General features: G+C 62.8%; 42 protein-coding genes (1 of these 42 running past the window's edge). 19 read left to right on the forward strand and 23 right to left on the reverse strand.

Annotation, left to right across the window (positions count from 1 at the left end; translation table 11 throughout):
• From DBR46_RS07455 to DBR46_RS07485, 7 genes are all read right to left on the reverse strand, one after another.
• Positions 1 to 464 carry the 5' portion of a DUF3426 domain-containing protein gene (locus DBR46_RS07455; RefSeq protein WP_124525624.1) on the reverse strand. The gene continues 778 nt to the left of window position 1, outside the view, so the window shows 464 of its 1,242 coding nt (coding positions 1-464); its start codon is at positions 462 to 464; its stop codon lies beyond the left edge, outside the window.
• Between the two features lie 30 nt (positions 465 to 494).
• A complete protein-coding gene (gene prmA, locus DBR46_RS07460) occupies positions 495 to 1,373 on the reverse strand; it encodes a 50S ribosomal protein L11 methyltransferase (protein WP_124525625.1) in 879 nt (292 codons plus the stop codon).
• 278 nt (positions 1,374 to 1,651) lie between these two features.
• Positions 1,652 to 3,013, reverse strand: coding sequence for an acetyl-CoA carboxylase biotin carboxylase subunit (accC, locus tag DBR46_RS07465; RefSeq protein ID WP_017738536.1), 1,362 nt, complete (start codon positions 3,011 to 3,013; stop codon positions 1,652 to 1,654).
• A gap of 17 nt (positions 3,014 to 3,030) precedes the next feature.
• Positions 3,031 to 3,492 (reverse strand): acetyl-CoA carboxylase biotin carboxyl carrier protein, encoded by a 462-nt coding sequence (gene accB / locus DBR46_RS07470; RefSeq protein WP_124525626.1) that lies wholly within the window; start codon positions 3,490 to 3,492, stop codon positions 3,031 to 3,033.
• A gap of 24 nt (positions 3,493 to 3,516) precedes the next feature.
• Positions 3,517 to 3,972: a type II 3-dehydroquinate dehydratase gene (gene aroQ, locus DBR46_RS07475; protein WP_017738538.1), complete on the reverse strand. Its 456-nt coding sequence runs from the start codon at positions 3,970 to 3,972 to the stop codon at positions 3,517 to 3,519.
• A 316-nt stretch (positions 3,973 to 4,288) separates the two neighbouring features.
• Positions 4,289 to 6,250: a methyl-accepting chemotaxis protein gene (locus tag DBR46_RS07480; protein ID WP_124525627.1), complete on the reverse strand. Its 1,962-nt coding sequence runs from the start codon at positions 6,248 to 6,250 to the stop codon at positions 4,289 to 4,291.
• A 53-nt stretch (positions 6,251 to 6,303) separates the two neighbouring features.
• Positions 6,304 to 7,974 carry a PleD family two-component system response regulator gene (locus DBR46_RS07485; protein WP_124525628.1) on the reverse strand — a complete coding sequence of 557 codons (1,671 nt, stop codon included), beginning with the start codon at positions 7,972 to 7,974 and terminating at the stop codon, positions 6,304 to 6,306.
• 280 nt (positions 7,975 to 8,254) lie between these two features.
• Between DBR46_RS07485 and DBR46_RS07490 the strand changes: the two genes are divergently transcribed.
• From DBR46_RS07490 to DBR46_RS07515, 5 genes are all read left to right on the forward strand, one after another.
• Entirely contained in the window at positions 8,255 to 9,322 is a 1,068-nt protein-coding gene (locus tag DBR46_RS07490; RefSeq protein WP_124525629.1) for a DUF2333 family protein, read from the forward strand.
• A gap of 2 nt (positions 9,323 to 9,324) precedes the next feature.
• Complete coding sequence (locus DBR46_RS07495; protein WP_124525630.1) at positions 9,325 to 9,861, forward strand: NUDIX hydrolase; 537 nt, start codon at positions 9,325 to 9,327, stop codon at positions 9,859 to 9,861.
• Positions 9,862 to 10,055: 194 nt separating this feature from the next.
• A complete protein-coding gene (locus tag DBR46_RS07500) occupies positions 10,056 to 10,427 on the forward strand; it encodes a translation initiation factor Sui1 (protein WP_012722004.1) in 372 nt (123 codons plus the stop codon).
• A 143-nt stretch (positions 10,428 to 10,570) separates the two neighbouring features.
• Entirely contained in the window at positions 10,571 to 12,484 is a 1,914-nt protein-coding gene (gene speA / locus DBR46_RS07505) for an arginine decarboxylase (protein WP_124525631.1), read from the forward strand.
• A 153-nt stretch (positions 12,485 to 12,637) separates the two neighbouring features.
• Positions 12,638 to 13,531 (forward strand): alpha/beta hydrolase, encoded by an 894-nt coding sequence (locus DBR46_RS07515; protein ID WP_124525633.1) that lies wholly within the window; start codon positions 12,638 to 12,640, stop codon positions 13,529 to 13,531.
• Here DBR46_RS07515 and DBR46_RS07520 read toward each other — a convergent pair.
• Entirely contained in the window at positions 13,476 to 14,813 is a 1,338-nt protein-coding gene (locus DBR46_RS07520; protein WP_124525634.1) for an MATE family efflux transporter, read from the reverse strand. The two genes, DBR46_RS07515 and DBR46_RS07520, sit on opposite strands and share 56 nt — an antisense overlap.
• 227 nt (positions 14,814 to 15,040) lie before the next feature.
• On the opposite strand from DBR46_RS07520, the gene DBR46_RS07525 reads away from it, so the two are divergent.
• Positions 15,041 to 19,939 carry an alpha-2-macroglobulin gene (locus tag DBR46_RS07525; RefSeq protein ID WP_124525635.1) on the forward strand — a complete coding sequence of 1,633 codons (4,899 nt, stop codon included), beginning with the start codon at positions 15,041 to 15,043 and terminating at the stop codon, positions 19,937 to 19,939.
• Positions 19,940 to 20,094: 155 nt separating this feature from the next.
• Here the strand turns inward: DBR46_RS07525 and DBR46_RS07530 are convergent, their stop codons facing one another.
• Complete coding sequence (locus DBR46_RS07530) at positions 20,095 to 20,388, reverse strand: hypothetical protein (protein ID WP_124525636.1); 294 nt, start codon at positions 20,386 to 20,388, stop codon at positions 20,095 to 20,097.
• Positions 20,389 to 20,612: 224 nt separating this feature from the next.
• On the opposite strand from DBR46_RS07530, the gene pbpC reads away from it, so the two are divergent.
• The 6 genes from pbpC to DBR46_RS07565 all read left to right on the forward strand — a co-directional run bounded on the left by pbpC (position 20,613) and on the right by DBR46_RS07565 (position 27,619).
• The gene (gene pbpC, locus DBR46_RS07535; protein WP_256659250.1) at positions 20,613 to 22,925 is read left to right on the forward strand and encodes a peptidoglycan glycosyltransferase PbpC; all 2,313 of its coding nucleotides are present in this window, start codon (positions 20,613 to 20,615) and stop codon (positions 22,923 to 22,925) included.
• Between the two features lie 158 nt (positions 22,926 to 23,083).
• Complete coding sequence (locus DBR46_RS07540) at positions 23,084 to 23,392, forward strand: MazG-like family protein (protein ID WP_105695251.1); 309 nt, start codon at positions 23,084 to 23,086, stop codon at positions 23,390 to 23,392.
• Positions 23,385 to 24,134 carry a methyltransferase gene (locus DBR46_RS07545; protein WP_124525638.1) on the forward strand — a complete coding sequence of 250 codons (750 nt, stop codon included), beginning with the start codon at positions 23,385 to 23,387 and terminating at the stop codon, positions 24,132 to 24,134. Before DBR46_RS07540 ends, DBR46_RS07545 begins: the two co-directional genes overlap by 8 nt.
• A gap of 24 nt (positions 24,135 to 24,158) precedes the next feature.
• On the forward strand, positions 24,159 to 24,761 hold the full coding sequence (locus DBR46_RS07550) for a DUF4136 domain-containing protein (protein WP_124525639.1): 603 nt from the start codon (positions 24,159 to 24,161) through the stop codon (positions 24,759 to 24,761).
• A gap of 45 nt (positions 24,762 to 24,806) precedes the next feature.
• Positions 24,807 to 25,364 (forward strand): DUF4136 domain-containing protein, encoded by a 558-nt coding sequence (locus DBR46_RS07555; RefSeq protein WP_124525640.1) that lies wholly within the window; start codon positions 24,807 to 24,809, stop codon positions 25,362 to 25,364.
• A gap of 245 nt (positions 25,365 to 25,609) precedes the next feature.
• Positions 25,610 to 27,619: a pilus assembly protein TadG-related protein gene (locus DBR46_RS07565; protein WP_177414011.1), complete on the forward strand. Its 2,010-nt coding sequence runs from the start codon at positions 25,610 to 25,612 to the stop codon at positions 27,617 to 27,619.
• On the opposite strand, the gene DBR46_RS07570 is transcribed toward DBR46_RS07565, so the two are convergent.
• Both DBR46_RS07570 and DBR46_RS07575 read right to left on the reverse strand, forming a co-directional pair.
• Positions 27,616 to 30,348: a PAS domain-containing sensor histidine kinase gene (locus DBR46_RS07570; RefSeq protein WP_124525642.1), complete on the reverse strand. Its 2,733-nt coding sequence runs from the start codon at positions 30,346 to 30,348 to the stop codon at positions 27,616 to 27,618. The genes DBR46_RS07565 and DBR46_RS07570 overlap by 4 nt on opposite strands.
• Positions 30,345 to 30,782 (reverse strand): TadE/TadG family type IV pilus assembly protein, encoded by a 438-nt coding sequence (locus tag DBR46_RS07575; RefSeq protein WP_124525643.1) that lies wholly within the window; start codon positions 30,780 to 30,782, stop codon positions 30,345 to 30,347. The genes DBR46_RS07570 and DBR46_RS07575 overlap by 4 nt, the downstream gene beginning before the upstream one ends.
• Positions 30,783 to 30,854: 72 nt before the next feature.
• On the opposite strand from DBR46_RS07575, the gene DBR46_RS07580 reads away from it, so the two are divergent.
• Entirely contained in the window at positions 30,855 to 31,340 is a 486-nt protein-coding gene (locus DBR46_RS07580) for a prepilin peptidase (RefSeq protein WP_124525644.1), read from the forward strand.
• Positions 31,341 to 31,456: 116 nt separating this feature from the next.
• A complete protein-coding gene (locus DBR46_RS07585; RefSeq protein ID WP_124525645.1) occupies positions 31,457 to 32,242 on the forward strand; it encodes a response regulator transcription factor in 786 nt (261 codons plus the stop codon).
• On the opposite strand, the gene DBR46_RS07590 is transcribed toward DBR46_RS07585, so the two are convergent.
• The 8 genes from DBR46_RS07590 to cpaB are packed head-to-tail and all read right to left on the reverse strand — an operon-like array spanning position 32,239 to position 39,652.
• Entirely contained in the window at positions 32,239 to 32,514 is a 276-nt protein-coding gene (locus tag DBR46_RS07590) for a DUF3613 domain-containing protein (RefSeq protein WP_124525646.1), read from the reverse strand. The genes DBR46_RS07585 and DBR46_RS07590 overlap by 4 nt on opposite strands.
• 13 nt (positions 32,515 to 32,527) lie before the next feature.
• A complete protein-coding gene (locus tag DBR46_RS07595; RefSeq protein WP_124525647.1) occupies positions 32,528 to 33,217 on the reverse strand; it encodes a lipopolysaccharide assembly protein LapB in 690 nt (229 codons plus the stop codon).
• 11 nt (positions 33,218 to 33,228) lie between these two features.
• Entirely contained in the window at positions 33,229 to 34,113 is an 885-nt protein-coding gene (locus tag DBR46_RS07600) for a type II secretion system F family protein (protein WP_124525648.1), read from the reverse strand.
• Between the two features lies 1 nt (position 34,114).
• Positions 34,115 to 34,999 carry a type II secretion system F family protein gene (locus DBR46_RS07605; RefSeq protein ID WP_124525649.1) on the reverse strand — a complete coding sequence of 295 codons (885 nt, stop codon included), beginning with the start codon at positions 34,997 to 34,999 and terminating at the stop codon, positions 34,115 to 34,117.
• Positions 35,000 to 35,011: 12 nt separating this feature from the next.
• Positions 35,012 to 36,286 carry a CpaF family protein gene (locus DBR46_RS07610; RefSeq protein WP_124525650.1) on the reverse strand — a complete coding sequence of 425 codons (1,275 nt, stop codon included), beginning with the start codon at positions 36,284 to 36,286 and terminating at the stop codon, positions 35,012 to 35,014.
• Positions 36,283 to 37,473, reverse strand: a complete 1,191-nt coding sequence (locus DBR46_RS07615; protein WP_124525651.1) for a pilus assembly protein — start codon at positions 37,471 to 37,473, stop codon at positions 36,283 to 36,285. Before DBR46_RS07615 ends, DBR46_RS07610 begins: the two co-directional genes overlap by 4 nt.
• The gene (locus tag DBR46_RS07620; RefSeq protein ID WP_124525652.1) at positions 37,470 to 38,687 is read right to left on the reverse strand and encodes a type II and III secretion system protein family protein; all 1,218 of its coding nucleotides are present in this window, start codon (positions 38,685 to 38,687) and stop codon (positions 37,470 to 37,472) included. Before DBR46_RS07620 ends, DBR46_RS07615 begins: the two co-directional genes overlap by 4 nt.
• 20 nt (positions 38,688 to 38,707) lie before the next feature.
• Entirely contained in the window at positions 38,708 to 39,652 is a 945-nt protein-coding gene (gene cpaB / locus DBR46_RS07625; protein ID WP_124525653.1) for a Flp pilus assembly protein CpaB, read from the reverse strand.
• Positions 39,653 to 39,967: 315 nt separating this feature from the next.
• Here cpaB and DBR46_RS07630 point away from each other — a divergent pair, with 315 nt between their 5' ends.
• Genes DBR46_RS07630 through DBR46_RS07640 form a run of 3 tightly spaced genes read left to right on the forward strand, consistent with a single transcriptional unit; the run spans position 39,968 to position 40,862 of the window.
• A complete protein-coding gene (locus tag DBR46_RS07630; RefSeq protein ID WP_124525654.1) occupies positions 39,968 to 40,159 on the forward strand; it encodes a Flp family type IVb pilin in 192 nt (63 codons plus the stop codon).
• A 42-nt stretch (positions 40,160 to 40,201) separates the two neighbouring features.
• Positions 40,202 to 40,399: a Flp family type IVb pilin gene (locus DBR46_RS07635; protein WP_124525655.1), complete on the forward strand. Its 198-nt coding sequence runs from the start codon at positions 40,202 to 40,204 to the stop codon at positions 40,397 to 40,399.
• A 55-nt stretch (positions 40,400 to 40,454) separates the two neighbouring features.
• On the forward strand, positions 40,455 to 40,862 hold the full coding sequence (locus DBR46_RS07640; RefSeq protein ID WP_124525656.1) for a response regulator: 408 nt from the start codon (positions 40,455 to 40,457) through the stop codon (positions 40,860 to 40,862).
• 150 nt (positions 40,863 to 41,012) lie between these two features.
• Here the strand turns inward: DBR46_RS07640 and DBR46_RS07645 are convergent, their stop codons facing one another.
• From DBR46_RS07645 to DBR46_RS07660, 4 genes are all read right to left on the reverse strand, one after another.
• On the reverse strand, positions 41,013 to 42,698 hold the full coding sequence (locus DBR46_RS07645) for a ShlB/FhaC/HecB family hemolysin secretion/activation protein (protein WP_124525657.1): 1,686 nt from the start codon (positions 42,696 to 42,698) through the stop codon (positions 41,013 to 41,015).
• A 174-nt stretch (positions 42,699 to 42,872) separates the two neighbouring features.
• On the reverse strand, positions 42,873 to 44,519 hold the full coding sequence (locus DBR46_RS07650) for a collagen-like triple helix repeat-containing protein (RefSeq protein ID WP_124525658.1): 1,647 nt from the start codon (positions 44,517 to 44,519) through the stop codon (positions 42,873 to 42,875).
• A gap of 301 nt (positions 44,520 to 44,820) precedes the next feature.
• Positions 44,821 to 45,669, reverse strand: coding sequence for a MaoC family dehydratase (locus tag DBR46_RS07655; RefSeq protein WP_124525659.1), 849 nt, complete (start codon positions 45,667 to 45,669; stop codon positions 44,821 to 44,823).
• Positions 45,670 to 45,671: 2 nt separating this feature from the next.
• Positions 45,672 to 47,015, reverse strand: coding sequence for a 3-oxoacyl-ACP reductase (locus tag DBR46_RS07660; protein WP_124525660.1), 1,344 nt, complete (start codon positions 47,013 to 47,015; stop codon positions 45,672 to 45,674).
• A 113-nt stretch (positions 47,016 to 47,128) separates the two neighbouring features.
• Between DBR46_RS07660 and DBR46_RS07665 the strand changes: the two genes are divergently transcribed.
• Both DBR46_RS07665 and DBR46_RS07670 read left to right on the forward strand, forming a co-directional pair.
• On the forward strand, positions 47,129 to 48,406 hold the full coding sequence (locus DBR46_RS07665) for an acetyl-CoA C-acetyltransferase (RefSeq protein WP_124525661.1): 1,278 nt from the start codon (positions 47,129 to 47,131) through the stop codon (positions 48,404 to 48,406).
• Between the two features lie 124 nt (positions 48,407 to 48,530).
• Positions 48,531 to 49,430: a PA4780 family RIO1-like protein kinase gene (locus tag DBR46_RS07670; protein WP_014716761.1), complete on the forward strand. Its 900-nt coding sequence runs from the start codon at positions 48,531 to 48,533 to the stop codon at positions 49,428 to 49,430.
• The last annotated feature ends 191 nt before the right edge of the window (positions 49,431 to 49,621 follow it).

Genomic DNA, 49,621 nt, shown 5'->3' on the forward strand with positions numbered 1-49,621 from the left:
GCCGGCAGGCGTTCTGCCGGCGGCTCGCTGAACAGGCTGGCGGCCCACTTCTCTTCCTCGGCCTTGACGGTGTCGCGGCTGGCGCTGAGGGGTTCGTCCTTTTGGCGGCGGTCGGTGCCCGGTTGGCGACGTTCTGCGCCCAACGGTTGCGTGTGCTGAATCTCGCGGCGTTCGAGCTTGGCCAGTTCCTGGTCGAGGTCGAGGTTGTCGAGGTCCAGCTCTTCGGCGGTCCACTGCTTCTGGCTGATGGCGCGGGGCGCCTCGGGGGCCTGTTCAACGCTGCTCGGCAGCTCGGGCTCCGCTGTCGTAGTGCTGGCGCGCTGCTCCAGCAACTGGCGCACCGCGTTGAACACTTGCAGGCACGAGCCGCAGCGCACCACGCCGCGGGCCACGCTCAGTTGAGCGTGGTTGACGCGAAAGCGTGCTTGGCAATGTGGGCACTGGGTGACGAAACTGTCGCTCATGCGGTCATCCGATTCAGGCAAGCGCTCATTCTAGCGCCGACGCCCGCTGATGCGTACCCAGCCATCACGGTTGGCGATCGGGTCCAGTTCGAAATCCTTGGCGTAGGCGGCGGCCACGTCTTCACCTTGTTCGGCGAGGATGCCCGACAGGGCCAGGCGGCCCCCCGGCTTGACCAGGCTCGACAGTTGCGGGGCCAGGGACACCAACGGCCCGGCGAGGATATTCGCCACCAGCACGTCGGCCTGCACCTGCGGCAGGTCTTGCGGCAGATAGAGTGGGAATTTTCCTTCAGGAATGTTGTTGCGGCCGGCGTTGTCGCGGGAGGCTTCCAGGGCCTGCACGTCGATATCGGTGCCCACGGCCTCCTTGGCGCCCAGCAGCAGGGCGGCAATCGCCAGGATGCCCGAGCCGCAACCGAAGTCCAGCACGTTGCTGTCGGCCAGGTCCTGGCCGTCCAGCCATTCCAGGCACAGCGCGGTGGTGGGGTGGGTGCCGGTGCCGAACGCCAGGCCCGGATCCAGCAGCAGGTTCACGGCGTCAGGCTCAGGTGCGGCGTGCCAGCTCGGCACGATCCACAGGCGCTGGCCGAAACGCATGGGCTGGAAGTTGTCCATCCAGCTGCGTTCCCAGTCCTGGTCTTCGATGACTTCGCTGTGATGCTCCGGCAGCGGGCCGCCGGTGAGCAGTTCCATATGGGCCAGCACGGCGGCGGCATCGGTGCCGTCTTCGAACAGGGCCAGCAAGTGGGTGTGGGACCACAGCGGGGTGGTGTTGAGCTCGGGTTCGAAGATCGGCTGGTCTTCGGCGTCCATGAAGGTCACCGACACCGCGCCTACTTCGAGGAACGCGTCTTCGTAGGTTTCGGCTTGTTCTGGGCTGATGGCGAGACGGACTTGCAGCCAAGGCATGGCGGGCACCTTTGAAAAAATTGAATGTGCGACGGGTGGGCCGCGAAAGGGCGCAAGTTTACGCGAGCGGCGGGAGGGGTGTACACATAACAAGTGTGGGAGCGGGCTTGCTCGCGAATGCGGTGGGTCAGTATCAGATGTGGTGACTGACACACCGCATTCGCGAGCAAGCCCGCTCCCACACAAGCCCGCTCCCACAAGGGAATGTATCCATCCAGCAAAATCCGGGGCCCGGAAACAACAAAACCGCCCGAAGGCGGCTTTGTCTGGTGGAACGCTTACTGGTTAGCCAGCTTGTGTTCCAGGTAGTGAATGTTCACACCACCTTCGCAGAAGCCTTCATCACGGACCAGGTCCCGGTGCAGCGGGATGTTGGTCTTGATGCCGTCTACCACGATTTCGTCCAGGGCGTTGCGCATGCGGGCCATGGCCTCGTCGCGGGTCGCGCCCCAGGTGATCAGCTTGCCGATCAGCGAGTCGTAGTTGGACGGAACCTTGTAGCCGCTGTACAGGTGCGAATCGACGCGAACGCCGTTGCCGCCTGGAGCATGGAAATGCTTGACCAGGCCTGGACTTGGGATAAAGGTTTTCGGGTCTTCGGCGTTGATGCGGCACTCCAGGGAGTGGCCGTGCATCTTCACGTCGTCCTGGGTGAAGGACAGCGGGTTGCCAGCGGCGATGCTCAGCATCTCCTTGACGATGTCGATACCGGTGACCATCTCCGAAACCGGGTGCTCTACCTGTACACGAGTGTTCATCTCGATGAAGTAGAAACGACCGTTCTCGTAGAGGAACTCAAAGGTACCGGCGCCACGGTAGTTGATGTCGATGCATGCCTTGACGCAGCGAGCCAGTACTTCTTCGCGCGCTTTTTCGTCCAGGCCCGGTGCCGGAGCTTCTTCCAGGACCTTCTGGTGACGACGTTGCAGCGAGCAATCGCGGTCGCCCAGGTGGATGGCGTGGCCCTGGCCGTCGGACAGTACTTGCACTTCCACGTGGCGTGGGTTGGTCAGGTACTTTTCCAGGTAGACCATCGGGTTGCCAAACCAGGCACCTGCTTCGGAGCGAGTCTGCTTGGCCGCTTCGATCAGGTCTTCTTCCTTGTGCACAACGCGCATGCCGCGACCACCACCGCCACCGGCGGCCTTGATGATCACCGGGTAACCGACTTCACGACCAATGCGCAGAGCGGTTTCCTCGTCTTCCGGCAGCGGGCCGTCGGAACCGGGAACGGTTGGCACGCCGGCCGCGATCATCGCGTCCTTGGCCGAAACCTTGTCACCCATCAGGCGAATGGTCTCGGCTTTCGGGCCGATGAAGGCGAAGCCGGATTTTTCCACCTGTTCGGCGAAATCGGCGTTTTCCGCGAGGAAGCCGTAGCCTGGGTGGATGCCATCAGCGCCGGTCACTTCAGCGGCCGCGATGATGTTCGAGACTTTCAGGTACGAGTTCGTGGCCAGTGGCGGGCCGATGCAGATGCTTTCGTCCGCCAGTTTCACGTGCATCAATTCGGTATCGGCCGTCGAGTAAACAGCGACGGTCTTGATGCCCTCTTCCTTACAGGCGCGCAGGATCCGCAGCGCGATCTCGCCGCGGTTGGCGATCAGGACTTTTTGCAGTTTCTTCGCAGGTTTCAACATCGAAGGCGCTCCGCGGTTCAAACGATGGTGAACAGCGGCTGGTCGTACTCAACCGGCTGACCGTTTTCTACCAGGATGGATTCGATCACGCCGGCTTTTTCAGCGGTGATGTGGTTCATCATCTTCATCGCTTCGACGATGCAGATGGTGTCGCCCACTTTCACGCTCTGGCCAACTTCAACGAAGGCTGGCGAGGTCGGTGCCGGGGTGCGGTAGAACGTACCGACCATTGGCGACTTGACCACAAAACCGTTCAATACAGGTGCAGCTGGCGCAGCAGGAGCAGCGGCGGCAGGTGCAGCAGCCGGAGCGGCAGCGGCTGGAGCCGGTGCTTGCATTTGCGGTGCGTAGAACTGTTGGGCCGGGGTCTTGCTGTGGCGGCTGATCCGTACGGATTCTTCGCCTTCCTTGATTTCCAGCTCGTCGATACCGGACTCTTCCAGCAGCTCGATCAGTTTCTTAACTTTACGGATATCCATGAATCATCAACTCCCAAGGGTCGGTCAGGGGCGCTTGGCCGGTTGTTCAATGTGTTCCAGGGCGGCCTCCAGGGCCAGTCGGTAACCGCTGGCGCCAAGGCCGCAGATCACACCTACCGCTACATCGGAGAAGTAGGAGTGATGGCGGAAAGCTTCGCGTTTGTGCACGTTCGACAAATGCACTTCGATGAATGGGATGCTCACCGCCAGCAGCGCGTCACGTAATGCAACGCTTGTATGCGTAAAAGCGGCGGGATTGATCAGGATAAAGTCCACGCCTTCGCCGCGCGCGGCATGGATGCGATCAATCAATTCGTACTCGGCGTTGCTTTGCAGGTAGAGCAGATGGTGGCCGGCTTCACGGGCCCGGCGTTCCAGATCGAGGTTGATCTGTTCCAGGGTCACTGCCCCGTAGACACCCGGTTCACGGGTGCCGAGCAGGTTCAGGTTGGGTCCGTGCAGAACCAGAAAGGTCGCCATCGGCTGTTCCTTGTTATTGATAGGGGTACGGCAGAACCCGGCGACTATGCCGCAAAGCCTTTGTGACTGTCCAGTTCTATGCAGTAGGCAGCACGATTAGCGAGGATAGCGCAAAATTTGTGACTAGGGCCTCGGATCTGGTCATTGGAAACACAGTCTTTAATCCAATGGAGATCAAATGTGGGAGCGGGCTTGCTCGCGAATATGGTGTGTCAGTAATGGATGTGTTGACTGACACACCGCATTCGCGAGCAAGCCCGCTCCCACATTTTTGATCTCCACATGATTTCCAGTCTTCATTGGGTGAGAGATCGGCTCAGACGCGGAAGGCCTGGACAGCGGTGTTGAGCTGCCCGCCGAGTACCAACAGATGTTCGCCCTGGCTACGGCCCTGGCCAATTCTCAGCAGATTGTCTTCACCGAGCTGATGAATCCGCTCACTGTTGTCACGAATTTCACTCACTGCGCCACTCTGCTGCGCCGTCACATCGGCAATGCGCACCGCCGTCTCGGAAATGGTCTGGATCGCCCCGACGATTTCATCCAGCGCGCCGTCGGCCGCTTGCGCTTGCTGGGCGGTGGCTTCGGCGTGTTCGACCTGGGCGCGCATGCCTTGCACCGATTGGTGCGCGGCGGTTTGCAGGCCGGCGATCAGGGTCTGGATCTCGGCGGTAGCGCCCGCCGTGCGCTGGGCCAGGGAGCGCACTTCGTCGGCGACGACGGCAAAGCCACGTCCGGCTTCACCGGCGCGCGCGGCTTCAATGGCGGCGTTGAGCGCCAGCAGGTTGGTCTGGTCGGCAATCGAGCGGATCACCGTCAGGACGCCGCCGATGGTGGCGGATTCTTCGGCGAGTTTCTCGATCATCTGCGCGTTTTGCTGCACTTCACCCACCAGGGCGTGCAACCCGGTGAGGCTCAGACCGATCACCCGTTGGCCCTGTTCCACGGCGTCACCAGCGCTGCGGCTGGCGCCTGCGGCCTGGCTGGCATCGCCGGCCACCTGTTGAATGGTCGCTTCGAGTTCGCCTAGGGAGTCGCGGATCTGCGCGGTGTCGCCGGCCTGGCGCTCGGCGCCGTCATGCAGGCCGCTGCTCAGCTCGGCGAGGGCGCGGCTGCTGCCGGCGACTTCCTCGGCATTGCCGCGAATGGTGCCCACCAACGCCACCAGATAGGCGCGCAAGCGGTTCAGGGAGGCTTCGATGTCGTGCAATTCGCGGTTGGTCTTGCCCAGGGCGATCGGTTGGCTGAAGTCGCCTTCGGCCCAGGTGGACAGCGCTGGCGCCAGGTTGGTCAGCACGCGCGCCAAACGGCGTTGCAGGGTGTCGATCAGCAGCGCGATCAGCAGGATCAGGCCGATCATCACGCCTTGCATCACCCGCACTTCGCCCTGGATCTTGCCGTGTTGCGCCCGCACCACCGGCTCCAGGCCGGCGATGGCTTGCTGCACGGCGTTGATTTTCAGGTGGGTGCTGGCGGCGAGGTCGGCGCGTTGCTGGATTTGTTCGCGGGTGCGCTTGAGTTCGGCGGGGTAGCGGGTCAGCAGGCTGTTGAGTTCGCGCTTGAGGTCGACGGCGGTGTCCTGGGCTTCGGCTTTTTCGCTGTTTTCCAGGCCCATCAAGGCGGAAAAGTCGTCGGCGCTGGACTCGGCGCTGGCCTTCACACCGAGCAGCGGCAGTTGCTCCAGCACATCAGCCTGGCTGCGGATATTGCCGACTTCACGTTCCACATCATCCGCCAGCTCGGCGCGGCCGCTGCTGACCAGCTTGTCGCGGGCCAGGGACAGCTTGCCCAGGTGCTGCGACGCAGCCAGTAGCGGCGGCAGGTAGCGCGCCGCGTCCGGGGAGTTCACGCCGAGGGCGTATTGGCCCAGTTGCTCCAGGTTCGCGCCCAGCTCGCGTTCGGCTTGCAGCAGCAAGGCTTGCGGGTCGCCAGCCAGCTTGCCGGCGGCGAGCAGTTCGGTCTTGCCGAAGGTGTCCAGGTCGGCAAGGCTCGGGCGCAGGTTTTGCGCGAGGTCGGCGGGCAGTTCATCCAGATGCTGTAGCAGGCTTTCCAGGCTTTGGCTGGCGCTGCTCAAGCGCAGGGCGTCGCCGCTGGCGAGGTAGTCGTCGATATTGCGTGCGGCCTGGTTCTGGAAGGTCTGGGACAGGCCCAGGTAGCGCTCCATCAACAAATACGGGCGCTCCAGTGCCCGTTGCGACCACCAGAGTGTCGCCCCGAGCGCTAGGCACACGGCCACCAGCAGAAGGGTATTGAGATTGGTCAGCAGCTTCAGGCGCATGCGTGGTTTCAACCGACAGCAAAAGGTAAGTGCCTGAAGTTATTGCGTTTTCATTACAAGGTTATGACGGTATCAGTGGAATCTGGTGAAAAGGTGGCACTTTGCTTTGGCGTGCGCGCAGCCTGTACCCGGTTGCGTCCGGCGTGCTTGGCACGGTACAGCGCCTCGTCGGCCTGGGCGGCCATCATCAGGCTGTCGGAATCATCGCACAGCTCCACCAGACCGGCGCTGAAGGTGCACCACAGGTCCTGCGGCTGGGCCGGGTAGTGAATTTCGGCAAAGCGCCCACGGATTTCATCCAGAACCTTGCAGGCCGATTCCAGGTCGGTGTCCGGCATGACGATGGCAAACTCTTCGCCACCGTAGCGCCCGATGTAATCGGTCTTGCGCAGCCGCTGCTTGAGAAACAGCGCCAGGCTCTTGATCACGCGGTCGCCCATGGGGTGGCCGTGGCTGTCATTGACCCGCTTGAAGTGGTCGATGTCGAGCATGGCAAAGCTCAACGGCTTGTTTTCGCGGCGCGCGCGGAAGCTGCAGTCTTCGAGCAATTGCAGGATGTGGGTGTGGTTGTACAGGCCGGTCAGGCTGTCGCGCACCATCCGCGCCTTGAGGTGGCGGGCACGGGCAGCGCGGTTGCGCACCGTGGTGATCAGGTGGCGCGGCTTGATCGGCTTGGTGAGGAAGTCGTCGCCGCCTTCGCTCATGGCGTCCAGCTGTTTGTCCAGGTCGTCTTCGGCCGACAGGTAGATGATCGGCACGCTGACGTAGCGGTCGTTGTGGCGGATCACCTTGGCCAGTTCGGTACCGGTACAGGCTGGCATATACATGTCGAGGATGATCAGGTCGGGCTGGAAGTCGGCCAGCTCGGCCATGGCCTGGATCGGCTCGATCAGCGTGCGGGTGACGATGCCGGCACTGTTGAGCAGCCGCTCGGTGTGCAGCGCCTGGGCCCGCGAGTCGTCGATGATCAGCACTTTATAGGGTTCGTACTGGGCGACGCAGGTGAGCACTTCGATCTTTTCCAGCAGGCTGGAGGCTTCCAGGGTGCCGGTGAGGAACTCCTGGCCGCCGGCGCGCACGGCGGCGAGGCGGGTCGGGGTGTCGGTTTCGTGCAGGCTGAAAAACAGCAGCGGCAGCTTTTGCTCCAGGCCTTCCTGGGCTTCGGCGGCGAGTTGCAGGCCCAGCCCAGGGCCGCAGAAGTCCACGTCCATGACGATGGCCGAGGGCAAGCGTTCGGCCATCGACGCACGAAACGCCGCCACACTGTCCAGGGACTGGGCGCTCATGCCAAAAAATTCCAGCTGCTTGGCCAGGCGCTCGGCGCGGTCGTGATCGGCAAGCATCACGTAGATCGGCTTGCGCATCGGCGGCAGGAAGGTTTGTTCCAGCTGGTCGCCCTGGCGCAGGCCGGTGCGCGACAGGCGCTGCATCAAGCGATTGAGTTCGGTGATCAACTGGCTGCTCAGGCGGCCACGGTTTTCGTCCACCAGCTTGAGCGACTCGCCGATATGCCGGGCCAACTGGCCGTGCTCGGGTTGTTCGAAACGCTCGGCAAAACGCAGCAGGCGCAGGTTGGCCTCGCTGAGTTCGGAGAGGTCGGCGTTGGACCATTCACTGCGTTGCAGGCGCTGCCAGATCTCAAGAATTTGACGTGCCTGATGAATTACCCGCTGGGCAAAATGGTGCTTGAGACGCTCACGGCTGGGGTCTTCTGGCTCGGTCATATCCTGACTACTAGTTAGGCTGCATGCTGAGGTCGAACTGATGGCTCTATGCTAGCACCTCTTTTCTGTTACATGAGTGTCATGCGTCAATTAACTGCGAGACTTATGCATTCAATTTTTGACTCAAGGGTCGCGCAGCGCGAAAAGCGTGCATCCTCTATAGTGCTTGCGCTAAAAGCCCCGCGCCGACGGGCACGATGGGGTAGGGTTGTGGTCGGAGTGTTTGAACGCACCCGGACTATAGACGTGCATGAACTCAAGTGATTGAAAGGATATCGCCATGCTGGACTGGAAAAACCGTGCAGACAGTGCCAAAGGCCCCGCTCCTGAGCCCAAGTCGGCCAACCGCAGCTACTTTCGCACCCTGCTGATGAGCCGCGCCGTGCTCAGCCTGCTGGGCTTGTACCTGTTGGTCACCGGTGGCCTGGGGTGGTACTGGAGCGAAGAACCGGTGTTGTTTCCGGTCCAGCAAAACGCGCAGATTGCCGCCGAGAAGGAAGGCAAGCAGATGGTGGTGGGCTATACCACCGTCGAAACCCTCAAGACCGTGGTCGGCACCTTGCTGAACAAACCCGGTGGTTATATTTCCAACGACCGTTTCCCGCCTGGCCTGTGGATGGACAACATGCCGAGCTGGGAATACGGCGTGCTGGTGCAGGTCCGCGACCTGACCCGTGCCCTGCGTAAAGACTTCGCCCGCTCCCAGTCGCAGTCGGCCGAAGACGCGGACCTGGCCAAGGCCGAGCCACGCTTCAACTTCGACAACAAGAGCTGGGTGCTGCCGTCCAGCGAGTCGGAATATCAGGAAGGCATCAATTCCCTGAGCCGCTATGAAGCGCGCCTGTCCGACCCGAACCAGCGCGGCGCGCTGTTCTATGCCCGCGCCGACAACCTCAACAACTGGCTCGGTGACGTGGCGACCCGCCTGGGTTCGCTGTCGCAGCGCCTGTCGGCCAGCGTCGGCCGGGTCAAATTGAACACCGCACTGAAAACCGAAGCCCTGGCGCCGGGTGAAGTGCCGCAGGTCGATGAAGAAGTGGTGGAAACCCCATGGATGCAGATCGACAACGTGTTCTACGAAGCCCGTGGCCAGGCCTGGGCGTTGTCCCACCTGTTGCGCGCCATCGAAGTCGACTTTGCCGACGTGCTGGCCAAGAAAAACGCTACGGTCAGCGTGCGCCAGATCATTCGTGAGCTGGAAGCCTCGCAGGAACCGGTATGGAGTCCTATGATTCTTAACGGCAGTGGCTTCGGTGTACTGGCGAATCATTCGCTGGTGATGGCCAACTATATTTCCCGGGCCAACGCTGCAGTGATCGACTTGCGTCAGCTCCTCAACCAGGGTTGATGATGGACGCTACTCAAAAAGAGGCCGCGCACCGTGCGGCCTCTGATGCTGAACTGATCTGCTGGGTTGACGAGGAGGACAAGCTCCTCGGTCACCTGGTCCGGTCCGACCTGCGCCAGCGCGGCCTTATCGGCCGTTGCACCTTTATCTTCCTGTTCAACTCCCAAGGCGAGCTGTGTGTGCATCGGCGCACCCTGAGCAAAGCCATGTACCCCGGCTTCTGGGACACGGCGGCGGGTGGGATGGTGGCGGCGGGGGAGAGTTATGCCGGTTCGGCGGCCCGCGAACTGGAAGAAGAGCTTGGTGTGGCAGGGGTCGAGTTGGTCGAGCATGACCACTTTTACTTCGCTGACGGCGACAGCCGGCTCTGGTGCCGATCCTACTCTGCCGTGTGGGACGGGCCCCTGCGTTTGCAGCCCGAAGAAGTCATGGAAGCACGCTTTTTGCCCCTCGAAACGGTCCTTCAGGAAGCTGAACAAAAGCCCTACTGCCCGGACGCCCAGGAAGGCTTGCGCCGCTATCTGGCCCTGCGTCGCTAAAGTTGCATAAATTGGCGCGTTTTGGCCCTTAGCAAGTCGGCTTTTTGCCGTTACACTGCGCGACTTTTCACCCGAGCCGTCTGCTATTAGGAGTAGGCCGGTTCGGTAGCGCTGCCCCTGCCTGAGTGGGGCTTCGCGGTCGGTAGTCCCGTTGCGGGTACCGATCTGTCTTTGTCCTCCCAAGAGGATTGCCGGTGGCCAAAAAAGCCGCATCCTTCGCCGCCCTTGGTGGCCTGGTATTTTCCACCGACGCAGGTCGCCACTGCCCGGACTGTCGTCAGCCCGTGGATTCGTGTACCTGCAAACAGACCCTGATCCCCGAAGGCGACGGTATTGCCCGCGTACGCCGCGAGAGCAAAGGCCGTGGCGGCAAGACGGTGACCACCATCACCGGCGTGCCGCTGGCCGAAGAGGCCCTGAAGGAACTCGCCACCACGCTGAAAAAGCGCTGTGGCACCGGTGGCGCGTTGAAAGACGGCGTCATCGAGATCCAGGGTGATCACGTCGAGCTGCTGTTGGCCGAGCTGATCAAGCTCGGTTACAAGGCCAAGAAGTCCGGCGGCTGAAAGCCTCTTTCCGACCTGTGTCTAAACTCTGTCCTGCGCGTGGGGTCTTACCTCGCACGCAGGCAAATCGTCATTTTCATTCTTTAGACTGCGCCAGCCTCTGATAGGGGCGGCGCCTTCGACTTCATTTATAGGGGACTTCGATGTCCGTACGACGCACACGCAAAGACGATGGCAGCCAATGGACAGTTGCGGACAGCCGCAGTGTTTATGGGATTCGCCATTGGGGGGCCGGGTATTTCGCGATCAATGATGCCGGTCGCGTTGAAGTCCGTCCGAACGGCCCGAACAGCACGCCGGTCGACCTGTACGAGCAAGTGGACGAGCTGCGCAAAAGCGGCCTGTCCCTGCCGCTGCTGGTGCGTTTTCCCGACATCCTGCAAGACCGTGTACGCCAGCTGACCGGCGCCTTCGATGCCAACATCGAGCGCCTGGAATACCAGAGCAAGTACACCGCGCTGTACCCGATCAAGGTGAACCAGCAGGAAGCGGTGATCGAAAACATCATCGCCACCCAGGACGTCTCCATTGGCCTCGAAGCCGGCTCCAAGCCCGAGCTGTTGGCCGTGCTGGCGTTGGCGCCGAAGGGCGGCACCATCGTCTGCAACGGTTACAAGGACCGTGAGTTCATCCGCCTCGCGCTGATGGGCCAGAAGCTTGGCCACAACGTCTTCATCGTGATCGAGAAAGAATCCGAAGTTGAGCTGGTGATCGAAGAAGCCGCCAACCTCAAGGTCAAGCCGCAGGTTGGGCTGCGTGTGCGTTTGTCGTCCCTGGCGTCGAGCAAGTGGGCAGACACCGGTGGCGAGAAGTCCAAGTTCGGCTTGTCGGCGGCGCAACTGCTGTCCGTGGTCGAGCGCTTCCGCGCGGCCGGCCTGGACCAGGGTATCCGCCTGCTGCACTTCCACATGGGTTCGCAGATCGCCAACCTGGCCGACTACCAGCACGGGTTCAAGGAAGCCATTCGTTACTACGGCGAACTGCGCAACCTCGGCCTGCCGGTGGACCACATCGACGTCGGCGGCGGCTTGGGCGTGGACTACGATGGTACCCACTCGCGTAACGCCAGCTCGATCAACTACGACATGGACGACTACGCCGGCGTGGTCGTGGGCATGCTCAAGGAATTCTGCGACGCGCAGAGCCTGCCGCACCCGAACATCTTCTCCGAAAGCGGCCGTTCCCTGACCGCCCACCACGCCATGCTGGTGGTGCAAGTCACCGACGTCGAGAAACACAACGACGACGTGCCGGTAATCGAGAACAAGGAAAGCCTGCCGGAAACCGTGCAATGGCTGGTGGACCTGCTGGGCCCGACCGACATCGAGATGGTCACCGAAACCTACTGGCGCGCCACGCACTACATGAGCGACGTGGCCACCCAGTACGCCGACGGCAAACTGACCCTGGCGGAAAAAGCCCTGGCCGAACAGTGCTACTTCGCCGTGTGCCGCCGCCTGCACAACTCGCTGAAAGCCCGCCAGCGCTCGCACCGCCAGGTGCTGGACGAACTCAACGACAAGCTGGCCGACAAATACATCTGCAACTTCTCGGTGTTCCAGAGCCTGCCGGATACCTGGGCCATCGGCCAGGTCCTGCCGATCCTGCCGCTGCACCGCCTCGACGAAGAGCCGCTGCGCCGCGCCGTGCTGCAAGACCTGACCTGCGACTCCGACGGCAAGATCAAGCAGTACGTCGACGAGCAGTCCATCGAGACCAGCCTGCCAGTACACGGCTTGAACGAAGGTGAAGACTACCTGCTGGGCATCTTCCTGGTGGGTGCTTACCAAGAGATCCTGGGCGACATGCACAACCTGTTCGGTGATACCGACTCGGTGAACATCTACCAGCGTGAAGACGGTTCGGTGTACAGCGCCGGGATCGAGACCCACGACACCATCGAAGACATGCTGCGCTATGTGCACTTGTCACCGGAGGAGTTGATGACCCACTACCGTGACAAGTGCGCGAGCGCGAAGATCAGTGCAGCGGAGCGTACCCAGTTCCTCGACGCGTTGCGTCTGGGGCTGACCCGTTCCTCTTACCTGTCCTCGTAAATCGGGTTGATGCAAATCCCCTGTGGGAGCGGGCTTGCTCGCGAAAGCGGTACATCAGTCACACATGTGTTAACTGACCCACCGCTTTCGCGAGCAAGCCCGCTCCCACATTTGGGTCCTTGTTTGGCGGTAAATTTTCGCAGGGACTGAACGATGTCGAGCAAACTCCTGCAAGCATTCACCCTGGCACTCACCGCATTCCTCGCGGCCTGCTCCCCGATCAAAGTGCTCAACGCACTCACCCCCTCCAGTACCTTCACCAAAACTTCTTCCATCGCCTACGGCACCGATCCTCGGCAACAGCTCGATATCTACCGACCTGCGCCGGCGATTACCAACGCCCCCGTGGTGGTGTTTTTCTACGGTGGCAGCTGGAACAACGGCTCCAAGGATGACTACGGTTTCGTCGGCGAAGCCCTGGCTTCGCGCGGTATCGTCGTGGTCATCGCCGATTACCGTCTCTACCCGCAGGTGCGTTACCCCGCCTTTCTCCAGGACGGCGCCCAAGCGGTGGCCTGGACCTATCAGCACATCGCTGACTACGGCGCCGATCCCCAGCAGCTCTATGTGATGGGCCACAGCTCCGGCGCCTACAATGCCTCGATGCTGGCGCTGGATGCGCGCTGGCTGAATGACGTGGGCTTGTCGCCGGCCCTATTCAAAGGCTGGATCGGCCTGGCCGGGCCCTACGACTTCCTGCCGATTGAAAACCGCGACGTGCGGCCGGTGTTTTTCTTCCCCGACTCGCCGCCTGAATCCCAGCCAATCAACCACGTGAGTGCCGGCGCGCCACCGAGCCTGTTGATCGCCTCGACGGATGACGACCTGGTCAACCCCGCGCGCAATACCGGCGGGCTGGCGCAGAAGCTACGCGCGGCAGGCGTGCCGGTGGAAGCGTTTTACTTCGACAAAACCAGCCACGCGACATTGGTGGCCTCGCTCTCCAGGCCGCTACGTTGGCTGGCGCCGGTGCTGGACCGCGTCACCGCGTTTATCCAAGCCACTGGTCCTGCCGGTTCAAGCGCCAGGCAATCGCCCACAAAGTGAGGCTGCGCAACGCCATGAACAGCAGGAAGGTGAGCCACAGCCCGTGGTTGCCCAAACCCTGCAACGCCCAGGCGAAAGGCAGCGTCAGCAACACCGTCAGCAACATGCCATTGCGCATCTCCCGCGCGCGGGTGGCGCCGATGAACAGGCCATCAAGCAAATAACTCCACACTGCAATCAACGGCAGTACCGCCAGGTACGGCAGGTAGCGGTCCGCCGTTTCGCGCACGCTGGGGATGTCGGTCTGCATGGCGATAAACAGGTGCCCGCCGAGCGTGAACAGCAAGGCAAAACCGACGCTGGCGATCAGCGACCAGCCGCCGGCGACCACCAGTGAGCGCCGCAGCGCCTGGCGGTCGTGAGCGCCGATGGCATGGCCGCACAGGGCTTCAACCGCGTGGGCCAAACCATCCAAGGCGTGGGCGGTCAGCAACAGGCCGTTGAGCAGCAGCGCGTTGGCCGCCACGGTGGCATCGCCCAAACGTGCGCCTTGCACGGTGATCATGAAAAACACCGACTGTAACGCGAGGCTGCGGATAAAGATGTCGCGGTTCACCGCGAGCAGTGGGCGCCAGCTCTCCCACAGTTTCAGCGCAGCCCAGGCGATCTGTCCGGGGTAGGCACGCAGGGCTTTTTGCGTGAGGGCCAGGCCGAGCAGGGCGCCGGTCCATTCGGCGATCACGGACGCCCGCGCGGAGCCGACCACGCCCCAATCCAGTCCGAGGACGAACCACAGGTTCAGCGCGATATTCACCAGGTTGGTGGTCAGCAGAATCGCCAGCGGCGCGCGGGCGTTCTGGGTGCCGAGGAACCAGCCGACCAGCGCGTAGCTTGCAAGCGCTGCGGGCAGGCCGAACAGGCGGGTGTGGAAAAAGTCCTGGGTCAGTTGATTGAGCTCGGGGGAAGGCTGCATCCATTCAAGGGCCAGATGGCTGAAGGGAATGCCTACCGTGCCCAGCAACATCGCCAGCCCCAGCGCCAGCAGCAGTCCCTGCAGGAGGATTTGCCGCAACGCCGCGCCATCATTGCGCCCAGCGGCCTGGGCAGCGAAGCCGGTGGAGCCCATGCGCAGGAAGCCCATGGCCCAAGCCAGGAAGGTGTACAGGCTGGCGCCGACGGCCACGGCGCCCAGCTGGTGGGCGTGGGGCAAGTGGCCGATGACCATGCTGTCTACCAGGGCTACCAATGGCACCGAGATGTTCGACAGGATCATCGGCGCGGCCAGGACCCAGACCTTGTGGTGGGTGGGGCGGTGGCGCCAGTCGGTGAGTAGGGTGGGCATGCGGGCTCCTCGGGGAGCGGCATTGTAACCATCCCTTAATGCCACCGCAGGACCAATGTGGGAGCTGGCTTCCACAGGGACTCACCTGTGTTTGTGGGATTTGGCTTGGCATCACGTCCCATCAAGAACCAAACCACCCTCCGTCGGTCAATGTGACCAGCACCTCATCGGCCCCACACAGGCTGATATATAGTTCATCCCTCGGCCCCTCCCACTACGAGTGCCCCATGCTTAACAAAGGACTGTTCCTGGCCTGCGCGCTGGCCCTGCTGAGCGCCTGCGATTCTTCCGATAAACCGGCAGCCCCGCCGGCCCCAGCAGCAGCGGCGGTTGCGCCCAAGCCTGCCAAAGCAGCGGTGGACGTGGCAGCGCTGAAGCAGCGCTACGCCGGGCGTGAGCTGAGCGTGGTGGATGTGTCCGAGGTGCAGCTCGACGGGGCCAGCACGCTCTCCGTGAGTTTTTCCATTCCCCTGGACCCCGAGCAGAAATTCGCCGACAAACTCCATCTGGTGGACAGCAAGTCCGGCAAGGTCGACGGCGCCTGGGAAATCTCCGATAACCTGATGGAACTGCGCCTGCGCCATCTGGAGCCGCAGCGCAAACTCGTGCTGACGGTCGATGCCGGCGTGAAGGCGGTCAACGACGCCAAGCTTGCCGCCGAATACATCGCCCGCCTGGAAACCCGCGACCTGCAAGCCACCGTCGGCTTCGCCAGTCGTGGCACCTTGCTGCCGACGCGGTTGGCCGAAGGCCTGCCGGTGATCGCGTTGAACGTCGACAAGATCGACGTCGAATTCTTCCGCATCAAGCCCGAATCCCTGCCCACCTTCCTCGCGCAGTGGGGGCGAAACACCAGCCTGCAAAGTTATGAATCCCGCGAACTGCTGCCCCTGGCCGATCTGGTCTACGGCGGCCGCTTCGACCTGAACCCGGCGCGCAATACCCGCGAAACCCTGTTGCTGCCGATCGCCGGCCTCAAGCAATTGCAACAGCCGGGCGTATACCTGGCGGTGATGCGGGCGTCGGGCACCTACAACTATTCCCAGCCGGCCACGCTGTTCACCCTGAGTGATATCGGCCTGTCAGTGCACCGCTACGCCAATCGGCTGGATGTGTTTACCCAGGCGCTGGAAGGCGGCAAGGCGCTGGATGGTGTCGATCTGGAAGTGCTCGATGCCGACGGCCGCGTGTTGGGCCAGGGCAAGACCGAGAAGGGCGGCCACGCCGAGTTGCCGTTGCCGAAAAAGGCCCAGGTGCTGCTGGCCAAGCAAGGCGAGCAGACCAGTATGCTGCGCCTCGACAGCGCCGCGCTGGACCTGGCGGAGTTCGACATCGGTGGGCAGCCGTCCCATCCGTTGCAGTTCTTTGTGTTCGGCCCGCGCGACCTGTATCGCCCCGGCGAAACCGTGCTGCTCAACGCGCTGTTGCGGGACAAGGATGGCCACGCGGTCAAACCGCAGCCGGTGAGCGTCGAAGTGCGCCGCCCGGACGAGCAGGTCAGCCGCAAATTCGTCTGGGATGCGGACGCCTCCGGCCTCTATCAATATCAACTGCAACTGGCCGGCGAAGCCCCGACCGGGCGCTGGCAGCTGGTGTTCGACCTCGGCGATGGCAAGCCGCAGCTGTATGAGTTCCTCGTCGAAGACTTCCTGCCCGAGCGCCTGGCGTTGGAGCTCAAGGGCAGCGACACAGCATTGAGCCCAGCGGATAACCCGGTGATCCAGGTCAACGGTCGTTACCTGTATGGCGCGCCGGCCTCGGGCAATCGGGTCAGCGGCCAGGTTTATGTGCGGCCATTGCGCGAGGCGGTCAAATCGCTGCCGGGCTACCAGTTCGGCTCCGTCACCGAAGAGGAACTGAGCCAGGACTTCGAACTGGACGAAAGCGTGCTTGACGCCAAGGGCCACGAAGAACTGACCCTGGAAAGCAAATGGGCCGACGCCAAGTCGCCGCTGCAATTGATCGTGCAAGCCAGCCTGCAAGAGTCCGGTGGGCGGCCGATCACCCGGCGCCTGGTGCAGCCGATCTGGCCGGCCGAGCAACTGCCGGGCCTGCGCGGGTTGTTTGACGGCAAGGAAACCAATGGCGACGGCCCGGCGGAATTCGAAGTGCTGCTGGCCAACCAGGACGGGCAGAAACTCGCCGCGCAAAACCTCAAGGTACGCCTGGTGCGCGAGCGCCGCGACTACTACTGGAATTACTCCGAGAACGATGGCTGGAGCTACCACTTCAACGAGAAATTCCTCAACCTCGATGAGCAGACCCTGAACATCAAGGCCGGCGACACCGCCAAGGTCAGCTTCCAGGTCGAGTGGGGCCCGTACCGCGTCGAGGTCGAAGACCCGCAGACCGGGCTGGTCAGCAGCCTGCGCTTCTGGGCCGGCTACCAGGCCCAGGACAACACCGAAGGCGGCGCCGTGCGCCCCGACCAGGTCAAGCTGGCGCTGGATAAACCGGCGTATGGCGACGGCGATACCGCCAACGTCACGGTCACTCCGCCCGCTGCCGGTAAAGGCTACCTGTTGGTGGAGTCCGCCGAAGGCCCGTTGTGGTGGCAGGAAATCGAGGTGCCGGCCGAAGGCAAAAGCTTCGCCGTGAAACTCGACCCGAAATGGTCGCGCCATGACCTGTACGTGAGCGCCCTGGTGATCCGTCCCGGCGAGCGCAAAGCCAATATCACCCCCAAACGTGCGGTGGGCTTGCTGCACCTGCCGCTGGATCGCACCCAGCGCAAACTGGGCCTGACCCTCACCGCGCCGGAAAAAATGCGCCCCAAACAACCGCTGACGGTGAAAGTCGCGGCGAAAAATGCCGATGGCAGCGTGCCGAAACAGGTGCATGTGCTGGTGGCCGCGGTGGACGTCGGTATCCTGAATATCACCGAATACCCGACGCCAGACCCGTACTCCAGCCTGTTCGGCCGCAAGGCCTACGGTGTGGACCAGTTCGACATCTATGGCCAGTTGATCGAAGCCGGCCAAGGCCGCCTGGCCAGCCTGGCGTTTGGTGGTGATGCGGCGCTGGCCAAGGGCGGCAAGCGGCCTGACACCAGCGTGACCATCGTCGCCCTGCAAAGCGCGCCGGTGACTTTGAATGACCAGGGCGAGGGCGAAGTCAGCGTCAACATTCCCGACTTCAACGGCGAACTGCGCCTGATGGCCCAGGCCTGGAGCGATGATCGCTACGGCATGGCCGAAGCCAAGACGGTGATTGCTGCGCCGTTGATCGCTGAACTGTCGGCGCCGCGCTTCCTCGCCGGTGGCGACCAGACGACGTTGGCGCTGGACCTGTCCAACCTGTCGGGCAAGGCGCAGAAACTTGATGTACGTGTGAGTGTTGAAGGCCAACTTGAGCCAGTCGATGAAGGTGGGCAAACCGTCGAACTGAAACAGGGCCAGCGCACCACGCTGCGCATCCCGGTGAAAGCCTGGGGCGGCCTGGGGCAGGGCAAGGTCAAGGTCACGGTGAACGGCCTCGACCTGCCGGGTGAAAACCTGCCGCCGTTCAGCCGCGAGTGGACCCTGGGCGTGCGCCCGGCGTATCCGGCCCTGCTCAAGCATTACCGCGCGGTGCTCAAGGATCAGCCGTGGAGCCTGCCCGCGGGCGCCCTGGATCAGTTCGATGCGTCGGGGCGTGAGGCGCTGTTGAGCCTGTCGAGCCGGCCGCCGTTGAACCTCGGCGCGCAGATCAGCGCGCTCAAGGCCTACCCGTATGGCTGCCTGGAACAGACCGCCAGCGGTCTGTACCCGTCGCTGTATGCCGACGATGCCTTGCTCAAGCGCCTGGCGATCAAGGGCGAGCCGGATGCCGAGCGCAAACGCAAGATCGAACTGGGCATCGAACGCCTGCTGGGCATGCAGCGTTACAACGGCAGCTTTGGTTTGTGGGGCGCCGATGGCGAAGAAGAATATTGGCTGACGGCTTACGTCACCGACTTCCTGCTGCGCGCCCGCGATCAAGGCTTTGCCATGCCGCCTGAAGCCTTGAAGAAGGCCAGCGAGCGCCTGCTGCGTTATGTGCAGGAACGCAATCTGATCGAGGTCGATTACAGCGACAACGCCGAGCACACCCGTTTCGCCGTACAGGCCTACGCCGGCATGGTGCTGGCGCGCAGCCAACAGGCGCCGTTGGGCGCGCTGCGCAGCCTGTTCGAGCGCCGTAGCGACGCTCGCTCCGGGCTGCCATTGGTGCAACTGGCTATCGCCCTGCAAAAAATGGGCGACCAGCCGCGTGCGGACCAGGCGTTGCTGGCCGGTCTGGCGGCGCAGCGCAATGCCAATGAATGGCTGGCCGACTACGGCAGCCCGCTGCGTGATCAGGCGATGATCCTGGCGTTGCTGGAAGAGAACGACCTGGCCAAGGGCAAGCGTGAGGAGCGCTTGTTTACGTTGTCGGATCAGCTAGCGGCCAGTCCGTATCTGTCGACGCAGGAGCGCAATTCGCTCTTCCTCGCCGGACGCCTGGGGTTTGCCAAGCCTGAGTCGGACTGGAAAGTGCTGCTCGATGGCAGCGGTGGCATTCATGAACTGAACAATCAGCAGTCAACTCTGGACCTGGAAGGCAAGCTGCTGTCTGGCAACCTGAGCCTGACCAATCAGAGCGACACGCCGGTGTATCAACAACTGACGATTTCGGGTTATCCACAAGTGCCGCCAGCACCGGGTGGCGACAACCTGAGCATCCGTCGCGAATACCTGGGCATGAACGGCCAGCCGCTGAACCTGCGCAACCTCAACAGCGGCGACCTGGTGCTGGTGCACCTGGCGGTCAGCGCCAAGCAGCGCGTGCCGGATGCCCTGGTGGTGGACCTGCTGCCGGCCGGCCTGGAACTGGAAAACCAGAACCTGGCGCAAAGCGCGGCCAGCCTGGAGAACGCCAGCAGCCAGGTGAAGGAATGGCGTGAGTCCATGCAGAACGCCTCGCTCAAGCACCAGGAGTTCCGTGATGATCGTTATGTGGCGGCGTTGAACCTGGACGGTTCCGGCACCACGCACCTGCTGTATCTGGCGCGTGCGGTGACGCCGGGCACGTACCGCGTACCGCCGCCGCAAGTGGAGTCGATGTACCGGCCGAACTGGCAGGCGGTGGGAGAAACCCCGGCAGACCTGGTAATCAAAGGCCGCTGAAACCTCAACTTGAAATGAGGCCTAAATGTGGGAGCGGGCTTGCTCGCGAAGACGGTGTATCAGTATCAAATGTGTTGACTGACAGACCGCCTTCGCGAGCAAGCCCGCTCCCACACAAGCCCGCTCCCACAGGGGGATCTTGGGTGTTTGGGGGATTAGTGTACGACCCAGCTCAGCAGCCACAACCCCAGCATCAACCAGATAATCCCGAAGATGATCGACGCACGCATAAACGCCCGCACCGCCGAATACAGGAACAGCAGGCCAATGATCAGCGTCAGGATGCTGATGATCGATGTGTCCATGCCCAACGTGCGTGACAGGCCTTCGACAAAGTTGCCGCCCGCGTTGGTCAAGGCACCGAACAAACCGCTGAGCCCATCGACGATAAAGCGGATGACCGAACCGAGCGCCTGGCCCAACCATTCGAAAAAGCTTTCTACCTGCATGTGTGTGTCCTGATAAGAAGGTGGGCGTGTGTTTGCCTTTGGTTGTGATTGCGCCAGGCTAGTTCCCTATAAGCATAGAGGTTTGCAGGTTAAATAATGGGTTTCCCTAATCACTGGTGTACTCGGTCCAATGTGGGAGCGGGCTTGCTCGCGAATGCGGTGGGTCAGTGACCTCTTTATTACCTGACCCACCGCATTCGCGAGCAAGCCCGCTCCCACACTTATTGCGCTGCGCATTGGGAGCCGTGGTGTTGGTTGTTGCGCTGTTGTGGCTGGCTGACCGGATTTGGCCATTGCCTTTGCCCAAGGACGATCTGGCCCGCGTCGTCCTCGCCGAAGACGGCACACCCCTCTGGCGCTTCGCCGACGCCAACGGCGTCTGGCGCTACCCGGTGCACACCAGCGAAGTCTCGCCTTACTACCTCGATGCGCTGCTCACCTACGAAGACCGCTGGTTCTACTCGCACCCCGGCGTAAACCCGCTGGCACTGGCGCGCGCAACCTGGCAGAACCTCACGGGCGCGCGGGTGGTATCCGGCGGCAGCACCTTGTCGATGCAGGTCGCGCGCTTGCTTGATCCGCACTCGCGCACCTTCCTCGGCAAGCTGCGCCAGTTGTGGCGCACGGCGCAGTTGGAATGGCACCTGTCCAAGGACGAAATCCTCAACCTCTACTTGAACCGCGCGCCATTTGGCGGAACCCTGCAAGGCGTGGCGGCGGCCAGTTGGGCGTACCTGGGCAAGTCCCCGGCCCAACTGACCCACGCCGAAGCCGCGTTGCTCGCCGTATTGCCCCAGGCCCCCAGCCGCCTGCGGCCCGACCGCCACCCGCAGCGCGCCCAGCAAGCCCGCGACAAGGTGCTGCGCCGCCTCGCTGAGTTCCAGGTGTGGCCGCAAGCCGCCGTCGATGAAGCCCTGGAAGAACCGCTGCTGCTCGCCCCACGCCTGGAACCGAGCCTGGCCCCCTTGCTCGCGCGCCGCCTGAACCGCCCCGACAGCCCGCCGCTGATCCGCACCACCCTGGACGCCACGCTGCAGCGGCGCCTCGAAGACCTGCTGCTGGGCTGGCGCGCACGCCTGCCGGAACACACCTCGGCGGCCATCCTGGTGGTGGAAGAGGAAAGCATGGCCGTGCGCGCCTACCTCGGCTCGGTGGATATCAACGACGCCAAGCGCTTTGGCCATGTGGACATGATCAGCGCGTTGCGTTCGCCGGGCTCGACGTTGAAACCCTTTCTCTACGGCATGGCGCTGGACGACGGCCTGATCCACTCCGAATCCCTGTTGCAGGACGTACCCCGGCGCTACGGCGATTATCGGCCGGGCAACTTCTCCATGGGCTTTACCGGCGCGGTGCCGGCGAGCACGGCGCTGTCCAGTTCGCTGAACCTGCCGGCGGTGCAGTTGCTGGAAGCCTACGGGCCTAAGCGTTTCGCGGCGCAGATGCGCATCGGCGGCGTGCCCCTGGCGCTGCCAGCGTTGGCCGAGCCGAACCTGGCGTTGATCCTCGGCGGCGCGGGCAGTCGCCTGGAAGACCTGGTCAGCGGCTACAGCGCCTTCGCCCGGGACGGCAAGAGCGCGACGATCCGCTTGCAGCCGGATGACGTGCTCAGGGAGCGCCCACTGTTATCCCCAGGCGCCGCGTGGATTGTGCGGCGCATCCTCAGCGGCCAGGCGCGACCCGACCGCGATCCGCGTGCCGAGTTGGTCCAGCGCCCGGTGCTGGCCTGGAAAACCGGCACCAGCTACGGCTTTCGCGATGCCTGGGCGATTGGCGTGGGCCCGCGCTATTTGATCGGCGTGTGGATCGGTCGCCCGGATGGCACGCCGGTGCCGGGGCAGTTCGGCCTGGCTTCGGCGGCGCCGTTGATGTTGCAGGTGCATGACGTGCTGACCAACCGTGACAGCCAGCGCGGCATCAGCGCGCCCGTCAGGCCGGTGCCGGCGAATGTGGGCGTGGCGGCGATCTGTTGGCCCTTGGGCCAGCCGATGAATCGCAGCGATCCGAATTGCCGCCGCCAGCGCTTCGCCTGGACGCTGGACAACACCACGCCGCCGACCTTGCAGGCGTTGGATCAACCGTTAAGCGTGGGCTTGATGGAGAGCGTATGGGTGAACGCCAAGGGCTTGCGGGTGGACGCCCGTTGCGCGGGCGCAGAACTGAAAAACATCGCCCTGTGGCCTGCGCCATTGGAGCCGTGGTTGCCGCGCGTCGAACGCCGCGAAGCACGCATCCCGCCCGCCGATCCCGATTGCCCGCCACCGGCGCTGGCGGCGTCTTCGCCGCTGTCGATCGTGGGAGTGCGCGAGGGTGATCAACTGCGCTTGCCCGCCGCCAGCCAACAGGCGCTGCGCCTGAAAATCTCGGCGTTGGGTGGCAGTGGGCGGCGTTGGTGGTTTCTCAATGGCGAGCCGTTGGGGGATAGTGCCAATCAGGACTTTATCAATGCCAGTTTCGAGCGGCTGGGGCGCTATCAATTGAGTGTGCTGGATGAGGCGGGGCAGACGGCCCGGCTTGAGTTCAGTGTCGTCGACTAAATCGCCTTCGCGAGCAAGCCCGCTCCCACATTTTGATCTGTGAATACCTTCAAGTGTGGGAGCGGGCTTGCTCGCGAAGGCGTCCTCAAGAACACCCGGAGATTCACTTGCCTTCAAGGCCAAACCCCCCGAAGCTACACACCTTCAGGAGCCCCCGCATGAACCTCGAACACCTCACCGAACGCCTGCACCGCATCCGCGATAACAACGACTGGAAGCAGTTCCACAGCCCGAAAAACCTGGCCATGGCCGCCAGCGTCGAAATGGCCGAGCTGGTGGAAATCTTTCAATGGCTCACCGAAGACCAATCCCGCCAGCTACCCGCTGAAAAGCTCGCCCACGCCGGGCAGGAAGTCGGCGATATCGTCTTGTACCTGCTGTTGCTGTGCAGCGAATTGGGCCTGGACATGAACGAGGTGGTGCGCGCCAAACTGGCCGACAGCGAACGGCGGTTTGCCCATGAGTGACCGTCATTTCGACCAACTGGCCACGCGTTTCGCCGAGAAGATCTACGGCGGGGCCAAAGGGGCCATCCGCCTGGCTGTGCTCCAGGCCGACCTGACTGAAGCGCTGCCCCAGCGCCCATTGCGCGTGCTGGATATCGGCGCGGGCCTGGGCCATATGTCGCTGTGGCTGGCCGAGCAAGGCCATCAGGTGACCCTGGCCGAACCCGCCGAACCGATGCTCGACGGCGCGCGCCAACGCTTCGCCGACGCCGGGCAGACAGCGACGTTTATCCATGCACCCTGGCAAGACCTGCTCGGCCAACTCACCGAGCCCTACGACCTGGTGCTGTGCCACGCCGTGCTGGAATGGCTGGCCGAACCTCACGCAATCCTGCCGGTGCTGCACCAACTCACGGTGCCCGGCGGTTGGTTGTCGTTGGCGTTCTACAACCGCGATGCGCTGATTTATCGCAACCTGCTCAAAGGCCACTTCCGCAAGATGCGCAAGAACGACATGGCCGGCGAAAAGCAGAGCCTTACCCCGCAACAGCCGCTCGACCCGCGTGAGCTGGCGGCGCAACTCGACGGCCTTTGGCAGGTCGAAAGCCAAAGCGGCGTGCGGGTATTCCACGACTACATGCCGGTGGAGTTCCAGGCCCGCGCGAATCTACAGGACTTGTTGGAGATGGAACTCGCTCACCGTCGTCACCCAAGCTTTGCCGGACTTGGGCGTTATTTGCACTGGATCTGCCGTCCGGTTTAAGCGGCCCAGTCTGCGGAGGTCGAAATGCGTCGTCTCTGTTTGATCCTGTTGTCCCTCGGTCTGGGCGCGTGTTCCAGCCCCAACCCCTACGTGGCCGCTTCGGCGCCGATGCCGCCCGCGCCCGCGCAGGCGGCCAACACCTTTGATGCCAGCGCCTATCCTGCGCCGGTGCGTGACTACGGCGCGTATCGCAGTTGGGCCTGGCGCAATGGCCAACTCCCGCCCGGCACCGCCTGGGCCGATTCGGCGCAGATTGCCGAAGCGGTCAACGGCGCCCTCGACCAGCGCGGCTTGCGCCCGCAGCGCGCCAACCAGCCCGCTGACCTGCTGGTCAGCGCCGACGTGCGCCTGGAGAAGCGCCTCAAGCAAGTCCAGGATGACTACGGCTACGGATACGGCGGCTATAACCGCTATGGCAATGGCTACGGCATGTACAACTCGGCACCGATCGTGCGCACGTATGAAGTGACGGTGGCGGTGGTGCGGGTCAATCTGTTCGATGCGCGCAGTGGCCAGCCGGTCTGGAGCACCAGCGCGGAAACCGCCAACCAGGGCAGCCTCAGCGAACGCGCCGACGCGTTGCGCAAGGCCGTGCAAAAGGCGCTGAGCGCCTATCCGCCGAGTTAAGCGCTATTCTCATCCCGAGCTCAGGTCGTACTTTGGAGAAAAACCATGTTTCGTCGTATCGCAACGCTCGCTTTTTTAGTGCTGCTGGGCGGTTGCCAGAGCAATCAGGTCAACCACGATTTTGACGCCAGCCGCGACTTCGGCGCCTACCGCAACTGGGCCTGGAAAGATCCGGCCCTGCAATACCGCCCGGATGATCCGCGGATCAAGAGCGACCTCACCGAACAACGCATCCGCCAGGCCGTCGGCGAGCAGCTCGACCAGCGCGGCCTGCGCCCGGCGGCGCCAGGCACCAAGGCGGACCTGAACGTGCAGGCCTACCTGATCGTCGAAGACCGCCAGCAACAAGTCACCACCAACTACGGCGGCGCCTGGGGCGGGCCGTGGAATGGCTACTGGGGCGCGCCGATGTACAACGAAACGCGCAACATCACCTACAAGGTGGCGACCATCCAGATCGACCTGCTCGACGGCAAGGACGGCAAGCTGGTGTGGCGCGGCAGTGACGAACAGATGATGGCCAGCACGCCGAACCCGCAGGATCGCAGCAATGCCATTCGCACGACGGTGACTAAAATTCTCTCCAACTACCCGCCACACTGAGTCTCCCCTGTGGGAGCGGGCTTGTGTGGGAGCGGGCTTGCTCGCGAAGGCAGTGTGTCAGTCAGCACATCTGAATCTGATACTCCGCTTTCGCGAGCAAGCCCGCTCCCACATGGGCTTTTGCAGCGTACAAAGATCTCCATCGATCTCCATCAGTCGCCTTTATGGCGACTGGCCAGCGCACCCGCCAAGCCTTGTCTACACTCCACTGCAACTACGGAGAGTAAGCGCTAAAGGAGTGCTCGATGTCTCCCCGACTTCGTTCCAGGCAGCGTGGTGCGATTGGCTTGACGGCGGCCCTGACCCTTGGGCTGGCGCTGGTCTTCCTGTTGTTGGTCATCGACAGCGGGCGTCTGTATCTGGAGAAGCGCAAGTTGCAGGGCATTGCCGATATGGCCGCCCTGGAAGCGGTGCAGCGCAATGGCAACTGCATTCCCGCCACCAACACCGCGCCGGTCTATGCGGGCGCCAGCGCCACGCGCAACGGCTATGTCATCCCCCCCGGCAATGCTCTGAACGTGAATTGCGGCACGCTGACCACCAACGCCAGCAACCTGCGCGTGTTCAGTGCCGACGCGACCAAGACCGACGCCATCCAGGTGGTCGCCTCGCGCCCGGTGCTGACCAGCGTCGCCGGAGGCGTGTGGTCGCTGTTCAATGGCAATTCCTACAACCTGATGACCCAGTTGACGGCCAAGGCGGTTGCCGCGCCGAAGATCCTGCCGCCGCAGGCGCAGTTGACGATCAAAACTACATTGGCGACGGTTGATAGCACCAAGTCGGATGCGCTGGACCTGCTGTTTGGCAAGCTGCTGGGCGGCAACCTGTCGTTGGGCCTGGTGGGCTATCAAGGCCTGGCGGGCAGCGATATCAACCTGCTCAGCTACCTGAACCAGTTGGCGCTGAACGTGAACGTGCAGGCGGGCAATTACGATGAGTTGCTGGCCAAAAATCTCAAGATCGGTCAATTGATCGACGCCGCCGTCACGGTATTGCAGGCCGGTGGGGGGACCGCTTCGGTGGCGGCGGCGACGGCGCTGGGCCAGATCAAGGTATTGGTGGGGCCTGCCGACGTGACCTTGGGCACCCTCGTGCAATTGCAGGCCGGGGCGGTGTCTTCGGGGCTCAACACCACGGTGAATGCGTTGCAGCTGGCGCAAGCCTTTGTGCAGTTGGCCAACAAGACCAACGGCGTGGTGGCCGAGATACCGGTGACGATCCCGGGGGTCAATGTGAGCGTCAAGGTCAAAGTCATTCAGCCGCCGCAGTTGTCGTCGATTGGCGACCCTACGTATGCCAAGAATAAAACCGATGCGGCCACGCGCATCTATGTGCGCACCGCCCAGGTCAGCGTGGGCCTGACGGTGTCCTTGCCGCTGCTCGCAACACCGTTGGTCAATACGGCTTTGAACGGCTTGGTCAGCCCGCTTTCCGACGTGCTGAACAATTTGCTCAGCCTGAACCTGGCTGGGACGCTCAGTTCAGTCTTCTGCGCGATTGGCGGCACCCCTTGTCAGAGCACTGACTTGAGGCTGCTGTCGTCCGCGACCAACCCGTCGGTGCCCAGTGTGGATGTGGTCCTCGAACTGGGCAGCGCGGAAAGCTATGTCACTGGTTTCACCTGCGCGAGCGACGCGACCAAAACCCTGACCACCCAAACCAACGCCTCGGTGGTGACCATCAAGGTCGGCGAGAGCCCGACGCTGAGCGATTCGCTAGGTGCGAGCCCGCCCTTGAATCCGGTGCCGCCGCTGCCGGTGATCGATATCGGTGCGATTACCTGCCTCAAACCGCTGCTCGGGCTCGGCCCAACCACCTGTGATCCAGCCTCCCGCAAGCCGTTTTATGGCGGCGGCATAGGCGTGACCATCGATCCTGCCGTGGGCACCCAAACCGCGTCCGGTGGGGTCTACACCTATCCCCAGCCACCGGAGATCAAGCAGCCAGCGCTGTATCATTCGCTATCGACCACCAACCTGGTGACGTCCCTCGGCACCGCGTTGAAAACCGGGCTGAAGTTCCAGGTCTACCAACCCACAGGGTTCAACCTGTTGGGCTCGCTTTTGGTCACCAGCGGCGCGTTGCTCAATAACTTGACGTCCACACTGGGCGGTGTGATTGGCAACGTGCTCGGCCCGATTGTCGATCCACTGGTGAATGGTTTGCTGACGACCCTGGGCATCAACCTGAACCAGGTTGAAGTCGGCGCCAACCTCAGTTGCAAGCCCCATGGCCAGGCAGCATTGGTGAACTAGGCCAGCGGCAACTCCACGCAGAACTGCGCGCCGTGCTCGCCGTTGCTGACGCTCAGGCGGCCGCCCATGTTCTCCACAATGCCGTAGCTCACCGACAAGCCGAGCCCGGTGCCCACGCCAATTGGCTTGGTGGTGAAGAACGGTTCGAAGATCCGCTCCAGCAAACGCGGGTCGATGCCGCCACCGTTGTCTTCGACCCAGATGCGCACGTGGCTGGCGTCATGTTCGCTGTGCACGGCGATCCACGGGCGCAGGTCCGGCTGTTTTTCCCGTTGGCTGAGCAACGCGTCGCGGGCGTTGACCATCAGGTTGATCAGCACTTGCTCCAGCTGATCGACGTAACCTTTGACCTGCACCGTGAAGCCCGCCGGTGTCAGGCGCACATCCACGCCCTTGCCGCGCAGGCCTTCGCTGAGCAGGGACAAGGTGCCTTCCACCGCCTGCGCCGGGTCGAAAGGCTGTTGCTCGATTTCCGAGCGCCGGCCGAACACGCGCATATGGTCCACCACCCGCGCGGCGCGCTGCACCTGGGTGTCGATGCGCTGGAGTTTTTCGCTCAGGTAGTCGATCTGCACCTCGCCGCTGCTCAGGCGTTTGAGCACATTGGCGATGGCCATGCGCATCACGTTCAGCGGCTGGTTGATCTCGTGGGCCAGGCCCGTGGCCATTTCGCCAAGGGTGGCCATTTTCGCGCTTTGCGTCAGTTGCTGCTGGGAGCGGCGCACTTCGGTGTTGTCGCGGCCCACGGCCTGCACTTCCACCAGCGCGCCGTTCTCATCGAAGACGCCACGGTCCGACCACACCCACCAGGCATGCGCACGCCCCGGCAGTTGCAGGCTGATTTCGGCGGTGCTGACCGGGAATTCCGGGCTCAGTTGGCCGATGCGCTGCACGAAGCTTGCGCGTTGCTCATCCGACAGCCAGTCGGCCAGGTTCAGCCTAGGCAATTGCTCGGGTTGGCACTCCAGGTAATTGGCCAGCGGGGTGTTGCCGAAGGTCAGTGTCAGGTCGGGGCGGTAGCGACAAATCATCGCCGGCGAGTCCTCCACCAGGATGCGGTAGCGCTCTTCGCTTTGCTTGACCTGCTCGGCGGCCAGGGTCGCCTCGGTGACGTCCAGCCACAGGCCCACGGCTTCCACCGGCAGGCCGAGGTCGTCGCGCAGCAACTTGGCTTCGTCGAGCAACCAGTGATAATTGCCGAGTTTGTCCTGGACCCGATAACGACTGCGTACGCTGCCTTCGCGCAGCAATTGGCGGGTGCGTTCGAAGTACAGGTCGCGGTCGTCGGGATGCAGCCATTCGATCAGGCTGGCCGGGGTGCATTCGGCCAGGGTGCGACCGAGCAAGGGCAGCAGGCTGTCGCTGAAAAACAGTGGTTGCAGGGTGCCTTCGACATAGCGCTGCACGTAGATGATCGCCGGCGCGCTGGCGATCAGGTTGTCCAGGCGCGCATGGGCGGCGGCGGCTTGTTGCTGCTGGTTCTTGATGTCGCTGATGTCCAGCATGAAGCCGATCAGCCGGCGGTTATTGCCCACGCCCAGCGCCTGGCCCTGCACGCGATACCACACCGGGTTGTGTGCCGCGTCGAGGCGGTGCAGGCGCACGCTGGTGGACAGCGGTTTGCTCAGGGTCTGCAAGTCTTGCAGGCGGCTGGCGAGTTCCTGGCGGTCGGCGGGGTGGAACAGCAGCAACCAGTCGGCCATGGCCAGGCGTGTGGTCGGGGCGTCTGGGTTGAGGTGTTGCTGTAGTTGCGGCGCCAGCTGGATGTCTTCGCCGTGGTTGGGCAACTCCCACCAACCGGTTCCGAGCAAGCCTTGCAGGGCTTCCAGGCGATCCAGTTGTTGCTGGTGACGCTGTTCGCGCAGCCGGCTGAGCAACGGCGCGGCGAGGGCGGCGGCCAGTTGCAGCCAGTCGCGCGCAAAGGCGTCCTCAGCGTGGAAGAAGCCGCATAACAGCCACGCGGCGACGCCATGATCATCGCGATAGGGCACCAGGAAACCCTCGGCATTGCCGAAAATCCCCTGCAGGCGTGGATGCTCGCTGTGGCCGTGGTTGTGGGTCAGGTGCACAGGGGCGGTGCCACCGAGGCTATCCAGAGCGCCGCCGAGGAGTTGGCCGTCGCGCCACAACAGTGGGGCGTCAAAGGCGCGGTACTGGCTGTGGACCTGCCAGCCCTGGTCCTGTTCATCGAGCAGGGCGATGGCGACGCAGGGCACCTGGAAGTGCTGGGCGATGCTGTGCAGGTTGTCCTGCACGACCTCCGGCAGGCGGGTCAGGCTGCACACGCGCAGGCGTTCGCTGATCTGCGCGCTGAGCAACTGGTGGCGCTCGCGGGTGTCAGCCTGCTGGCGGTGGGCGAGCAAGTCGCCGATATCCAACAGCAGCAAGCGCCAGCCATCGCCTTGGGGTTGTAGCCAGCCACGGGTGTGCAGGGCGCTGCCGGCAAACCCGTGGAAGTCCAGGTCAAGGACCTGCCCCTGCCAGTCGGCGGGGCTGCCTTCGATGACCACGGCACTGTGGGCACACAGGTAGTCCAGCAATGGGACGAGTTGTTGCGCGGTAGTGTGCTTGACCAGGCGATGGCGCAGGGCTCCGTGGATGTGCAGGACGCGGCCGAGGGCGTCCAGGTCGATCTGCAAACCGGCGTAGGCGGGCACCTGGGTCGTTTGTATTGGGACCTCGGGCGGGCGGCCGAGGAGGCGGTCGAAGAACTTTTCCCCCGAGGTCAAAATTGCAGGCTCGCTTGGGCCGAGAGCGTCGTTGGCAGGTTGGGCACGGTGCCAAAGCCCGGCAGCACGAGGAAAGGCAGCACGTTTTTGAGGTTACTGGAGGGGTAGTTGATCTGCACGGTCAGCAGGTTGGCCGAGAAGCTCGTGGTGATGTAGGCCGGCACGAATTTGAACGCGGGCGGCAGCCACTGCAATTGGGCCTGGGCGCCCGCCACCGCGCGGGCTTGCACGGCGGCGGCGTAACCGGGGGTGGTGGGGTCCAGCGCGACGCTGCGCCGCACGCCTTCAGCCGTTGCCTGGTTGAACGACTGCAAAAGCAGTAACGGCAGGCTATAGCTGACCAGGCCATAGAACACGGCGAAAAAGAGCATGAACACCAGCGCGAATTCAATCGCGGCGGCACCTTTCTGTTTTCTAGGGAGGCCCTTTCTCATGACTGCGTCTACCCTGACTACCACTACCTGATATCAGCATAGAATCATTCAGCAAAAAGGGATTTTTTTTACGTGATTCAGAGCCTCTTTCTGTTCGCTTGGCTGGCGTTGTGCGCTGCGCAAGATATCCGTCAACGGCAGATCGCCAATCCCCTGACACTCGGTGCGTTCCTGCTGGCCCTGGTCTACCTGCTGTGGAGCGGCACCACCTGGCTGGGCGCCACGCCGGCCGAAGGCGGTTGGGCGTTTGCCCTGGCTGTGCTGTTCACCTTGCCCGGTTATGCGTTGGGGCGCCTCGGCGCTGCGGACGTAAAACTGCTGGCGGCCCTCGCGCTGGCGACCAATTGCGAGTATTTGCTGGGCACTTTTATCGGCGCTGGATTGGCCAGTGCAGCCTGGTTGCTACTGGCGCCAAAATTGTGGCCGCTAATGAATCAAGGGGTTAGAGACACCCTTCGCTACCTGGGGCCCAAGCAGTCAAAAAAACAACCCTTTGCCCCGTTTTTACTGGTCGGGTTTACCCTCGCCTGGTTTTGGATCCCTTTAGTCGCGACGTAGGCTATCGCTATGTACATAGTAGGAAAGTGCGTCTACGTTTATAGCTACGGTGTGCGAAATAGACGCTGTTGGCACGGATTGATCAGACTTTGGCTTGCCCAGGCATGGAGTAGCGCGTGAACAAGCTTACCCCGCAAATGAAAGTGCTCGTGGTCGACGATCAGCCGTTGATCGTGGAAGAGTTGTGCGAATTCCTCGAAAGCAGTGGTTACCGTTGCGTGCCATGCCATTCCAGCCCGCAAGCCGTTGCGCGGTTTCGTGAAGACACCGAGATCGGCCTGGTGCTGTGCGATCTGCACATGCCGGACATGGACGGCATCGAACTGGTCCAGGAGCTGCAACGCATCGCCGGCAAGCAGCGCGCCTTTGAGGCGATCATGCTGACCGGTCGCGCTGACAAACAGGATGTGATCAAGGCGTTGCGTGCCGGGATTGCCGATTACTATCAAAAACCGATCAATCTCGACGAACTGCTCGAAGGCCTGCAACGCCAGGAGACAGCGTTGCGTGAGCGGCAAAAGGGCGTGGAACTGGGGCAACTGAATCAGAAGCTGCAGTTTCTGTCGGCCTCGATCGATGACCTGTACCACGACCTCGACAAAGTGCGCAGCAGCCCGCAATCCGCCGGCCACGCTGCGTCGGACGATCTGGCAGACGCCGACAGCAGTGAAATGCCTGCCATCTTCAAGCAGTTGTCCCCCCGCCAATTGGACGTGGCGCGCTTGGTCGGCAAAGGCCAGACCAACTATCAGATCGCCTGTGAGCTGGGCATCACCGAGAACACGGTAAAACTCTACGTGTCCCAAGTGCTGCGCCTGACCCATATGCACAACCGCACGCAACTGGCGCTGGCGCTGTCACCGAGCAGTTCGTCGATACGCCAGCGCGTCACCGCCCATTAATTACTGCTGCCACTACTCGCGGCGCCGCCCACTTTCTGGTCGTAGTATTCGGGAATAGGGTGTTTGTAACTATCAATCAACCGTTGCATGGCCTGCTCGCGCTCAGCTGGCGTGGCCTTTTGCGGCGTTGATGTCGCCAACTGCCCTTTGATCTGTATTTGCAGCCAGCCTTCGGTCTGCCTCTGGTACACCGATGACGGCCCGGGTTCGATCGCCAGCGCGGTCAAGGGCAGGGTGGCCAACAGCAGGTGGGCGAGGGGTTTGAGTTTCATCGGGGGCACTCCCTTATTTGACGGTCGCCACTTGACCCTTGGCGCGGGTTGCCGAGCCCTTGAGCTGCTCGGCGCGGGTCTGGGCCTGGTTGAACTGCTCGGGGCTCAAGTTGAAGCGGCTGACGAACTGCGACGCCTGCTTCCAGTTGTTCTGGTAAATCAGCAAGGTGACCATATTCACCGCCGCCAGCGAGTTGCTCTGATTGAGTTCCATCGCCGTGAGGAATTCGAAGCGGGCGTCTTCCATGCGCAGCTGGTTGAGGTAGACCACCCCCAGGTCATTGCGGATTTTTTCGTCGGTGGGCGACAGTTTGGCTGCCCGTTGCAGGTGCTCCAGGGCTTGGCCGTTATCGCCCTTGGCCACCGCCAGTTGGCCCAAGCCATGTTCGCCCTCGGCGGCCAGGCAAGTGCCCAGCAGGCTGCGGTACATCGGCTCGGCCTCACTGCGGCCCAGCAGCCGGTACACCTTGGCCTTGCGCAGGCGCACTTGGGGTAGGTTGTCCGCCATGTTTTGCAGGTTGGCCAGGCTGGCGTGCAGCTTGCCGTCATTGGCCATCTCATCGGCGAGGTTCAGCGACAACTCCTGGTCCGAACTGGGCTTGGAGCAACTGCTGGCGCCGGCAAAGCCCGACCAGGGCGTCTGGCCCATGTTCGCGCAACCGCTCATCAACAACACGCTGCAGGCGGCAATCAGTAATTTCATGGTGCGTCCTCTCAAGGCCCCATGGCCTTGGAAATGGCGATAAACCCAGGGCCGGCCAGTACGATCAATAGCGCGGGAAACAGAAAGACCATCATCACGACCGACATCTTGGCCGACATCTTGGAAATATATTCCTGCATGCGGGTCAGGCGCCGGTCATCCAGCAGTTGCTTGAGCGCCTGCAACGACTTCATCGCGCCGCCGCCTTGATACAACAGCTGTTGCAGGATCGCGCACGTGTCGCTGAACTCATCCACGCTGAGCATCAGGCTGGTCTTGCTCAGCTCTTCGCCCAGCTCCAGGCCCGAGTCCACACGTGCCAACACCAGGCGCAGTTCCGAAGTCAGCACCGGCAGCAATTGCTGGGCTTCGTTGGACATGACCCGCAGGGTCTGCTCTACGGCCATGCCCGACTCGAACAGAATGCGCAGCAACGGGATAAAGGTCGAAACCTCCTGGGAAATTTGCTCCTGGCGCCGCTTGGCCACGGACGCCAGCACGCGCTTGGGCAGCAGATAGCCGGTGGCAAAGCCCAGGAATGGCGCGGGCCAGGCATGGGTGACATCCGGGAAAAACAGGCTTTGCAAGAGGATGGTCAGCCCGAGGAACAGGATCGGTGCGCCCACCTGGCAGGCCGCGAACAGCGAGCGTTGGCTGGCTTTTCTCCAGCCGATGCGGTTGAGCAGGACCTGGGTTTCGTTGTCCAGGCTGATGGTGCGCTGGCCGATCCGCGTGTTGCCCAGTTGGCGCAGCAAGTGCCCGACCTTGTCGTCGCGCACCGTGTCGCCTTGCAGTCGTTGGGTCACCAGGCGTTGCTGGCGGCGCTGGCCGATCAGGTTGACGGCCACCAAGGCGAGCGCGGCGAGAAACAGCGCGATACTGATCAGCACGGCCATCTCAGATACTCCTCAGCATGCGCCACAGCGCCACACAACCGATGATCTGCATGCTGAAGGCGCCGATCAGCAGCAACTGACCGCTGCCATCGGCCCACATGCCCACCAGGTAAGTCGGGTTGGTCAGCAGGAAGTAGCCAGCCACGCTGACTGGCAGCAGCGCCAGCACCACGGCGGTGACGCGGGTTTCGCCGGTCATGGCGCGCAGTTGGCGCGCACCCTGGTCGCGCTCGCGAATCATCTTGATGAGGTTTTCCAGCAAATCGCTGGCGTTGCCGCCGTAGCGATGGTTGACCTTCAAGCCGAGGGCAAACAGGCGCAGTTCGTCCTGTTCATACAGCTCGGCGAAATCGTGCGCCGCTTCCGGCAGGCTGACCCCCAGCAACACGTTGCGCTTGATGCGGCCCATGGCGGTCTGCAACGGGTCTTCGCTGGCATCAATGGCGCCGAGCACCGCATCGGCCAGGGTGCGCCCGGACTTGAGGCTGCGCACGGCGTGGTCGAGCAATTGCGGCAGTTGCTCGATCATGCGCCGCAACCGCCGTTGATAACGCAGCGAGATGTAGAAACGCAGCGCCAGCGGCGGCGTCAACAGCATCACCAGCAACCCCAGCCATTCGAAGGCGAGCAAGCCCAGCACCGCGCCGAGCGCCCACAGAGTCAACCACAGGCCCAGGCGCTCGGTCGGCTTGCCCAGGCCTGCGCGCATGAAGGTGCGTTCCAGGCTGGTCAGCACCGGGTTGTTCTCCGGGCTGTCGGGTTGCCCGTGGGCCAGGCGCTCCAGCACGCGGTCGGTCTGTGCCTGGCGCACACCACGGCGCATCAGGTGCAGGCCGAGCAACAGCATGGACAGGGACATGAGTGCGAGCAGGATCGGAGCAAACATGGGCGGCGCCTCCTACTGCGGCAGGTGGCTTTCGCGGCGCAGTTTGTCGCCGGCGGGGTTGATGGCTTCGCGCAAAAAACCGTAGCCGGTGCGTTTGTCGAGGCGGAACAGGGTGTTGGTGACATACACGTCATCGCGCACGCCCACCACTTCCACCACCTCGGTGACGCAGCGGCGGCCGTCGGGCATGCGTGATAGTTGGATGATTACGTCGAGCGCCGCGCAGATCATCTGGCGCAGGGTTTTTTCCGCGACGGTGCGCCCGGTCAGCCCCACCAGGGTTTCCAGCCGCAGCAGCGCATCCTGGGCGTTGTTGGCATGCACGGTACTCATGGAGCCATCGTGACCGGTGTTCATCGCGGTGAGCACGTCGAGCACTTCCACGCCACGTATCTCGCCGAGGATGATGCGGTCAGGGCGCATCCGCAGGGCATTGCGGATCAGGTCGCTGGCTTTCACTTCACCGTGCCCCTCGGCATTCGGCGGGCGGGTTTCCAGGCGCACCACGTGGGGGTGGCCCAGTTGCAATTCGGCCACGTCTTCGATGGTGACCAGGCGTTCGTGGGGGTTGATCAGTTGGCTGAGGATGTTCAGCAGCGTGGTTTTACCGGTGCCGGTACCGCCGCTGATCAGGATGTTGCAGCGTTTGCCCACGGCCTCCTGGAAGAACTCGAAGATCGGTTGGTCGATGGTCTGCATGGCCACCAGGTCGCTGCTCTTGAGCATGTCCTTGCGGAATTTGCGGATCGACAGGCACGGGCCGTCGAGGGCAATCGGCGGGATGATCGCGTTGACCCGGCTGCCATCGGGCAAGCGCGCATCGACCATCGGCGAGGATTCGTCCAGGCGCCGTCCCAAGGGCGCGAGGATGCGTTGCATGACGCGCTCCACATGGTGGTCATCGATAAAGCGCAGGTCACTTTGGTGCAGCAAGCCATCGCGTTCGACGAATACCCGATGCGGGCCGTTGACCAGGATTTCCGTCACGGAGGCATCGCGCAGCAGCACTTCCAGCGGGCCGAAACCGGTGAGTTCGTCGACGATCTCTTCGGCCAGGCGCTCCATCTCATAGCGGGAAATCGCCAGGTGCATACGGGTGATGTATTCGTTGACCTTGTCGATCACAAACTGCGCGAGGGACTGGCGTGTGCCTTCCAGCAGGTTTTTCCCCGACTCTTCGATGGCGTCGATGATGTAGCGGTGCAGCACCAGCTTGAGGCCGTCGTGATCGGTATTGCCGACGGCAGCGCGCCCGCCGGGCACGCCGAACAGCTTTTCGCCGCTCACTTGGTGCCCCACAGGCGGGTAAGCCAGTTGGCCGAGGGTTTCTCAAGGCCTTCGGAGCGTTTGGCCAGGCGCTCGCCAAGCACCCGCAAGCCTTGGGTCAAGGGTTCGCGCGGGGCCAGGGAAAACAGGCTTTGCCCTTGGTTTTTCGCGTTCAGGCGCAGCTCTGCGGCCAGGGGCAGCACGGCAATGACTTCCAGGCCAAAGGTTTTGCCCAGGGCTTCGGCCTCCGGCGCGGCGCCTTTGATGTAGCGGTCGATCAGCAACCGGCCGTGTTCCAGCTTCATGCCTTTTTCGCGCCAGCGATTGAGCACTGTCAGGTTGCGCCGGCAGTCCAGCACGCTTTGGTCGGTGCACCACAGCAGCTTGTCGCAATGGCTGACAAAGGTGCGCAGGGCCTCGCTGTCCGGTTGGCCGGTGAGGTTCACCACGATGTGCTGGAAGTGTTGGCGCAGGGCGCTGAGCAACATGTACAGCTCGGCGGCGCTGGTGTGTTCCAGGGGCTCGTCGCTGTCGGTGTAGGCGAGGATGCGCAGGCCCGCCTCGGTGGCGGTGAAGGCGCTGTTGATCAAGGTGGCGTCGAGGCGGCGCAGGTGGCGCAAGGCATCGCCAAAGTGAAACGAGCTTTCCAGGCCCAGCAGCGCCAGGCTGTCGCCCCGGGGCAGGCCGAGGTCGAGGACCAGGGTTTGCTGGCCGCTTTTCTGCACCACATGCGCCAGGTGCCCGGCCAACATGGCGCCGTCGGTGCCGCACTGGGTGCCATACAACACGGTAAGGCCGCCCAAATGGCTGGTATGGGCCACCGCCGGCAGGCGTTTGCTCAGGCGCCGCACCAGCCCCGCGACTTCGCTGGAGCGCGAGCCGTAGGCGACAAAATCCCGGGCGCCGGCGCGCATGGCGTTCAGCACCAGCTGATTATCCATGCCGTCGCCCAGGGCCACGATTGCCAGCATCGGCTTGGCCTCCAGGGCGCCTTCGATCAGGGCGCACTGGTTGGTGACGTTTTCACGGTCGAGGCCGATGAACACCAGGTTGGCGAAGGTCACGTCCACCAGCGCGAGCAGCTCGTCGAGGCTGCCGCTGCCGGCGCTGACCACTTGGCCCAGAGGCGCGAGGGCGCCCTGGAGCCACTCCAGGTCGGTGCTGTTGCGGGTGATTGCCAGGAAAGTCTGGCTCAGGCTTTCGCTCATTGGGAGAGTCCTGTGCGTCGGTCGAAATTGCCGTTTTCGAGGAAGAACAGGCGGTACCAGTTCGGGTCGTAGCTGCGCAGGTTTTCCCCCGGCAGGGACGGCAGTTGTGCGTTCGCGGCGAGAGGCTGGACCAAATGCGGGGTGACGATCATCAGCAGCTCTTTTTCTTCACGGCTGATGTTGGAGTCACGGAAGAACGCACCGAGGATCGGGATGTCCCCCAGGCCTGGAAATTTGTCGATGGTGGAGCGGTTGTTGGTGCTGATCAGGCCGCTGATCACGAAGCTTTCGCCATCGGCCAGGGACACGCTGGTGTCGGTGCGGCGCACGGTCAGCGCGGGCACCCGGATGCCCTGGATGGCGACGGCGTTGCTGTAGTCCAGCTCGCTGACTTCCGGCGCGACCTTGAGGGTGATGCGGTTGCGGTCGATCACCGTGGGGGTGAGGGTCAAGCGAATGCCGAACTCTTTGTACTCGATGGAGATGGTATCGCTACCGGCGCTGGGCACCGGGATCGGCACTTCGCCGCCGGCCAGGAAGGTCGCGCTCTGGCCGCTCAGGGCCACCAGGCTGGGACGCGCCAGGGTGTAGGCGAAGCCGCTGCTTTCGAGGGCGTTGATCATCGCCTTGACGCGGCCACCGCCAAAACCGACGTTGAAGTTGTCTGTGCTCACCGGCAGTTTGAACACGCCCTCTGAGGGGGACAGGATGTTCGGGCTACTCAGGAAGAAGTTGGTGCCGACCCCGAGAAACTTGGTGCTCGCCTCCTTGAGCTTGGTGCGGCTGACTTCGACAAAACGGATATCGGTCTGCACCTGGCTGGGCAGCGACGGGTCTTCCGAAGGCGACAGCGACAGGCTGGTCAGCGCCGACGTGGCCTTGCCCTTGACGAACACCATGGTCTGGCGCGGGCTGGGCGAGCAGGCGGTCCAGATCATCAGGCTGGTGGCGCCGGACGAGACGCCGGTAAGCAGGAAGGCCTGGTTGCCGTTGACGTGCACATCGGCGATTTTCGGGTCGCCGACCGCCAGCCGGGTAATGGCGACCGGGGACTGGATGGCCTGTTGCAGGCCTTCGCCGACCTCAAGGGTCGCGGGCAACTGCCCCAGGCTGGCGCAATTGCCCGGTGCCGCCTGTGCCGCGCCGGCGGGCAGGGCGAGGGTGACCAGGGTGCAGAACACTCGCGAAAACTTCGGCATGGAACGACTGCTCATTCAAGGCATCCTTAGCGCTATCAGGGCGTTTGTTGAGTGACCTGGTTACCGCGTATCACCTCGACACCCGAACGACGCGGGGCGGCATTTTTGGTGGCTGTCGGGTTGAAGTTGCTGATGGGTGGCGCGGTTTGCGCCAGTTGGTTGAACTGGTAGAGGTCGCGCTTGGCGTTGTCGAGGTTCTGCGCCGAGTCGCTGTCGCCAGCCCAGTAGCGGCTCAGGCGCTGTTCGTCGGCGCTGCGCAGGGCAAGGCGCAGGCTGCCGGCTTGCACGGCGAGGACCAGGCGGCTCATCAATTGTTCGGGCACTGCCAGCAACACCGTGCGCGCACTGGCACGGCCTTGTTGTTGCCGGGCTCTGTCTTCGGCGGTGACGGCCACCGGTGAGCCGGGCGTGCCATCGTTGGTCAGCCCCAGTTGTTCGCCCACGCCCAGCAGGCGCAGGGCCGGGATAACGGTTTGGGCCGAGGGTTGCGGGTTGCCGTTTTCCGAGCGCAGGTACAGCATCACATCTACATAGTCGCCGGGGTTCAATTGGCCGCCGGCGCCGGTCACTTCATCCACCGCGACCGCCAGTGCGCGCTCGTCGGCGCGGATCATGCGCGACAGGTTGCCGCCGGCGTTGAAGCTTTCTTCGGTCAGCCAGGTGCCGGCTTGCAGGGCGCGCCATGGTGTGCGCCCGACTGCCTGCTCCAGTGAGGTGAGGCTGCCGGCGGGGACGGTCTTGAGTTTTTCCACCGTCAGGTCGGCAGCGGTCAGGGCGACAAAGGGCGGCACGTCATGGGCCAGCACGACCACGGGTTGGCGAGTCGGGTCTTCGATGGCAGCGACAGGGCCGTTATTAATGACAGGTGGTGCGACGGCGACAACCGGTTCCGGACGGCTGAGAACGAGGCCCCAGTACCCGGCAATCAACGCCCCCAGCAACAGTACCCCGGCCAGAATCATGCTGATACGACTGCTCATGAAGGCTCTCCCTTTCCTACTGCCAGACCTTTCAACGGGTCCATCCAGCGACTACGCAATCAGTTCGTTCTGGGTATTCAACTATTTCGCTATTTGAAGGTAGTTGAGCTAGGACAAAATGCCATTACTGCATGGAAATATTGTGTATCGCGGCGCAAACATTGGCGCTCTGGCGCCAAGGTTCTGACTAATACTTTGTGATTAGTCGGTTATTACACTTGTGGGGAGTGAATTTGCCGACAATGCTCTAGTGGCATAGCGAGATCATGTTGCAAGCCCGCTACATCCGCGCTCTCAGCGCAAAGGAGAAGTCATATGTTCCTTGATGCCATTCGTAAAGTGTTTATCAAAATCCAGATTCTGTCTTACGGAAGAGAGGGGGCCTCCGGTATTGAATATGCGATTGTCGCGGCCATGTGTGCGGCGGTGATCGGGGCGTTCATGTCGCCGATCAGCACTAAGGTAAAGTCCATCTTCACCTCGATTCAAACCGGTATCGGCACTTGATGGCTGAACGAAGCGCTTTCTCCTCTTTTGACGGAGCTCTACATGCAAATCGAAGAAAGCGTTCGTTTTATCTACGTGAAAGTGCTGGTCATGGTGAGCGCCAGGGACGGCGCCTCCGGCATTGAATACGCCATTGTGGCGGCCATGTGCGCGGCGGTGATCGGGATCTTCATGACTCCGATAAGTGACCGTGTGAAGGTGCTGTTCAACCTGATCGAAGCGAGCATTGCATCGACTTGATCAATCCCGCGACACGACTAACCTGAGTAGATTCTTAGTGTCAGGATCTTTCGCCATGAGTCCCTCTGCGCCTGCTTCGCGGCAACAACTTCTCCTGGTGGACGACGAAGAGGACGCCCTGATCGAACTTGCCGAATCCCTCTCCAATGAGGGATTTGTGTGTTTTACGGCCACCTCTGTGACCGACGCGTTGCAGGAATTGACCCTCAACCCGGACATCGCGCTGATCATCACCGACCTGCGCATGCCCGAGGAAAGCGGCATCTCCCTGATCAAGCGCCTGCGCGAACACACCTCTCGCCAGCACTTGCCGGTGATCGTGATGTCGGGCCACGCCGAGATGGATGACGTCAGTGACATGCTGCGGTTGCAGGTGTTGGATCTGTTTCGCAAGCCGATCTATTTGGTGCGGTTGATCGATACTCTCAACAGTTTGTTTCCCCTGCAGAAGCGTCATCTCTAGGCTCAATGTGGGAGGGGCTTGTGTGGGAGCGGGCTTGCTCGCGAAAGCGGTGGGTCAGCCAATTCATCAGGTGACTGATACGCCGCATTCGCGAGCAAGCCCGCTCCCACATAAGCTAATTCCCACACATGCCTACACACATCGGCCTGGTCAGAGCTGGTAACTGAAACTCAGCGTATACCGCGGCCGCCGGTCAAAGCTGTCCAGCGCGACGTCCGACAGCGGCTTGGCCGCCTCTAGCGCAATGTTGTAGTACTGGCTGTCGCCAAAGCGCAGGCCCACGGCGGCGGACGACAGGTCGTTGCCCCTGATCGGCAGTACGTTGAACCAGGTCTTGGCGCGGTCGAACACCACGTACGGTTGCAGGATGCGCACCCAGTCGCCGGCACGGTTGTAGCTGTAGTTGATCTCGTACGCCAAGCCCCAGCCCTTGTCGCCCGAGCCCTGGTCATCGGGGTAGCCACGGGCGAAATTCTGCCCACCGAAGGTGGCGCGTTCGCTGTCGGGCAGGGTGTCATCACTCCAGTAGAACGCCGCGGAAAGCACGCCCTGGAAGTTGCTGCCGAACAGCTTGTTGCTTTGCACGCCGGACAGGCGCAGGCGGAAGAAATCCAGGTCGGGTTTTACCCCGTCGAAGTCGCTGTGGGTCTTGGCGCCCATGCCATTGATGCCTTGGTACAGGCCGGCGCTGAGAATGCGCAGTTGGTCGGTGTCGGCCTTGCGCCAGTCGCCTTCGAAGGCCAAGGCACGCAGGTTGGTTTCCAGGTCGAAGCGGTTGGGGAAACCCACCAGTTGATAACGGGTTTTCTGATCGACGCCATAAATGCGCGTGCCGAGGCTCAGGGATTCGGTCGGCGAGGCAATCACGGGGTGGCTCACACCAATGGAGAAGCGGTCGATGGCCTGGTGCGGCTTGAGCTGGAAACCGCCGTCCAGTTGCACGTTGGTGCCAGGGTCCGCGCGGTAGCGTTCCCCCGACAGTGCAAGCTGGGTGCCCTCGGCGTTGACGAACTGGCTGTAGGCGGCGCGGTAGTAGTGTTCCTTGTCGTTGCCCGGCGGCGCCAGGGCGCTGACGGTCAACTGTTCACCCATCGACGTCTGCGAGTTGCTGGTGGCACTGACCAACGCTTGCAGGCCGCCACGGCTGGCCTGGTTGAGGCTCATGCTGGTGGTGAAGGGCTTGCGGCTGGCGGTGATCTGCATGTGGGTGCCGCCATCGGTGGTGCGCGGCGGCGGCACTTGCGCTTGCAAGGTCACGCCGGGAATCGCGCCCATCAGCGTGGTGTAGCGCTCGAAAGTCTTGCGGGTGAGTGGGCGTTCGGCCTTGAGTTTGTCGGCGAGCTTTTCCACGTAGGCCGACACCGAACCGATATCGCCTTGCATCTGGTAATCGCGCACATAGCCTTCCACCAGCACCACGTGGACCAGGCCACCCTCGAAACTTTGTTCCGGCAGGAAGGCATAGGACAGCAGGTAGCCGTCCGCCTGGTAGCGCTTTGTGATGCTGCGGGTGGCCTCGATCAGCTGGGCGATATTGGTTTCATGGCCAATCAGCGGTTCGAAGGCCAGCGCCAGTTCCTTGAGCGGGTAGACCGTACCGCCGTCGATCTGCAGTTTGCTGATGGTCACCTTGGTGTCCATCAGCAGCGGCTGGGCTTCGCTGGCCGCAGGCGTTGGCAGCTGGGTTTGCGGGGTGTTTGGCCGGTAGGCGTCGGCGGGCAGGTTGGGCACGGGCAGGTTGCGGATGGTGTCGTTGCTATTGAGGAAACTGGGTAGGGTTTCGGCGTGGGCGTAAGCACTGAGGGTAAGCAACAACAGCGGCGTCAAAGCGCGCATAGGACACTCCATGGTCAAAACTGCAGCAGCGTTTCGCAGATTCCCGCCGGGCTCTGGGGCGCGGTTCGGGTGCCTTTCATTGGCGCATAAAAAAGACGAGAGACTTATTGGGTCTCTCGTCTCAACCAAGCGTAGGCGCTGTAGGGGAGGCCGTCTAATCGGCCAGGTGCAATTCTATTTTTTGCCGGTCAGGCCACCGAGCAAACCGCCCAGGCCGCCGCCGCTGGTGCTCGCCCCGGCACTGGCGCTGGCGCCGGCAGATGCGCTGCCGCCCAGGTTCAGGCCGCCGCCGAGCAAACCACCACCGCTACCGCTGGTACCACCGGTGACCAGGCCGCCCACCGAGGTCACGGTGTTACCGACTGCGCTGACGGTGCCGCCCAGGGCATTGGTGACCGGGTTGGCATTGGTGCCGGTGATTTTACCGCCCAGGCCGCTGACGGCGCTGCCGACGTTGGTCACCAGGCCGTTGACCGGAGCCCCCAGGCCAGTGCTGTTGCCAACGTTTTGGGTAAGGCTGGTGACGCCACTGGTGACAGGGTTGAGTGCGCTGCCCAGGCTGGTGGTGAGTGCCGCGACTGGAGCACCTGCTGCGGTGTTCGGTACGCCGCTGCCGCCCAGCAAGGTGCCCAGGGATGCAACCGTGCCGCCTACGCTGCCACCGGTGACGCCAGCGGCGCTGACCACGCCGTTGGTGTTGCCTGCGTTCAGGCCGTTACCGGCGCCGGCGATCACGCCGCCGATGAGTTCCGGCAGGCCAAGGTTGCCAGTGCCAATGCCGCCGCCGGAACCGCTGCCGGTGCCAGTGGTTGGGTTGACATAGCCGCCGGCGCTGCCGACCACGGTGCCTACGCCATTCAGCACGCCGCCCACGGCGCCCGTCACAGGGTTGCCAGTGCCGCCAGCGCCGGCGACTTTATCGCCGAGGCCGTCGACGGTACTGCCGACTTTGTTCAGCAGGCCGCCAACCGGGCTGCCCAGGCCGGTTGCGCTGCCTACTTGGCCGGTGGTTTTTTCTACGAGAGAAACCACTGGCACCAGCACTTTGGCGCCCACGGTATTGGTGACCGAACCCAACGGGCCGGTGGTGCTGGCGGTGCTCAGGGTGTCGCCGAGCATGGTCACGACGTTGCCGACTTTATCGACCACACCGCCGACCACTGGCGCGGCGCCGCTGACTACCGGTACTTGGCCGAGCAAGGTAGCGACATTGCCACCGGTGGTGCTCACACCATCACCCAGGTCGGAGACCGCGTTGCCCACACCAGCCAGGGTGGTGCCCACGGCATTGCTGTTGGTGCCGATAGTGCCCAGCCCGCCTGACAGGCCAGTGCCGATGCTGCCAACCGCGTTGCCGGTCGCAGTGACCAGGCCGCCCGTGGTGGCGCCGACAATCGGCAAGCTGCCCAGGGTGGTGCCGAGGCTGCCGACCGCGGTGCCTACGCCCGTTACGGTGTCGCCTACGGTGTCCACGACCGTCGCGGTGACCAGAGGGGTGGTGGTGCCGCCACCGGTGCCACCGCCTGTACCGCCGCCAGTGCCACCGCCTGTACCTCCTCCTGTGCCGCCACCTGTACCACCACCGGTGCCACCACCTGTACCGCCGCCAGTGCCGCCGCCCGTGCCACCACCAGTTCCGCCGCCAGTACCGCCACCGGTACCACCGCCTGTGCCACCGGTACCGGCTGTTGTGTCGTCAGTGGAGGACGAGCCACCGCTGTGATGCCCGCCACCACCGCTGCTGCAGCCGCCGAGCGTCAGTGCTACTGCCAGGGCCAGCGCGGTACTTGCTTTCCAAAACACTACTTGTTGAGTTTTCATGATTGAGTTCCCTGCACCTGTACAACCTTGGTTGTCTTCAAACACTCGCCATTTCTATGGAAGGCGATGCGTTTGTCCGTGTAGCTATAACAGGCCAGGGGGCTCTTTCTGACAATGCTCAACTTGGTATTAACGATTTATATACGGTCGTAAAGTCTCTGCTTAGGGACTAATACCAAGGGTATAAGATGTGGATGTTTCAAGATGTATATTTGTTTTTAATCAATGGCTTGAATGAAATAGCGGACTTTATAAAGTCCGCTATAACTTAGGGTGTATATATACAATTAAGGAGTGTGTTTCAGGCGATCGGCTGCCATTTGCCTACCATATGTTCAATATCGCCCGCGCCGCTCAAGCGACATTCACCCGCTGAACCGGCGGCGCTGGCAAACAACGTCACTTCACTGGGCAGGCGCACGGGTTTCCTGAACTCGACGCTGATCTCAACATTGGCGGCGGGCAAGTGTTCGCCCAAGGCGGCGAGGGTGTACGCCTTGTTCCACAGCCCGTGGGCGATGGCCTGGGGAAAACCGAACAGCTTGGCGGTCAGGGCGCTGAGGTGGATCGGGTTGTAGTCGCCGCTGACCCGGGCATAACGCCGGCCGATATCGGCGGGGGCTTGCCAGCGCATCAGCTCGCTGACGTCGGTTGGGCTCGGTTGCGCCGCGTCCTCGGGTTCGCCGTCGAGCTTTACGCCTCGGCAAAGCATGCGGCTTTCGGCTTCCCACAGCAGGCCGAGGGCATCTTCGACGGTGGTTACCAGCTCGAAGGTCGCGCCCTTGGGGTGCGGCTTGAGGTTGCGCGCGCGGACGCTGAGGGTCAGCTCGCTGACACCGCCCAGGGGTCGGTGGATACGGATGGTATTGCTCAAGTGAATCAGCCCCAGCAGCGGGAAGGGGAAGCTGTTGTCGGTGAGCAACTGCATCTGCAAGCCGAACGCGAGGACATGGGGATAAGTCGCCGGCAGCATCGGGCTGTCGGCAAACCCGCAGACCTTGCGGTATTTTGCGACAGCGTTGGGGTTGACGGTCACCCGGCAGCGTAGCCCGCGCTCGGGCAACGCGGTGCCGGTGATCTTGCGTTTGAGTGCCGCGCGCCAATACAGCGGCGGCAGCGAGGGTGTGCTGTGCAACGTTTGCCAGTCCATGCCTACGCTCCCAAGAGACTTTGCCCACATACCCGCAGCGTCTGCCCGTTGACGGCACCGCTGCCCGGCTGGCCGAGCCAGGCCACGGCTTCGGCTACGTCCTGCGGCAAGCCGCCCTGGCCCAGCGAGCTCATGCGGCGCCCGGCTTCACGCAAGGCAAAGGGAATATGCGCGGTCATCTGGGTTTCGATAAACCCCGGCGCCACCGCGTTGATGCTGATCCCCCGGTCTTTGAGCAACGGCGCCCAGGCTTGTGCGAGGCCGATCAAACCGGCCTTGCTCGCGGCGTAGTTGGTTTGCCCGCGATTGCCGGCGATGCCGCTGATGGACGCCAGCAGCACCACGCGGGCGTTGTCGTGCAAAGTGCCGCTGTCGATCAGCGCCTGGGTCAGCACTTGCGGGGCATTGAGGTTCACTGCCAACACCGCGTCCCAGTATTCCGGGGTCATGTTGGCCAGGGTTTTGTCGCGGGTGATGCCGGCGTTGTGTACGAGGATGTCGAGGCCATCGGGCAGGTGGTCGATCAACTGCTGGGCGGCGTCGGCGGCGCAGATATCCAGCGCCACGCTGCGCGCACCCAGGCGGGCGGCGAGGGCGTCGAGGTCGCCCTTGGCCTGGGGCACGTCGAGCAGGATGACGTCCGCACCGTCGCGGGCCAGGGTTTCGGCGATGGCCGCGCCGATGCCACGGGCGGCGCCAGTGACCAGCGCCTTGCGCCCGGCGAGGGGGCGAGTCCAGTCTTCGACCTGGGTTGCGCACGCTTGCAGGCGAATCACCTGCCCGGAGATGTAGGCGCTTTTGGGCGAGAGGAAGAAGCGCAAGGCGCCCTCCAACTGGTCCTCGGCACCGTCGCCGACGTAGAGCAATTGCAGGACGCCGCCATTGCGCAGCTCCTTGGCCAGGGAGCGGCCGAAACCGTCGAGGGCTCGTTGGGCACTGGCGGCGAAGGGGTCGTCGAGGCTTTCCGGCGCCCGGCCGAGGATCACCAGGTGCGCGCTGTTATCGAGGTTTTTCAGCAACGGTTGGAAGAATTCGCGCAGTTGCTTGAGTTGGTCGGTGTGCTGCAACTCGCTGGCGTCGAACACCACTGCCTTGAGTTTTGGACCATGGCCGGGAATCCAGGTCGAGGTCTCGTCGCCGTAGGTGTAGATAGCATCGGTGAGTTTGTGGGCAAAGGCCTGCACCTTACCCGCCAGCGCACCGCCGCCCAGCAGCAGCGCCCCTTCCACCGGGCGCAGGCGTCCGGCTTGCCAGCGTTCCAGGCGTACCGGTGACGGCAGGCCAAGGGCGGCGACCAGGCGATGGCCGAGGCTTGAGTTGGCGAAGTCGATATAACGGTCAGACATGGAACGCTCTCCGAATGCTGGGGTTCAAAGGGTTGACCACCCCGGGACGGTAGTCGTTCGATCAGCCTAGGCTAGGCTGAATGATTCCACCCACAACCTTCAGGGAGCTTTCCATGACTCAATTGCGCCGCGTAGCGATCATTGGCGGTAACCGCATTCCCTTCGCCCGCTCTAATGGTCCGTACGCCACGGCGAGCAACCAGGCGATGTTGACGGCGGCGCTGGAAGGCCTGATCGAACGCTACAACCTGCATGGCCTGCGCCTGGGCGAGGTGGCGGCGGGCGCGGTGCTCAAGCATTCCCGTGACTTCAACCTGACCCGCGAATGCGTGCTCGGCTCGCGCCTGTCGCCGCAAACCCCGGCCTATGACATCCAGCAAGCGTGCGGCACCGGCCTGGAAGCCGCGTTGCTGGTGGCCAACAAGATCGCCCTCGGCCAGATCGAGTGCGGGATTGCCGGCGGTGTGGACACCACGTCCGACGCGCCGATTGGCGTGAATGAAGGGCTGCGCAAGATCCTGCTGCAAGCCAACCGCAGCAAATCCATGGCCGACAAGCTGAAGGTCCTGCTGCAACTGCGTCCCCATCACCTCAAGCCGGAACTGCCGCGCAATGGCGAACCACGTACAGGGTTGTCCATGGGGCAACACTGCGAACTGATGGCCCAGACCTGGCAGATTCCCCGCGCCGAGCAGGATCAGCTAGCCCTGGAAAGCCATCAGAAAATGGCGGCGGCTTACGCCGAAGGCTGGCACAACGATTTGCTCACGCCGTTCCTCGGCCTGACCCGTGACAACAACCTGCGCCCGGACCTGACCCTGGAGAAACTCGCCGCGCTCAAGCCGGCATTCGAACGCAGCGAAAAGGGCACGCTCACCGCGGGCAACTCCACTCCGCTCACCGATGGTGCGTCGTTGGTGCTGCTGGGCAGCGAGGCCTGGGCGAAAGAGCGCGGTTTGCCGATCCTCGCGTATTTGCGCGATGGTGAAGCGGCGGCGGTGGATTTCGTCAACGGCGACGAAGGCCTGCTGATGGCTCCGGTGTATGCGGTACCACGCTTGTTGGCGAGGAATGGTCTGACGCTGCAAGATTTCGATTACTACGAGATCCACGAAGCCTTCGCGGCCCAGGTGTTGTGTACGCTCAAGGCGTGGGAGGATGCGGACTACTGCAAGACGCGCCTGGGGCTGGATGCACCACTGGGGAGCATCGACCGCAGCCGCTTGAATGTGAAGGGCAGTTCCCTGGCGGCGGGGCATCCGTTTGCGGCCACAGGTGGGCGTATCGTCGCCAACCTGGCCAAGTTGCTGGATGCAGCAGGCAAGGGGCGCGGGCTGATTTCCATCTGCGCGGCGGGAGGGCAGGGCGTCACGGCGATCATTGAACGGTGAAAGTGGCCCATTGGATGCATTCTTAAGTGATCAACGGTCGGTAGCCCCTCCCACCGGCGAGCCGATTGCCGTATAACGAGTGCCATACGCGTATTTGGTAATAAAGGACCCACAATAAAAGCTGATGAAGACTCCTAAACGCATTGAACCCCTGATCGAAGACGGTCTGGTCGACGAAGTGCTGCGCCCACTCATGAGTGGTAAAGAAGCAGCTGTTTATGTGGTGCGCTGCGGCAACGAATTGCGTTGCGCCAAGGTTTACAAGGAGGCGAACAAACGAAGTTTTCGTCAAGCGTCCGAATACCAGGAGGGCCGCAAGGTCCGTAACAGTCGTCAGGCCCGGGCCATGGCCAAGGGCTCCAAGTTCGGCAAGAAAGAAACCGAAGACGCCTGGCAGAACGCTGAAGTGGCGGCGTTGTTCCGCCTGGCCGGTGCGGGCGTTCGCGTGCCCCAGCCGTTCGACTTCCTCGAAGGCGTGCTGTTGATGGAACTGGTGGCCGACGAGTACGGCGATGCGGCGCCGCGTCTGAACGACGTGGTGCTGGAGCCGGACCAGGCGCGTGAATACCACGCTTTCCTGATTTCGCAGATCGTGCTGATGCTGTGTACCGGCCTGGTGCATGGTGACTTGTCCGAGTTCAACGTACTGCTCACGCCGACCGGCCCGGTGATTATCGACCTGCCCCAGGCGGTGGATGCGGCGGGCAACAACCACGCGTTCAGCATGCTGGAGCGGGATGTGGGCAACATGGCGTCGTACTTCGGGCGCTTTGCGCCGGAGTTGAAGAAGACCAAGTACGCCAAGGAAATGTGGGCGTTGTACGAAGCCGGTACCTTGCACCCGGCCAGCGTCTTGACCGGCGAGTTCGATGAGCCGGAAGAGTTGGCGGATGTCGGCGGTGTGATCCGCGAGATTGAAGCGGCGCGGCTGGATGAAGAGCGCCGGCAGGCGATTCGGGCGGCGGATGATGCGCCGCCGAGCAAAGTGCCGGACGAGCCACCGCCGCCGCCTTGGATGCAGTAATTTTCAGGCCAGCGGAGATCTGAAAAATGTGGGAGCGGGCTTGCTCGCGAATGCGGTGGATCAGTGAATATATCTTTGACTGACACACCGCCTTCGCGAGCAAGCCCGCTCCCACATTTTTTGATTGGGGTTAGTCCAACAAGCGGGTGATGGCCCGTACGATCATCTCGACCTCTTTGGCATCCAGGGTC

The sequence above is a fragment of the Pseudomonas sp. KBW05 genome, assembly GCF_003852405.1.
Lineage (GTDB): Bacteria > Pseudomonadota > Gammaproteobacteria > Pseudomonadales > Pseudomonadaceae > Aquipseudomonas.

What these genes read in the sequence shown, in the direction of transcription:
- DBR46_RS07630 (WP_124525654.1), top strand. Translation starts at nt 39,968, where the DNA reads ATGTTCCTTGATGCCATTCGTAAAGTGTTTATCAAAATCCAGATTCTG.
- DBR46_RS07515 (WP_124525633.1), top strand. Translation starts at nt 12,638, where the DNA reads ATGTCGAGCAAACTCCTGCAAGCATTCACCCTGGCACTCACCGCATTC.
- DBR46_RS07640 (WP_124525656.1), top strand. Translation starts at nt 40,455, where the DNA reads ATGAGTCCCTCTGCGCCTGCTTCGCGGCAACAACTTCTCCTGGTGGAC.
- DBR46_RS07660 (WP_124525660.1), bottom strand. Translation starts at nt 47,015, where the DNA reads ATGTCTGACCGTTATATCGACTTCGCCAACTCAAGCCTCGGCCATCGC.
- DBR46_RS07590 (WP_124525646.1), bottom strand. Translation starts at nt 32,514, where the DNA reads ATGAAACTCAAACCCCTCGCCCACCTGCTGTTGGCCACCCTGCCCTTG.
- DBR46_RS07565 (WP_177414011.1), top strand. Translation starts at nt 25,610, where the DNA reads ATGTCTCCCCGACTTCGTTCCAGGCAGCGTGGTGCGATTGGCTTGACG.
- DBR46_RS07520 (WP_124525634.1), bottom strand. Translation starts at nt 14,813, where the DNA reads ATGCCCACCCTACTCACCGACTGGCGCCACCGCCCCACCCACCACAAG.
- cpaB (WP_124525653.1), bottom strand. Translation starts at nt 39,652, where the DNA reads ATGAGCAGTCGTATCAGCATGATTCTGGCCGGGGTACTGTTGCTGGGG.
- DBR46_RS07635 (WP_124525655.1), top strand. Translation starts at nt 40,202, where the DNA reads ATGCAAATCGAAGAAAGCGTTCGTTTTATCTACGTGAAAGTGCTGGTC.
- DBR46_RS07670 (WP_014716761.1), top strand. Translation starts at nt 48,531, where the DNA reads ATGAAGACTCCTAAACGCATTGAACCCCTGATCGAAGACGGTCTGGTC.
- DBR46_RS07605 (WP_124525649.1), bottom strand. Translation starts at nt 34,999, where the DNA reads ATGTTTGCTCCGATCCTGCTCGCACTCATGTCCCTGTCCATGCTGTTG.
- DBR46_RS07490 (WP_124525629.1), top strand. Translation starts at nt 8,255, where the DNA reads ATGCTGGACTGGAAAAACCGTGCAGACAGTGCCAAAGGCCCCGCTCCT.
- DBR46_RS07645 (WP_124525657.1), bottom strand. Translation starts at nt 42,698, where the DNA reads ATGCGCGCTTTGACGCCGCTGTTGTTGCTTACCCTCAGTGCTTACGCC.
- DBR46_RS07600 (WP_124525648.1), bottom strand. Translation starts at nt 34,113, where the DNA reads ATGGCCGTGCTGATCAGTATCGCGCTGTTTCTCGCCGCGCTCGCCTTG.
- DBR46_RS07650 (WP_124525658.1), bottom strand. Translation starts at nt 44,519, where the DNA reads ATGAAAACTCAACAAGTAGTGTTTTGGAAAGCAAGTACCGCGCTGGCC.
- DBR46_RS07620 (WP_124525652.1), bottom strand. Translation starts at nt 38,687, where the DNA reads ATGAGCAGTCGTTCCATGCCGAAGTTTTCGCGAGTGTTCTGCACCCTG.
- DBR46_RS07525 (WP_124525635.1), top strand. Translation starts at nt 15,041, where the DNA reads ATGCTTAACAAAGGACTGTTCCTGGCCTGCGCGCTGGCCCTGCTGAGC.
- DBR46_RS07615 (WP_124525651.1), bottom strand. Translation starts at nt 37,473, where the DNA reads ATGAGCGAAAGCCTGAGCCAGACTTTCCTGGCAATCACCCGCAACAGC.
- DBR46_RS07545 (WP_124525638.1), top strand. Translation starts at nt 23,385, where the DNA reads ATGAGTGACCGTCATTTCGACCAACTGGCCACGCGTTTCGCCGAGAAG.
- accB (WP_124525626.1), bottom strand. Translation starts at nt 3,492, where the DNA reads ATGGATATCCGTAAAGTTAAGAAACTGATCGAGCTGCTGGAAGAGTCC.
- DBR46_RS07480 (WP_124525627.1), bottom strand. Translation starts at nt 6,250, where the DNA reads ATGCGCCTGAAGCTGCTGACCAATCTCAATACCCTTCTGCTGGTGGCC.
- DBR46_RS07540 (WP_105695251.1), top strand. Translation starts at nt 23,084, where the DNA reads ATGAACCTCGAACACCTCACCGAACGCCTGCACCGCATCCGCGATAAC.
- DBR46_RS07595 (WP_124525647.1), bottom strand. Translation starts at nt 33,217, where the DNA reads ATGAAATTACTGATTGCCGCCTGCAGCGTGTTGTTGATGAGCGGTTGC.
- DBR46_RS07530 (WP_124525636.1), bottom strand. Translation starts at nt 20,388, where the DNA reads ATGCAGGTAGAAAGCTTTTTCGAATGGTTGGGCCAGGCGCTCGGTTCG.
- prmA (WP_124525625.1), bottom strand. Translation starts at nt 1,373, where the DNA reads ATGCCTTGGCTGCAAGTCCGTCTCGCCATCAGCCCAGAACAAGCCGAA.
- aroQ (WP_017738538.1), bottom strand. Translation starts at nt 3,972, where the DNA reads ATGGCGACCTTTCTGGTTCTGCACGGACCCAACCTGAACCTGCTCGGC.
- DBR46_RS07655 (WP_124525659.1), bottom strand. Translation starts at nt 45,669, where the DNA reads ATGGACTGGCAAACGTTGCACAGCACACCCTCGCTGCCGCCGCTGTAT.
- DBR46_RS07485 (WP_124525628.1), bottom strand. Translation starts at nt 7,974, where the DNA reads ATGACCGAGCCAGAAGACCCCAGCCGTGAGCGTCTCAAGCACCATTTT.
- DBR46_RS07495 (WP_124525630.1), top strand. Translation starts at nt 9,325, where the DNA reads ATGGACGCTACTCAAAAAGAGGCCGCGCACCGTGCGGCCTCTGATGCT.
- DBR46_RS07555 (WP_124525640.1), top strand. Translation starts at nt 24,807, where the DNA reads ATGTTTCGTCGTATCGCAACGCTCGCTTTTTTAGTGCTGCTGGGCGGT.
- DBR46_RS07575 (WP_124525643.1), bottom strand. Translation starts at nt 30,782, where the DNA reads ATGAGAAAGGGCCTCCCTAGAAAACAGAAAGGTGCCGCCGCGATTGAA.
- accC (WP_017738536.1), bottom strand. Translation starts at nt 3,013, where the DNA reads ATGTTGAAACCTGCGAAGAAACTGCAAAAAGTCCTGATCGCCAACCGC.
- DBR46_RS07550 (WP_124525639.1), top strand. Translation starts at nt 24,159, where the DNA reads ATGCGTCGTCTCTGTTTGATCCTGTTGTCCCTCGGTCTGGGCGCGTGT.
- DBR46_RS07665 (WP_124525661.1), top strand. Translation starts at nt 47,129, where the DNA reads ATGACTCAATTGCGCCGCGTAGCGATCATTGGCGGTAACCGCATTCCC.
- speA (WP_124525631.1), top strand. Translation starts at nt 10,571, where the DNA reads ATGTCCGTACGACGCACACGCAAAGACGATGGCAGCCAATGGACAGTT.